This window comes from Kitasatospora sp. NPDC094019 (genome assembly GCF_044764505.1).
In the GTDB taxonomy this organism is placed as follows: domain Bacteria; phylum Actinomycetota; class Actinomycetes; order Streptomycetales; family Streptomycetaceae; genus Kitasatospora.
In genome coordinates this window covers 876,923-932,890 of sequence record NZ_JBIWIF010000001.1, presented here as the reverse complement: position 1 = coordinate 932,890, position 55,968 = coordinate 876,923, and the positions used below count along the sequence as shown (strand labels likewise).

General features: G+C 71.8%; 56 protein-coding genes and 3 tRNA genes (1 of these 59 running past the window's edge). 41 read left to right on the top strand and 18 right to left on the bottom strand.

The window, feature by feature from the left end; all coding sequences use genetic code 11:
• The 6 genes from ACIQ9P_RS04380 to ACIQ9P_RS04355 form a co-directional block, all read left to right on the top strand.
• Positions 1–758, top strand: the 3' portion of a protein-coding gene (locus tag ACIQ9P_RS04380; RefSeq protein ID WP_402349430.1) for a DUF4097 family beta strand repeat-containing protein. Its footprint begins 145 nt before the window's first position; 758 of the gene's 903 nt are visible here — the last part of the coding sequence; its start codon lies beyond the left edge, outside the window; it ends in the stop codon at positions 756–758.
• Between the two features lie 352 nt (positions 759–1,110).
• Positions 1,111–2,217: a tRNA dihydrouridine synthase DusB gene (gene dusB, locus ACIQ9P_RS04375; protein WP_402349861.1), complete on the top strand. Its 1,107-nt coding sequence runs from the start codon at positions 1,111–1,113 to the stop codon at positions 2,215–2,217.
• Positions 2,218–2,780: 563 nt separating this feature from the next.
• The gene (gene ppdK, locus ACIQ9P_RS04370; RefSeq protein ID WP_402349428.1) at positions 2,781–5,489 is read left to right on the top strand and encodes a pyruvate, phosphate dikinase; all 2,709 of its coding nucleotides are present in this window, start codon (positions 2,781–2,783) and stop codon (positions 5,487–5,489) included.
• Between the two features lie 393 nt (positions 5,490–5,882).
• Entirely contained in the window at positions 5,883–6,419 is a 537-nt protein-coding gene (locus ACIQ9P_RS04365; protein WP_402349425.1) for a ribonuclease domain-containing protein, read from the top strand.
• Positions 6,420–6,733: 314 nt separating this feature from the next.
• Positions 6,734–6,967, top strand: a complete 234-nt coding sequence (locus ACIQ9P_RS04360; protein WP_402349422.1) for a hypothetical protein — start codon at positions 6,734–6,736, stop codon at positions 6,965–6,967.
• Positions 6,967–7,290, top strand: coding sequence for a transcriptional regulator (locus ACIQ9P_RS04355; protein WP_402349419.1), 324 nt, complete (start codon positions 6,967–6,969; stop codon positions 7,288–7,290). Before ACIQ9P_RS04360 ends, ACIQ9P_RS04355 begins: the two co-directional genes overlap by 1 nt.
• A gap of 100 nt (positions 7,291–7,390) precedes the next feature.
• On the opposite strand, the gene ACIQ9P_RS04350 is transcribed toward ACIQ9P_RS04355, so the two are convergent.
• A complete protein-coding gene (locus ACIQ9P_RS04350) occupies positions 7,391–8,506 on the bottom strand; it encodes a hypothetical protein (protein WP_402349416.1) in 1,116 nt (371 codons plus the stop codon).
• A 114-nt stretch (positions 8,507–8,620) separates the two neighbouring features.
• Here ACIQ9P_RS04350 and ACIQ9P_RS04345 point away from each other — a divergent pair, with 114 nt between their 5' ends.
• A complete protein-coding gene (locus ACIQ9P_RS04345; protein ID WP_402349413.1) occupies positions 8,621–9,874 on the top strand; it encodes an ADP-ribosylglycohydrolase family protein in 1,254 nt (417 codons plus the stop codon).
• A gap of 196 nt (positions 9,875–10,070) precedes the next feature.
• Here ACIQ9P_RS04345 and ACIQ9P_RS04340 read toward each other — a convergent pair whose 3' ends face one another.
• Positions 10,071–10,799: a GNAT family N-acetyltransferase gene (locus tag ACIQ9P_RS04340; protein ID WP_402349410.1), complete on the bottom strand. Its 729-nt coding sequence runs from the start codon at positions 10,797–10,799 to the stop codon at positions 10,071–10,073.
• A 701-nt stretch (positions 10,800–11,500) separates the two neighbouring features.
• Here ACIQ9P_RS04340 and ACIQ9P_RS04335 point away from each other — a divergent pair.
• From ACIQ9P_RS04335 to ACIQ9P_RS04315, 5 genes are all read left to right on the top strand, one after another.
• Positions 11,501–12,445: a PAC2 family protein gene (locus tag ACIQ9P_RS04335; RefSeq protein ID WP_402349407.1), complete on the top strand. Its 945-nt coding sequence runs from the start codon at positions 11,501–11,503 to the stop codon at positions 12,443–12,445.
• Between the two features lie 280 nt (positions 12,446–12,725).
• Complete coding sequence (locus ACIQ9P_RS04330) at positions 12,726–13,748, top strand: SGNH/GDSL hydrolase family protein (protein WP_402349404.1); 1,023 nt, start codon at positions 12,726–12,728, stop codon at positions 13,746–13,748.
• A gap of 216 nt (positions 13,749–13,964) precedes the next feature.
• Positions 13,965–15,281 (top strand): deoxyguanosinetriphosphate triphosphohydrolase, encoded by a 1,317-nt coding sequence (locus tag ACIQ9P_RS04325; RefSeq protein ID WP_402349402.1) that lies wholly within the window; start codon positions 13,965–13,967, stop codon positions 15,279–15,281.
• Positions 15,282–15,388: 107 nt separating this feature from the next.
• Positions 15,389–17,293: a DNA primase gene (dnaG, locus tag ACIQ9P_RS04320; protein WP_402349399.1), complete on the top strand. Its 1,905-nt coding sequence runs from the start codon at positions 15,389–15,391 to the stop codon at positions 17,291–17,293.
• A 166-nt stretch (positions 17,294–17,459) separates the two neighbouring features.
• On the top strand, positions 17,460–18,686 hold the full coding sequence (locus tag ACIQ9P_RS04315; RefSeq protein WP_402349396.1) for an RNA polymerase sigma factor: 1,227 nt from the start codon (positions 17,460–17,462) through the stop codon (positions 18,684–18,686).
• A 73-nt stretch (positions 18,687–18,759) separates the two neighbouring features.
• Here ACIQ9P_RS04315 and ACIQ9P_RS04310 read toward each other — a convergent pair whose 3' ends face one another.
• The 4 genes from ACIQ9P_RS04310 to ACIQ9P_RS04295 form a co-directional block, all read right to left on the bottom strand.
• Complete coding sequence (locus tag ACIQ9P_RS04310; protein WP_402349393.1) at positions 18,760–20,016, bottom strand: DUF2690 domain-containing protein; 1,257 nt, start codon at positions 20,014–20,016, stop codon at positions 18,760–18,762.
• Between the two features lie 480 nt (positions 20,017–20,496).
• Complete coding sequence (locus tag ACIQ9P_RS04305; RefSeq protein ID WP_402349391.1) at positions 20,497–21,903, bottom strand: glutamate decarboxylase; 1,407 nt, start codon at positions 21,901–21,903, stop codon at positions 20,497–20,499.
• A gap of 218 nt (positions 21,904–22,121) precedes the next feature.
• Positions 22,122–23,555, bottom strand: coding sequence for an FGGY family carbohydrate kinase (locus ACIQ9P_RS04300; RefSeq protein WP_402349388.1), 1,434 nt, complete (start codon positions 23,553–23,555; stop codon positions 22,122–22,124).
• A gap of 158 nt (positions 23,556–23,713) precedes the next feature.
• Positions 23,714–24,007, bottom strand: coding sequence for a hypothetical protein (locus ACIQ9P_RS04295; RefSeq protein ID WP_402349385.1), 294 nt, complete (start codon positions 24,005–24,007; stop codon positions 23,714–23,716).
• Between the two features lie 246 nt (positions 24,008–24,253).
• Between ACIQ9P_RS04295 and ACIQ9P_RS04290 the strand changes: the two genes are divergently transcribed.
• Positions 24,254–24,326, top strand: a tRNA-Asn gene (locus ACIQ9P_RS04290).
• A gap of 59 nt (positions 24,327–24,385) precedes the next feature.
• Positions 24,386–24,458: transfer RNA gene (locus ACIQ9P_RS04285), tRNA-Asn, on the top strand.
• A gap of 162 nt (positions 24,459–24,620) precedes the next feature.
• Here the strand turns inward: ACIQ9P_RS04285 and ACIQ9P_RS04280 are convergent.
• Positions 24,621–25,364: a trypsin-like serine peptidase gene (locus ACIQ9P_RS04280; protein ID WP_402349382.1), complete on the bottom strand. Its 744-nt coding sequence runs from the start codon at positions 25,362–25,364 to the stop codon at positions 24,621–24,623.
• A gap of 350 nt (positions 25,365–25,714) precedes the next feature.
• On the opposite strand from ACIQ9P_RS04280, the gene ACIQ9P_RS04275 reads away from it, so the two are divergent.
• Positions 25,715–25,788: transfer RNA gene (locus ACIQ9P_RS04275), tRNA-Ile, on the top strand.
• A gap of 248 nt (positions 25,789–26,036) precedes the next feature.
• Here the strand turns inward: ACIQ9P_RS04275 and ACIQ9P_RS04270 are convergent.
• Entirely contained in the window at positions 26,037–27,653 is a 1,617-nt protein-coding gene (locus tag ACIQ9P_RS04270; protein WP_402349379.1) for a tyrosine-type recombinase/integrase, read from the bottom strand.
• A 767-nt stretch (positions 27,654–28,420) separates the two neighbouring features.
• On the opposite strand from ACIQ9P_RS04270, the gene ACIQ9P_RS04265 reads away from it, so the two are divergent.
• Both ACIQ9P_RS04265 and ACIQ9P_RS04260 read left to right on the top strand, forming a co-directional pair.
• Positions 28,421–28,678 carry a DNA-binding protein gene (locus ACIQ9P_RS04265; protein ID WP_402349377.1) on the top strand — a complete coding sequence of 86 codons (258 nt, stop codon included), beginning with the start codon at positions 28,421–28,423 and terminating at the stop codon, positions 28,676–28,678.
• Positions 28,679–28,753: 75 nt separating this feature from the next.
• Complete coding sequence (locus ACIQ9P_RS04260) at positions 28,754–29,752, top strand: recombinase family protein (RefSeq protein WP_402349374.1); 999 nt, start codon at positions 28,754–28,756, stop codon at positions 29,750–29,752.
• Here the strand turns inward: ACIQ9P_RS04260 and ACIQ9P_RS04255 are convergent.
• Together ACIQ9P_RS04255 and ACIQ9P_RS04250 are read right to left on the bottom strand one after the other, a co-directional pair.
• Positions 29,749–30,540 (bottom strand): hypothetical protein, encoded by a 792-nt coding sequence (locus tag ACIQ9P_RS04255; RefSeq protein WP_402349371.1) that lies wholly within the window; start codon positions 30,538–30,540, stop codon positions 29,749–29,751. The genes ACIQ9P_RS04260 and ACIQ9P_RS04255 overlap by 4 nt on opposite strands.
• Before the next feature lie 45 nt (positions 30,541–30,585).
• Complete coding sequence (locus ACIQ9P_RS04250) at positions 30,586–31,113, bottom strand: hypothetical protein (protein WP_402349369.1); 528 nt, start codon at positions 31,111–31,113, stop codon at positions 30,586–30,588.
• 292 nt (positions 31,114–31,405) lie between these two features.
• Here ACIQ9P_RS04250 and ACIQ9P_RS04245 point away from each other — a divergent pair, with 292 nt between their 5' ends.
• The 6 genes from ACIQ9P_RS04245 (at position 31,406) to ACIQ9P_RS04220 (ending at position 34,321) form a co-directional block, all read left to right on the top strand.
• Positions 31,406–31,612 (top strand): hypothetical protein, encoded by a 207-nt coding sequence (locus ACIQ9P_RS04245; protein ID WP_402349366.1) that lies wholly within the window; start codon positions 31,406–31,408, stop codon positions 31,610–31,612.
• A gap of 161 nt (positions 31,613–31,773) precedes the next feature.
• Entirely contained in the window at positions 31,774–32,880 is a 1,107-nt protein-coding gene (locus tag ACIQ9P_RS04240; RefSeq protein WP_402349363.1) for a ParB/RepB/Spo0J family partition protein, read from the top strand.
• A 57-nt stretch (positions 32,881–32,937) separates the two neighbouring features.
• Positions 32,938–33,117, top strand: coding sequence for a hypothetical protein (locus tag ACIQ9P_RS04235; RefSeq protein WP_402349360.1), 180 nt, complete (start codon positions 32,938–32,940; stop codon positions 33,115–33,117).
• A 268-nt stretch (positions 33,118–33,385) separates the two neighbouring features.
• The gene (locus ACIQ9P_RS04230) at positions 33,386–33,628 is read left to right on the top strand and encodes a hypothetical protein (protein WP_402349357.1); all 243 of its coding nucleotides are present in this window, start codon (positions 33,386–33,388) and stop codon (positions 33,626–33,628) included.
• A complete protein-coding gene (locus tag ACIQ9P_RS04225) occupies positions 33,625–33,747 on the top strand; it encodes a hypothetical protein (protein ID WP_402349354.1) in 123 nt (40 codons plus the stop codon). Before ACIQ9P_RS04230 ends, ACIQ9P_RS04225 begins: the two co-directional genes overlap by 4 nt.
• Before the next feature lie 235 nt (positions 33,748–33,982).
• On the top strand, positions 33,983–34,321 hold the full coding sequence (locus ACIQ9P_RS04220; protein WP_402349351.1) for a hypothetical protein: 339 nt from the start codon (positions 33,983–33,985) through the stop codon (positions 34,319–34,321).
• Between the two features lie 264 nt (positions 34,322–34,585).
• On the opposite strand, the gene ACIQ9P_RS04215 is transcribed toward ACIQ9P_RS04220, so the two are convergent.
• Entirely contained in the window at positions 34,586–34,780 is a 195-nt protein-coding gene (locus ACIQ9P_RS04215; protein ID WP_402349348.1) for a hypothetical protein, read from the bottom strand.
• A gap of 162 nt (positions 34,781–34,942) precedes the next feature.
• Here ACIQ9P_RS04215 and ACIQ9P_RS04210 point away from each other — a divergent pair, with 162 nt between their 5' ends.
• The 5 genes from ACIQ9P_RS04210 to ACIQ9P_RS04190 all read left to right on the top strand — a co-directional run bounded on the left by ACIQ9P_RS04210 (position 34,943) and on the right by ACIQ9P_RS04190 (position 39,615).
• Positions 34,943–35,911 (top strand): hypothetical protein, encoded by a 969-nt coding sequence (locus ACIQ9P_RS04210; RefSeq protein ID WP_402349345.1) that lies wholly within the window; start codon positions 34,943–34,945, stop codon positions 35,909–35,911.
• Between the two features lie 295 nt (positions 35,912–36,206).
• Complete coding sequence (locus ACIQ9P_RS04205) at positions 36,207–36,866, top strand: ParB N-terminal domain-containing protein (protein WP_402349343.1); 660 nt, start codon at positions 36,207–36,209, stop codon at positions 36,864–36,866.
• The gene (locus ACIQ9P_RS04200) at positions 36,859–38,271 is read left to right on the top strand and encodes a ParB N-terminal domain-containing protein (RefSeq protein WP_402349340.1); all 1,413 of its coding nucleotides are present in this window, start codon (positions 36,859–36,861) and stop codon (positions 38,269–38,271) included. Before ACIQ9P_RS04205 ends, ACIQ9P_RS04200 begins: the two co-directional genes overlap by 8 nt.
• 68 nt (positions 38,272–38,339) lie before the next feature.
• Positions 38,340–39,005 (top strand): hypothetical protein, encoded by a 666-nt coding sequence (locus ACIQ9P_RS04195; RefSeq protein ID WP_402349337.1) that lies wholly within the window; start codon positions 38,340–38,342, stop codon positions 39,003–39,005.
• Positions 39,006–39,141: 136 nt separating this feature from the next.
• Complete coding sequence (locus tag ACIQ9P_RS04190; RefSeq protein ID WP_402349334.1) at positions 39,142–39,615, top strand: hypothetical protein; 474 nt, start codon at positions 39,142–39,144, stop codon at positions 39,613–39,615.
• A gap of 95 nt (positions 39,616–39,710) precedes the next feature.
• Here ACIQ9P_RS04190 and ACIQ9P_RS04185 read toward each other — a convergent pair whose 3' ends face one another.
• Both ACIQ9P_RS04185 and ACIQ9P_RS04180 read right to left on the bottom strand, forming a co-directional pair.
• Positions 39,711–40,028, bottom strand: coding sequence for a hypothetical protein (locus ACIQ9P_RS04185; RefSeq protein WP_402349332.1), 318 nt, complete (start codon positions 40,026–40,028; stop codon positions 39,711–39,713).
• A gap of 43 nt (positions 40,029–40,071) precedes the next feature.
• Entirely contained in the window at positions 40,072–40,818 is a 747-nt protein-coding gene (locus tag ACIQ9P_RS04180) for a hypothetical protein (protein WP_402349330.1), read from the bottom strand.
• Positions 40,819–41,357: 539 nt separating this feature from the next.
• Here ACIQ9P_RS04180 and ACIQ9P_RS04175 point away from each other — a divergent pair.
• Positions 41,358–41,777 (top strand): DUF6221 family protein, encoded by a 420-nt coding sequence (locus tag ACIQ9P_RS04175; protein WP_402349328.1) that lies wholly within the window; start codon positions 41,358–41,360, stop codon positions 41,775–41,777.
• Positions 41,778–41,948: 171 nt separating this feature from the next.
• The gene (locus tag ACIQ9P_RS04170) at positions 41,949–42,215 is read left to right on the top strand and encodes a hypothetical protein (RefSeq protein WP_402349858.1); all 267 of its coding nucleotides are present in this window, start codon (positions 41,949–41,951) and stop codon (positions 42,213–42,215) included.
• Positions 42,216–42,621: 406 nt separating this feature from the next.
• Here the strand turns inward: ACIQ9P_RS04170 and ACIQ9P_RS04165 are convergent, their stop codons facing one another.
• The 3 genes from ACIQ9P_RS04165 to ACIQ9P_RS04155 form a co-directional block, all read right to left on the bottom strand.
• On the bottom strand, positions 42,622–42,924 hold the full coding sequence (locus tag ACIQ9P_RS04165; protein ID WP_402349325.1) for a hypothetical protein: 303 nt from the start codon (positions 42,922–42,924) through the stop codon (positions 42,622–42,624).
• Between the two features lie 69 nt (positions 42,925–42,993).
• Positions 42,994–43,710: a hypothetical protein gene (locus ACIQ9P_RS04160; RefSeq protein WP_402349322.1), complete on the bottom strand. Its 717-nt coding sequence runs from the start codon at positions 43,708–43,710 to the stop codon at positions 42,994–42,996.
• Between the two features lie 252 nt (positions 43,711–43,962).
• The gene (locus ACIQ9P_RS04155) at positions 43,963–44,643 is read right to left on the bottom strand and encodes a DUF4145 domain-containing protein (RefSeq protein ID WP_402349319.1); all 681 of its coding nucleotides are present in this window, start codon (positions 44,641–44,643) and stop codon (positions 43,963–43,965) included.
• Positions 44,644–44,755: 112 nt separating this feature from the next.
• Here ACIQ9P_RS04155 and ACIQ9P_RS04150 point away from each other — a divergent pair, with 112 nt between their 5' ends.
• From ACIQ9P_RS04150 to ACIQ9P_RS04100, 11 genes are all read left to right on the top strand, one after another.
• Positions 44,756–45,307 carry a hypothetical protein gene (locus ACIQ9P_RS04150; RefSeq protein WP_402349316.1) on the top strand — a complete coding sequence of 184 codons (552 nt, stop codon included), beginning with the start codon at positions 44,756–44,758 and terminating at the stop codon, positions 45,305–45,307.
• Positions 45,304–46,839 carry a terminase large subunit domain-containing protein gene (locus ACIQ9P_RS04145; RefSeq protein ID WP_402349313.1) on the top strand — a complete coding sequence of 512 codons (1,536 nt, stop codon included), beginning with the start codon at positions 45,304–45,306 and terminating at the stop codon, positions 46,837–46,839. Before ACIQ9P_RS04150 ends, ACIQ9P_RS04145 begins: the two co-directional genes overlap by 4 nt.
• A gap of 263 nt (positions 46,840–47,102) precedes the next feature.
• A complete protein-coding gene (locus ACIQ9P_RS04140) occupies positions 47,103–47,444 on the top strand; it encodes a hypothetical protein (RefSeq protein ID WP_402349310.1) in 342 nt (113 codons plus the stop codon).
• A gap of 144 nt (positions 47,445–47,588) precedes the next feature.
• Positions 47,589–49,379, top strand: a complete 1,791-nt coding sequence (locus ACIQ9P_RS04135; RefSeq protein WP_402349307.1) for a hypothetical protein — start codon at positions 47,589–47,591, stop codon at positions 49,377–49,379.
• A 604-nt stretch (positions 49,380–49,983) separates the two neighbouring features.
• Positions 49,984–50,832: a hypothetical protein gene (locus tag ACIQ9P_RS04130; protein WP_402349304.1), complete on the top strand. Its 849-nt coding sequence runs from the start codon at positions 49,984–49,986 to the stop codon at positions 50,830–50,832.
• Between the two features lie 50 nt (positions 50,833–50,882).
• Complete coding sequence (locus tag ACIQ9P_RS04125) at positions 50,883–51,509, top strand: hypothetical protein (protein WP_402349301.1); 627 nt, start codon at positions 50,883–50,885, stop codon at positions 51,507–51,509.
• A gap of 129 nt (positions 51,510–51,638) precedes the next feature.
• Positions 51,639–52,055, top strand: coding sequence for a head decoration protein (locus ACIQ9P_RS04120; protein ID WP_402349298.1), 417 nt, complete (start codon positions 51,639–51,641; stop codon positions 52,053–52,055).
• A gap of 14 nt (positions 52,056–52,069) precedes the next feature.
• Entirely contained in the window at positions 52,070–53,125 is a 1,056-nt protein-coding gene (locus ACIQ9P_RS04115; RefSeq protein WP_402349295.1) for a major capsid protein, read from the top strand.
• On the top strand, positions 53,125–53,352 hold the full coding sequence (locus tag ACIQ9P_RS04110) for a hypothetical protein (RefSeq protein WP_402349293.1): 228 nt from the start codon (positions 53,125–53,127) through the stop codon (positions 53,350–53,352). Before ACIQ9P_RS04115 ends, ACIQ9P_RS04110 begins: the two co-directional genes overlap by 1 nt.
• Before the next feature lie 91 nt (positions 53,353–53,443).
• On the top strand, positions 53,444–53,776 hold the full coding sequence (locus tag ACIQ9P_RS04105; protein ID WP_402349290.1) for a hypothetical protein: 333 nt from the start codon (positions 53,444–53,446) through the stop codon (positions 53,774–53,776).
• On the top strand, positions 53,773–54,579 hold the full coding sequence (locus ACIQ9P_RS04100) for a hypothetical protein (protein ID WP_402349287.1): 807 nt from the start codon (positions 53,773–53,775) through the stop codon (positions 54,577–54,579). The genes ACIQ9P_RS04105 and ACIQ9P_RS04100 overlap by 4 nt, the downstream gene beginning before the upstream one ends.
• A 33-nt stretch (positions 54,580–54,612) precedes the next feature.
• Here ACIQ9P_RS04100 and ACIQ9P_RS04095 read toward each other — a convergent pair whose 3' ends face one another.
• Both ACIQ9P_RS04095 and ACIQ9P_RS04090 read right to left on the bottom strand, forming a co-directional pair.
• On the bottom strand, positions 54,613–55,506 hold the full coding sequence (locus ACIQ9P_RS04095; protein WP_402349285.1) for a serine peptidase: 894 nt from the start codon (positions 55,504–55,506) through the stop codon (positions 54,613–54,615).
• The coding region (locus tag ACIQ9P_RS04090; protein ID WP_402349282.1) for a WD40 repeat domain-containing protein at positions 55,503–55,968 on the bottom strand (466 nt) is incomplete at its 5' end. The genes ACIQ9P_RS04090 and ACIQ9P_RS04095, both read right to left, overlap by 4 nt.

Below are 55,968 nucleotides of genomic sequence, written 5' to 3'. Positions count from 1 at the left end.
CCCTGGCGCTCGTCGTGGTGATGCTGACCGGTGCCGTGCAGACCTGGGCGATGGCGGTGCGGCAGCAGACCCGTTCCGAGCACACCTACGGGATCGCGGTGACCAAGGTGCGGTTGGACACCGGCCGGGCCACCGTCCGGATCAGACCCGGGCAGGAGGGCCGGGTGGTGGTCCGGCAGTTCCTGAACTGGATGGTGCGGAAGCCGGTGGTGTCGGCCATGTTCGACCAGGACGAGCTCGACGTCCGGATGTTCTGCAACCAGGTGTTCGCGGCCAGGGACATCGGGTGCGGAGCGGTGATCGAGCTGGAGCTCCCGCCCGCGGTCGCGGTGACCGGCCGGCAGTCCAGCGGCAGCATCGACATCGCCGGGGTGTCCGGTGGCATCGATCTGGTCTCCACCTCGGGGGAGGTCCGGCTGGCGGATGTGTCCGGTCCGCTGACCGTGCGCACCACCTCCGGCTCCGTGCACGGCCGGCGCCTCACCTCCCCGAGGGCCGACGCGGCCACGACCTCGGGCTCGGTGGAGCTGGGCTTCGTCACGGAGCCCTCGGCGGTGGACATCGGTGTCACCTCGGGATCGGTGAGCCTGGGGCTTCCACGCGGATCCCGCTACGACTTCGAGGGCGGTACGGCCCCCCGGGGAGGGATCGATCCCTCGCTGGCCGACAGCTCCAGCCCGCACAAGGTCAGGATCTCGGTCAGCTCCGGTTCGGTGGAGGTGTACTCAAGGGACGGTGACGCCGACGGCGGCACATGAGGACCGACCCGAGCGGTCGGGCGGGCCCCGGGCAGGGGCGGGGCGGGAGCCGTGGGGAGCTCGGTCCGGCAGCCCCCGGGGGTGGGCGCGGCGGGTGGGGGACAATGGAGAGTCCCCGAATCGCCGTCCCCGAGGTCAGCCGCGCATGACAGTCCCGCCCGCACCCACCGAGCCGAGCACCGCGACCGGCACGACCGGCGCCACCGGTACGACCGGCACCAGCACCGCGACCGGCACCACCAGCGTCGCGGCCACCACCGCAGTCACCACCGCAGTCACTGCCGACGCCACCGTGGCCGCCAGGGCCACCACCACGGCCACCGGCGAGTTCGCGCCGCTGACCGTCGGCCCGATGCGGGTCTGGCCGCCCGTGGTCCTGGCGCCGATGGCCGGCATCACCAACGCGCCGTTCCGCACCCTCTGCCGCGAGCAGAGCGGAGGCAAGGGCCTCTACGTGTCGGAGATGATCACCACCCGGGCCTTGGTCGAGCGCAACGCCAAGACCATGCAACTGATCAAGTTCGACCCGAGCGAGAAGCCGCGCTCGATCCAGCTGTACGGCGTGGACCCGGTGACCGTCGGCAAGGCGGCCCGGATGATCGCGGACGAGAACCTCGCCGACCACATCGACCTCAACTTCGGCTGCCCCGTCCCCAAGGTGACCCGTAAGGGCGGCGGCTCGGCGCTCCCGTACAAGCGCAACCTGCTGCGCGAGATCCTGCGCGAGGCCGTCTCCAACGCGGGCGACCTGCCGGTCACCATGAAGATGCGCAAGGGCATCGACGACGACCACCTCACCTATCTGGACGCCGGCCGGATCGGTGCCGAGGAGGGCGTCTCCGCGATCGCCCTGCACGGACGCACCGCCGCCCAGCACTACGGCGGCACCGCCGACTGGTCGGCGATCGCCCGGTTGCGCGAGGCCGTCCCGGCGGGGATCCCGGTGCTCGGCAACGGGGACATCTGGTCGGCGGACGACGCGGTGCGGATGATGCGCGAGACCGGCTGCGACGGTGTGGTGGTGGGCCGTGGCTGCCTGGGCCGGCCGTGGCTGTTCCGGGACCTGGTGGCGATCTTCGAGGGCGAGGTGGACTACGCCCGCCCGACCTTCGCCGATGTGGCGCGGGCGATGGTCCGCCACGCGCAGCTGCTCGGCGAGTGGCTGGGCGACGAGACCCGCGGCGTGATCGACTTCCGCAAGCACGTCGCCTGGTACACCAAGGGCTTCTCGGTGGGCTCGGAGCTGCGGGTGAAGCTGGCGAACTCGTCCTCGTTGGCCGAACTGGCCGAAACCCTGGCCCTGGTGGAGCAGTCGCAGAGCTGGCCGGCCGGTGCCGACGGCCCGCGGGGGCGGACCAGTGGCAACAACCGCGTGGTTCTGCCGGAAGGCTGGTTGGACGATCCGTACGACTGCGCCCGACCGGGCGAAGACGCCGAATCGGACACCTCTGGCGGATGATCTGTACGGGGTGGCGAAGACAGCCCTCTCGGGCCCCTGGCCACTCCGTACCAGCCCTCTTGGCCACTCTGGACAAGAGGGCTCCTTTTTGGCATTGAAATATCACGGAGCGAGCACGTTTCTGGACGCAGTGCGACGATGGGCGGAGTCGGGCTACGCCCGATCGGTGAGATGTGTCCGTGACGCTTGCCACATGCCCCGCATGACCGAGAGGTCCGACAGGACGAAATGAACAAGTCGGAGGCGGATCGCTTCCCGAAGGGGGGCGGCGACGGATCGACACTGAGGGTGCAGGAAATCAAGCCGGGCCGTCAGGTCGGGTGCCCGGTGGCTACCGTGTGTTCCGGATATGTGATCTTCCGGTTTCTCCGCCTTCAAGACTTGAACGCTTGCTAGCGTCATCCGGACGATTTCGCCTCCAGAGGTGAACACCATTCGATGCATTCGATCTAGCGGGTTAGCTGCTGCTCCTGGCCACGTACGGCCTATTGGCGGCGCAGAAGTGCCTTCGAAATGGGTATGTTCTCCGGCGTCAGGGCAACCGTGCGCGAGGAGACCGACCCGTGGCGTCCCAGCAGAAGTTTGTTTACTCCTTCACTGAAGGAAACAAGGACCTCAAGGATCTTCTTGGCGGCAAGGGCGCGAACCTGGCCGAGATGACGAACCTGGGCCTCCCCGTCCCTCCGGGGTTCACGATCACCACCGAGGCGTGCAAGGTCTTCCTGGAGACCGGTACCGAGCCCACCTCGCTGCACGAGGAGATCAGCGCCCATCTGGACGCGCTCGAGCAGACGATGGGCAAGCAGCTCGGCCAGCCCGACAACCCGCTGCTCGTCTCGGTGCGTTCGGGCGCCAAGTTCTCCATGCCCGGCATGATGGACACCGTCCTGAACATCGGCCTCTCGGACGCCTCGGTGGCCGGCCTGGTCGCGCAGTCCGGCAACGAGCGCTTCGCCTGGGACTCCTACCGCCGCCTGGTCCAGATGTTCGGCAAGACCGTGCTGGGCGTCGACGGCGAGCTGTTCGAGGAGGCCCTGGAGGAGGCCAAGCACGCCAAGGGCAGCACCAGCGACCTCGACCTCGACGCCGCCGACCTGAAGCAGCTGGTCGAGGTGTTCAAGGGCATCGTCGAGCGCGAGACCGGCCGGGCCTTCCCGCAGGACCCGCGCGAGCAGATGGACCTCGCCATCCACGCCGTCTTCCACTCCTGGAACGGCGACCGGGCCCGGCTCTACCGCCGCCAGGAGCGCATCCCGAACGACCTGGGCACCGCGGTCAACGTCTGCACCATGGTGTTCGGCAACCTCGGCGAGGACTCCGGCACCGGCGTCGCTTTCACCCGCGACCCCTCCACCGGCGCCCAGGGCGTCTACGGCGACTACCTGTCCAACGCCCAGGGCGAGGACGTCGTCGCGGGCATCCGCAACACCCTGCCGCTGTCCGAGCTCGAGAACCTCGACAAGAAGTCGTACGACGAGCTCATGACGATCATGCAGACGCTCGAGAACCACTACCTCGACCTCTGCGACATCGAGTTCACCATCGAGCGCGGCAAGCTCTGGATGCTGCAGACCCGGGTCGGCAAGCGCACCGCCGCGGCCGCCTTCCGCATCGCCGTCCAGCTGGTCGACCAGGGTCTGATCGACCTCGACGAGGCCCTGATGCGGGTCACCGGCGGCCAGCTCTCGCAGCTGATGTTCCCGCGGTTCGCCCCCAACTCCGAGTCCAAGCAGATCGCCAGGGGCCTCGCCGCCTCGCCCGGCGCCGCGATCGGCAAGATCGTCTTCGACTCCTACACCGCGGTGAAGTGGTCGCGCTCCGGCGAGAAGGTCATCCTGGTCCGCCGCGAGACCAACCCGGACGACCTGGACGGCATGATCGCCGCCGAGGGCATCCTCACCTCGCGCGGCGGCAAGACCTCGCACGCCGCCGTCGTCGCCCGCGGCATGGGCAAGACCTGTGTCTGCGGCGCCGAGGAGCTCGAGGTCGACACCAAGCGCCGCCGGATGACCACCGCCGACGGCCTGGTGCTGGAGGAGGGCGACGTCGTCTCGATCGACGGCGCGACCGGCCGGGTCTACCTCGGCGAGGTACCCGTGCTCCCCTCCGCGGTGGTGGAGTACTTCGAGGGCACCCTGCACGCCGGCGCCGACGTCCAGGGCGGTCTGGTCCAGGCCGTGCACCGGCTGATGTCCCACGCCGACGTCCGCCGCCGCCTCGCGGTGCGCGCCAACGCCGACAACTCCGAGGACGGCTCGCGCGCCCGCCGCTACGGGGCCCAGGGCATCGGCCTGTGCCGCACCGAGCACATGTTCCTCGGTGAGGAGCGCCGCAAGGAGGTCGAGCACCTGATCCTCGCGGACAACGACAAGGACCGCGAGGCCGCGCTCTCCACCCTGCTGCCGCTGCAGAAGGGCGACTTCCTGGAGCTGTTCCAGGCGATGGACGGACTGCCCGTCACCGTCCGCCTGCTCGACCCGCCGCTGCACGAGTTCCTGCCGGACATCACCGAGCTGTCGGTGCGCGTCGCCCTCGCCGAGGCCCGCAAGGACCCGAACGAGAACGACCTGCGCCTGCTCCAGGCGGTGCACAAGCTGCACGAGCAGAACCCGATGCTCGGCCTGCGCGGTGTCCGCCTCGGCCTGGTCATCCCCGGCCTGTTCGGCATGCAGGTCCGTGCCATCGCCGAGGCCGCCGCCGAGCGCAAGCTGGCCGGGGCGGACCCGCGTCCCGAGGTCATGATCCCGCTGGTCGGCACCGTCCAGGAGCTGGAGCTGGTCCGCGACGAGTGCGAGCGCGTGCTCGCCGAGGTCTCCCAGTCCACCGGCGTCCAGCTGGACATCAAGCTCGGCACCATGATCGAGCTGCCGCGCGCCGCCGTGACGGCCGGCCAGATCGCCGAGGCCGCCGAGTTCTTCTCCTTCGGCACCAACGACCTCACCCAGACGGTCTGGGGCTTCTCCCGCGACGACGTCGAGGCGTCCTTCTTCACCGCCTACCTGGAGAAGGGCATCTTCGGGGTCTCGCCGTTCGAGACCATCGACCGCGACGGTGTCGGCGCGCTCGTGAAGCACGCCGTCGAGGCCGGTCGGGCCACCCGCCCCGACCTCAAGCTCGGCGTCTGCGGCGAGCACGGCGGCGACCCGGAGTCGGTGCACTTCTTCCACGAGGTGGGGCTGGACTACGTCTCCTGCTCCCCCTTCCGGATCCCGGTGGCGCGGCTGGAGGCCGGCCGCGCCGCCATCGAGACTGCGGGCAGCGACTCGCGCTGAGTGCCGGGGGCTCGTCATGAGCCCCTCGGCACGGTCGAATCGCTGACCGTGTCCCCTCCATCGGGGAGGGGCGTACACCGGAGCTCGGCGCAGGAGAACCGGCGTACGTGAAGCGGCCGGGGCGGGAACGGACAATGGCGTCCGTACCCGCCCCGGCCGCATGCTTTTCCCTCCCGGCCCCGCCCCCGAGGACCCGACCCGCACCGAGGCCCCGCCCCGTCCGGCCGGACCCCGCCCCGGACCCCACCCCGGACCCCACCCCGGACCCCACCCCGGGCCCCACCCGGGCCCGCCGCCCTCACCGCCCACGGCCGGGCGACCGGGTGCCCGATGTGGTACCGACCACGCGTGTGGCTGGCCCGGCCCCGGCCCGCCGGCTGCCAAGCTGGGCCCATGACCAGCAGAAACCGCCTGTGGACCGCTCTCGCCGCGCTGATCTGCGTGCTCGCCGCCGCGGTCGGCTACCTGCTCTCGGACGGCACCGGCGACAGCGCGCCCAGGACCGCCGCGACCGCCGCCTCCACCCCCGGCCCGACCGCGGCCTCGACCGGCCCGGTGGCGCCGAAGCCCAGCGCGCCCCGGCCCTCGGCCCCCGCCACCCCGCCGGCGACGGCCGCCGGCACCGGCTGGGTGCCGACCGACCCGGCGTTGGCCGACGTCTGCCGCACCAGGCTCCCGGACCAGGCCCGCGACACCCTCGGCCTGATCGCCAAGGGTGGCCCCTACCCCTACCGCTCGGACGGCATCGTCTTCGAGAACCGGGAGAGCCGCCTCCCGCGCAGGACCTCGGGCTACTACCACGAGTTCACCGTCGTCACCCCCGGCTCCGGCGACCGGGGTGCCCGCCGGGTGGTCACCGGGGGCTCCGGCGAGCAGTACTGGACCGCGGACCACTACTCCACCTTCCAGGAGATCGACTCCCGCTGCTGAGGGGCGGGGGCCGGCCCGGGCTGAAAGTGCTTTCCGCCGGGGGCTTCATGCCGCGATTCCGTGCCCGTCGAACTGTCCGCGGCCGAGGCGCTGGGCCTCGCCGCCGGAGCGCGTGCCGCCGCCCGGGCACCGCAACTGGCACCGCGGCTGGTGCCCACCCGGTACGGCGCCACCTTCGCGGTGGGCTTCTCGCTCTACGGCTTCGGCCTCGGCTACGCCCGATGGGCAGACATGGGCCGACATGGGCCGGCTGTCCGGCTGTCCGGCTTGCCGGGTGTGGCCTCGCGGTGGTCGGCGGCGCCCTGGGGGCCGTTGTGGCCCGTCGCGGCGGCGTGGCGAGGAGCTGGACGTCCGGTCTCGGCGGGCCGATGACCCGCGGGGTGGTGCTGGACTTCGGCGGAGCCCTCGTGGTGGCCTCCGCCGTCCGCCTGCTGGGTGCCGATCCGCGGGGGACGTTCGGCAGCGCCGGCGTCACGGCCGGGGTGCTGTTCCGGCCGGCGGTGGCGCGCGTGAACGCCCGGATCCGCCGCGAGGCGGAGGGCGCCTGATGTCGGGGCCCGATCTGCTGCTCCAGCATCCCACCCGGCTCACGGTGGTGGCGTTCCTCGGCGGTCGCGTCGAGGCCGAGTCCTCCGCCGTCGAGGACTACTGCCAGGTCTCCGACCCGGTTCTCGGCAAGGCGGCGAGGGCGCTGGAGGAGGCCGGCCACCTGTCGGCGAAGAAGGGCTGCGTCGGCAAGCGTCCACGCACCTGGCCGGCCGCCGCCCGGGCTGGTCGCCGGGCGCCCGCCGACCATCCGGGCGTCGTCCTGCAGCAGTTGGCGGCGGCGGCCGAGGCGGCCGGACGGGGGACGGGCGAGCGGCGGCCATGACCCGCCGGGCCGCGAGACCCAACCGCGTGACCGGGCCGCGAGACCCAACCGCGTGACCGGACCGCGAGACCCAACCGCGTGACCGGATCGCTCCGGCACGTCACCGGGCCCGCCGCCAGGTGACGCGGCGATGGGGCCCGTGCGGACCGGCCGTGAGCAGCACGGCCAGCTCGTGCAGCACCGGCCCCGGGTCGCGGCGCAGTTGGACCGGGGTGGTGCGGACGACGGGGAGTCCGGCGGCGGTCAGCCGGTTGGCCCGGGCCAGGCTCCGCTCGTGGTCGGCCGGACGCAGGTGCCAGGCCCGGGAGTCGATCTCCAGGGCGACGCAGGACTGCGGCCAGTACGCGTCCGGAACGGCCAGGAACCGCCCGTCCAGGAAGAGCACCGGGTTCCAGAGCGGTTCGGGGAGTCCGGCGCGGCGCACCGCGTCCCGGGCCTCGCCCTCGACCACCGACCGCACTCCGGCCGACAACTCCTCCACCACCCCGGTCAGCCCGGTCAGTTCGCGGGCGTCCGGCCGGGCGAGCAACTGGTCCAGCAGCTCGCCGAGTTCGCAGTGCCGCCGCTGGACGGCCTCGGCGCAGAGCGCGCGGAACCGGCGCCGCCCGCTCTCCCGGGGCGCGAGGTCGGCCAGGGCCCGGGCGACCGAGGTGCTCCAGAGCCCGTCGTCGCGCTCGAAGCCGCCGGGCATCGCCCCGCCCGCGCGGTGGATGCGGACGAACTCCCGGTCGGCGACCCGTCGCCGACCGGGGATCAGGACGTCCACCTCGGCGAGGTCCGCCGGGTGCCCGGCGGAGGGGAGGCCGGCGTCGGCCAGTACCGCCGCCCCGGTGAGCAGCACCTCCCCGGCCTGCGGCGCGGGCCGCCCTTTGGGACCCGCGTAGGCGAGTGCGGCCCGCAGCCGCTGATGCGGGGTCAGCCGGCCGGTCTGCAGGCAGATCACCCGGGGCAGCACCCGCTGCCACGGTCCACCGGGCCGCAGCCGGTGCGCGATGGTCCCGGACGGCACTCCGAGTCCACGCAGTTGGGCATGGGTGACGATGTGCTGCTGGTCGGCGCCGACCAGCAGCAGCGGACCGACGGCCGGCCGGGTGACGGCCCGCGCGCGAGCGGCGACGGTCGGGCGCGGAACGGCGGCCCCGGCGACGATCGGAGTGGCGGGCGGAGCGACGGGGAGGGTGACGGGCGGAGCGGTGACCGGAGCGGCGAGGGTCATGGCGAGGTGTTTCCCGCCCGGTTCGGATGTATGCGAAATATCGCCCGCCCGGGGCATGACCGGTCAAACCGGGTTGACGTCGCGCCCGTGCGACCGGTGGGCTTGGTGCCCACGATGACGATTCCTCACCCCGGCCCCGCGCTCGACGCGCTCCAGGGCCTCTCCGTCGGCGACGCCCTCGGCGCGCAGTTCTTCGTTCCCGCCACCGCGCGGACCCACCCCGCCGCCCGTACCACCCCGCCCGGCCCGTGGCCGTGGACGGACGACACCGAGATGGCGTGCTCGGTGTACGCCGCGCACACCGAGCGCGGCGCGATCGACGTGTACGACCTCACCCACGCCTTCGCCCGCCGGCACGACTTCGACCGGGGCTACGGCCCGGCCGCCAACCGGCTGCTGCGGCTGGTCCGGGAGGGCGGCGACGCCCGGGAGCTGGCCTCGGCGCTCTTCGACGGCCAGGGGTCGTACGGCAACGGCGCCGCGATGCGGGTCGCCCCGCTCGGGGCGGCGTACGCGGCCGACCCGGCGGCGGCGGTGCGGCCCGCCGTCGAGACGGCGCTGATCACCCACACCCACCCGCAGGCGGTGGACGGCGCGGTCGCCGTCGCGGTGGCCGCGGCCTTCGCGGCCCGGGCCCGCGGTACCCGCCCCTCGCCGGAGGACTTCCTGGAGTCGGTCCTCGGGCTGACCCCGCGCGGCGCCGTCCACGACGGCCTGGCCGAGGCGGTCGCCCTGCTCGCCGAACCGGACCTCACGGTGGCGGCGCGGGTGCTCGGCAACGGCAGCCGGACCAGCGCCGCCGACACCGTCCCGTACGCGCTGTGGTGCGCGGCCCGACACCTCGCCGACTATCCGGCGGCGGTCCGGACGGCGGTGGCCGCCGGCGGGGACGCGGACACCGTCGCCGCGATCACCGGTGGCGTGGTCGCCGCGCACACCGGGACGGCCGGCATTCCCGCGGCCTGGCTGGCCGCCCGGGAGCCGCTGCCCGCCTGGGCCTTCACCGAGCCGGGCAGCGTGTCCGCGGGGCGGGGCCGCGCGGAGATGCTGGTGCCGCGCCCGTGCCCGGTGCCGGACGTGCTGTGGACGGAGGAGCAGTGGCAGCGGCTGCGCACCGGGCCCGGACCGCTGGTCGGGGACAGCCGCATGGCGGTGCGCACCCGGGAGGGCACGCTCCGGCTCTGCGGTCCGGACGGCCACCCGCGGTGGGAGCTGACGGTGGTGCCGGAGCGGGCCGGCCGGCGGCCGGTCTCCGCCGTGGTCGAGGTCTGCCCCGCCCGCGCGCCCGGACCGGACGAGGACCGGGGTACCGGTCTGCTGGCGCGGCTGCTGCGGGCCGCCGTCACCGGTGGGCCGGTCGAGGACTGACACCCGGCCGGATCCGTGCCGGACCCGGTGCGGGTCCGGCACGGTCGCCGAACCATCGGTCCGCGAACCACCGGCCCGAGAAACAGCCCCGGATCCGGAACCGGACCCGAAACCGGACCCGAGGAGCGGCCCCGAAAGCCGAGCCCGGAACCGGACCCGGCCGCGGCCTGCGGAACCGACCTTCCCGGAGGAGTCCTCAGGCCGTGATCAGATGCCCCGCACCGCCGCCGTGTCTAAGGCACTCCTGGTTGATCGCCGGATCCGGGGCGCTCGGCGAGGTCGCGGCGGCGATCCGCAGCTCGATGATGTCCCGCACGGCGGGCCACTCGCTGTCCAGGATCGAGTAGAACGCGGTGGACCGGACCACCCCGTCCAGCCCGCGCGAGTGCGCCCGGCGGACGCCCTCGGCGGTCGCGCCCAGCCGTTCGATGGCGGCCCGCGACCGCAGGTTGCGGGCGTCGGCCCGCAGCGAGATCCGCTGCACGCCCCACACCTCGAAGGCGTGCCGCAGCATCAGCAGCTTCGCCTCGGTGTTGATGCCGGTGCCCTGGGCGCGCGGCGACAGCCAGGTGTTGCCGATCTCGGCGGCGTCCGGGACGGCCGTGGCCGGGTCGCCGAACGGCACGCCGGGAACCGGCGGCCAGACGAGCGGCCCCTGCCAGTAGTCGAGTTCCAGGAACCGGGTGGAGCCCACCACGCGGCCGTCGGCCTGGTTCACCGTCGCGAACGGCAGCGACCGGCCGGAGGCTTGGTCCGCCAGGGCACGCGCGATGTACTCCCGGGCGGCTTCCAGCCCGTGCGGGACGGGAGTGAAGGCGTAGGTCGTACGGTCCTCGGCGCCGGCCTGGGCGAGGGCCTCGGCATGGTGTGCGGCGAGGGGCTCCAGCCGCACGGTGCGGCCGGTGAGGATGAGAGGTACGGGCACGGAACCTTCGGTCCTTCGGCGGTCGGAGGGTGCTGGCCCGTGCCGGGGTGCGGCGAGGGCCAGCGGAGGACGGTTCGCCCCGCTCCGGAGTGCGCCCACCGGTGCCCGCGCACGCCGGAGGCCGGTCGAGCGGGGCGGGGAGCGGCGGCCCGGAGTCGGGCAGCGCGGTGCCGGAACGGACACGGGTCGACGGACCGGTCCGGCGGGATGAGCGAGGGGACAGTGTGCGTCCGCGATATGGCCGAAGAGGAAACGAGAGCGCGAAGGGAAGCAGGCGGCCAGGTGAAGGCAAGATGCGTCGTGGGTGACTGGCCGAGCACCGGTCCGGGTCGTGATCGACGGCGTTACGGACGACGTGACGACGACGCGACGATGCGAGGCAGCGAGAGGACGATACCCGTCAGAAGGCAATGCGTCACTTCGCGGCACACGAATGGCCGTCGAGGCCGGTCCGGGGCTTGTGGCGGCGACCGTTCGCACCCCCCTGACCAGGGCGTTCCGGGTCGGGTGCGATCATGGTCCGGTCGCGCTCGCGGGGGCGCGCGAGGGCCGGGAACGGGAAACGGGCCCGCCGCGGCGGGAATTCCGGCGGCGTTCCGCACGCTGGACGAGGAGAGCCGGGCAGCAGTCCCAGCGCGGGCAGCCGCGCGGGGCGTGCGCGGCGAACCGCGACGAGGAAAGAAACGGGGTGTGGGTGAGCGGTGCGTGATCCCCAGGCGCTGTACGAGCTGGACCAGCAGGGTGTGGCCGCCGTGGCCGCGGCGAGGGCCGCGCTGGCGGACACCGGTGCCGGCCTGGTGCTGCTCCACCACTTCGAGGGCTTCATGGACGCCGGCGAGGCGGGCGCCCAGGTGGTCGACCACCTGCTGGAGACCGGCGGGCCGCAGGTCGTCGCCCGGTTCGACCACGACCGCCTGGTGGACTACCGGGCCCGGCGCCCCGCGATGCTCTTCGACCGTGAGCACTGGTCGTCCTACGAGCCGCCGGAGATCCTCCTCCAGCTGCTCCACGACGCGGCCGGCGCCCCGTTCCTGCTGCTCACCGGGCCGGAGCCGGACGTCGAGTGGGAGCGTTTCGCCGCCGCCGTCCGGGAGCTGGTCGAGCGCTTCGACGTCCGGCTGGCGCTCGACTTCCACGGCATCCCGATGGGCGTGCCGCACACCCGCCCGGTCGGCCTGACCCCGCACGGCAACCGGCTGGACCTCGCGGCCGGTTACCCGCAGTGGTTCGAGCAGGCGCAGGTTCCGGGCAGTGCCCAGGCGCTGCTGGAGTACCGGCTGGCCGAGGCCGGGCACGACGTGCTGGGCTTCGCCGCGCACGTGCCGCACTACGTGGCGCGCTCGGCGTACCCGGCGGCCGCGGTGCTGATCCTGGAGGCCGTCCAGTCGGCCACCGGCCTGGTGCTGCCCGGCACGCTGCTGCGCGAGCGGGTGGACGAGGTGTACGCCGACATCGAGGAGCAGTTGGCGCAGGGCGACGGCGACCTCCGCTCGGCGATCCGCGGCATGGAGGGCCAGTACGACGCGGTGGCCGGTTCGCAGAGCCGGGAGAGCCTGTTGGCCGAGCCGGTGGACCTGCCGTCCGCGGACGAGCTGGGCCGCCGCTTCGAGCAGTTCCTGGCCGAGCACGAGCGCGGGCCGGAGTAGGCCCCGGAGCAGGGCCGAGCAAGGTTCAGGCCGAGCAAGGAGCAGGCCGGAGCGACCGGCGGGGCGACCCCGGGCGGCCCCGGGCGACGGACAGCGTCGCCCGGGGCCGCCCGCTGTGTCCGGGCGTGCCGCACGCCCGCTGCCGCGGTCTGCCGCGCCGCCGCCGAAATTCCCGGCTCCGGGCGGGAGCGATCGGCACCGCCCGTCCGTTGGGGTCTGCGGTGCCCGGGGGACGGGCCGTCGTAGGGAGATTGCCAGCTGCTCCTACCGGGGGGTTCCCGTGTCACTGTCCGTACGCCCGATCGGCACGCTCGGCGGCGTGTTGAGCGCGGGCCTCGCCGCCGTCCTGGTCGCCGGGTGCTCCGGTTCGTCCGGTTCGGAGACCGTCGCCGCGGCCGCCGCGGGCGGCTCGGCACCGCCGCGCGCCACCGCCACCGGGCCCGCACCGACGCCCACGCCCACGCCCACCCCGACGCCGACCGGGCCGTACGTGGCGCTGGGCGACTCCTACACGGCGGGCCTGAAGATCAGCCCTCAGGTGGGCGAGCCGAAGGGCTGCTCCCGCTCGGCGGTCAACTACCCCTCGTTGGTGGCCCAGGCACTCGGCCTGGCGGGCGAGCGGTTCCGCGACGTCAGTTGCAGCGGCGCCCGGACCGGCGACCTCACCGGCGCCCAGAGCACCGACGGCGGTGTCAATCCGCCGCAGCTGGACGCGCTCACCCCGGCCACCCGGCTGGTGACCGTCGGGATCGGCGGCAACGACGCCGGGTTCATGGAGGTCGTCGGCCAGTGCGCCAAGGAGAACCTGGTGGACGCGATCAAGGGACTGGTCGGTTCGGACCGCGCGTCGGCGCCCTGCCGGGACTCCTACGCGGCCGCCGACGGCGGGGACCAGGTGCAGCGCAAGGTGGACACCGCCGGCGAGCGGCTCGGCGACACCCTCAAGGAGGTCAAGCGGCGGTCCCCGCAGGCCAGGGTCTACGTGGTCGGCTACCCGGCGCTGCTGCCCGCCGACCCGGCGAGCTGCGTGCCGGTGCTGGGATCGACCGTCGCGGGCGGGGACCTCGGCTTCCTGGTGGAGAAGGAACAGCAGCTCAACGCCATGCTCAAGCGCCGGGCGGAGGCTGCCGGAGCGGTGTTCGTGGACCTCACCGGGCCCTCGGCCGGCCACGACATGTGCGCGGGCGAGGCCAGTCGCTGGGTGGAGCCGCCGTTCCCCGCGCACGGCCTGGCGGCGATCCACCCCAACGCCAAGGGGCAGGAGGGCGCCGCCGCGGCCGTCCTCAAGGCGCTGCGGGGCTGACCGGGGCCCGGGCACCCGCTCCGGCGCACCCACCCGCCTGGCCCGCGCACCCGCTCCGGCCCGCCCGCCCGCCCGCCGGGCCCCGGCCCCTCCCGTCCCGCCCCGGCCGCCTCCACGGGCCCGTCGGCGGGCGCCCCAGGGTTCACGCCCCGGCCCGCGCGCGGTCGCGCGCGGCACACTTCGCGTGTCACAGCCGCGGCGTACCGTGAGGGGCATATGGACGACACCGCGCACCGCCTCCCCGCCGCCCCGACCCCGACCCCGTTCGACCGCGCCGCCGAGGCCCGCTGGGTGCCCGAACCGGACAAACGCCCCGGCCGGACGGCGTTCCAGCGCGACCGTGCCCGGGTGCTCCACTCCGCCGCCCTGCGCCGGCTGGCCGGCACCACCCAGGTGGTCGCCCCGATGCGCAGCGACTTCCCCCGTACCCGGCTGACCCACTCGCTGGAATGCGCCCAGGTCGGACGGGAGTTGGGCGCGGCGCTCGGCTGCGACCCGGACCTCGTCGAGACGGCGTGCCTGGCCCACGACATCGGCCACCCGCCGTTCGGCCACACCGGCGAGGAGGCGCTCGACCAGGCCGCCGAAGCCTGCGGCGGCTTCGAGGGCAACGCCCAGTCGCTGCGGATCCTGACCCGTCTTGAGCCCAAGCGCTTCGCCCCGCAGGACGGGACGCCGGCCCGGCTGGCCCCCTGGCCCGGCCGCAGCGTCGGCCTCAACCTGAGCCGCGCCGCCCTGGACGCCGCCACCAAGTACCCGTGGCCGCACGGCGCCCACCCCACCGACCCGGCCTCGCCCAAGTACGGCGTCTACGCCGACGACCTGCCGGTCTTCCGCTGGCTGCGGGCCGGCTCGCCCGAGGGGCGCAAGTGCTTCGAGGCCACCGTGATGGACTGGTCCGACGACGTCGCCTACTCGACCCACGACGTCGAGGACGGCCTCCAGGCCGGCCACATCGACCCGCTCGCGCTGCGCGCCCCGAGCGAGCGGTCCGAGCTGTTCAAGGTCGCCGAGCGCTACGCCCGGGACGCCGAGCCCGAGGAGCTGGCGGACGCCCTGGACCGGCTGCTCGACAAGGACTGGTGGCCCGAGTCGTACGACGGCACCGCCCGCGCCCGGGCCGGGCTCAAGGACCTCACCAGCCAGCTCATCGGCCGGTTCTGCCTGGCCGCCGAACAGGCCACCCGGGCCCGCTACGGCCCCGGCCCGCTGACCCGGTACGAGGCCGAGCTGGTGGTGCCGCGCGAGGTCCGGCTGGAGTGCGCGGTGCTCAAGGCGGTCGCCGTCCGGTACGTGATGCAGCGCGACGAGCAGGCCCAGCTGCGGGCCAGGCAGCGGATCGTCATCGCCGAACTGGCCGAGGTCCTCACCCGGCGCGCCCCCGAGGTGCTGGACCCGGTGTTCGCCGCGATGTACGAGGAGGCGGAGGACGACCGCGCGGCGCTGCGCACGGTGGTCGACCAGATCGCGACCCTCACCGACGCCTCCGCGCTGGCCCTGCACGCCCGGCTGACCGGCCCGGCCCGGTCCTGAGCGGATCCGGGCCCGTGCCGACCGGCCCGGGCCCGCCCCAACCGGCCCTGAGTGACGGTGCCGGTCGGCCAGGTCGGAAGACCCGGCCGCCCCAGTAGACTTCCGGGGTGGCCGGGCGGATCAGGGACGAAGACGTACAGGCGGTGCGGAGCGCGCTGCCGATCGACGCGGTGGTCGGCGACTACGTACAGCTGACCAACGGTGGCGGCGGCGAGTACAAGGGCGTCTGCCCCTTCCACGACGAGAAGTCCGCCTCCTTCTACGTCAATCCGGCCAAGGGCGTCTTCCACTGCTTCGGCTGCCAGGAGAACGGCGACACCATCGCCTTCCTGATGAAGATCGAGCACTTCACCTTCGCCGAGGCCGTCGAGCGGATGGCGACCCAGGCCGGCATCACCCTGCGTTACGAGGAGGGTGGATACAGCCCCCGGCACCAGCAGGGCGAGCGGACCCGGCTGGTCGAGGCGCACAAGGTGGCCTCCGCCTGGTACCAGGAGCAGCTCGCCTCGCCCGAGGCCGAGATCGGCCGCCGCTTCCTGGCCGAGCGCGGCTTCGACGAGGAGTCCGCGCGGACCTTCGGTGTCGGCTACGCCCCGGTCGGCTGGGAGCACCTGGTGCGCTACCTGCGCGGCAAGGGCTTCACGGACAAGGAGATCCTCCTCGGCGGCCTGGCCTCGCAGGGCCAGCGCGGCGGTCTGATCGACCGGTTCCGGGGGCGGCTGGTCTGGCCGATCCGGGACATCGCGGGCGAGGTGATCGGCTTCGGCGCCCGGCGGCTGCGCGAGGACGACAACGGTCCGAAGTACCTCAACACCCCCGAGACGCCGATCTACAAGAAGTCGAACGTGCTCTACGGCATCGACCTGGCGAAGAAGGAGATCGCCAAGTCCGGCCGCGCGGTGGTGGTCGAGGGCTACACCGATGTGATGGCCTGCCACCTGGCCGGGGTCACCTCCGCCGTGGCGACCTGCGGCACCGCCTTCGCCGAGGACCACATCAAGATCATCCGCCGGCTGCTGATGGACACCTCGCAGTACCGGGGCGAGACCGTCTTCACCTTCGACGGCGACGCGGCCGGCCAGAAGGCCGCGCTGCGGGCCTTCGAGGACGACCAGAAGTTCGCCGCCAAGACCTCGATCGCGGTCAGCCCCGGCGGCATGGACCCGTGCGAGCTGCGGCTGGCCAAGGGCGACGACGCGGTTCGCGAACTGATCGACAACCCCGTCCCGCTCTTCGAGTTCGCCCTCAACTCGGCCGTCGCCAAGCACCGGGTGGACACGCCCGAGGGCCGGTCGGCGGCGCTGGAGGAGGCGGCGCCGATCGTCGCCAGGATCAAGGACCGCTCGATCCAGCACGAGTACGCCGTCCGGCTGGCCGGCATGCTCGGCATCCTGGACGAGCCGTTCGTGGTCCGCCGGGTGGCCCAGCTGGCCCGCTGGGACCGCGAGCGCCAGCAGAACCCCCGGGCCCACGGCCAGCGCCGCCCCGAACCGGCGCAGCCGGTCGGCCCGGCCCGGCCCGTCTTCGCCCTCAACCCGCGCGACCCGGCCCAGTTCGTCGAGCGCGAGCTGCTCAAACTCGCCCTCCAGCATCCGGACCTGGTCTCGCCGGCCTTCGACAACTACGCCGAGGACGAGTTCCCCACCCCGCCCTACACCGCCGTCCGGCGGGCCGTCGGCCAGGCCGGCGGCGCCGCGTACGGGGCCACCCTGGCCGACTTCACCAGCGTGGTGCGCGAGGTCTGCCCGGACGACCGGGTGCGTTCGCTGGTCACCGAGCTGACCGTGGAGCCGGTGCGCTCGCGCCGCAAGGTGGACGCCGTCTACGCGGGGGAGTTCCTGGTCAAGCTGCGGCTGCTGGCCGTGGACCGGCGGGTCGACGAGGTCCGCGCCCACCTCCAGCGCCTCGGCAACCGCGCCGCCCCGGAGGACCTGCACGCCGTGCAGACCGAGCTGTGGCAGCTCCAGCAGTACGGGCAGTCCCTGCGCAGCGGCGGCTCCGCCGCGCTCTAGGTGTATTGACCCGGTGCCTGTGCCGGCGCCCGCCCGGTGCCCGCTCGCGGCCCGTTCAGAAAGTCCTCGCACGAGTCTCGGCCACGGAGTGTGGCGTGCCGCACACTGGAGGGCGTCCTGCCTCCGTACAGCGCGGGTCCGCCAGAGTCGCGCCCGCCCAGAGGGGATGCCCGTGGACCGAGGCCCCGCCGCGACCGCCCAGCCGACCACCGATCCGCTCGTCCCGCCCGTCCCGACTCCGCCGTACGACGGCACCGCCGCCCCGCCGGAGGACCACGGCCGGGCCGGGGCGCCGCCCGCGGACGGCGCGCGCGTGCCCGCCCGGGGCCGCCCGTCGGGGCACCCCGAGGCCGAGGGGAGGGGCGGCCCCGAGGAGACCGAGGACGGCGCCGCCGAGGACGCCGCCGGTGCCGGCCGGGAGGAGCCGGAGGAGGACCGGGAGGACCCGGCCGGTCCGCGGCGCCCGCCGGCCGACCCGAGCGGGCCCGCCGCCGACCTGCTCCGCCAGTACCTCCGCGAGATCGGCCGGATCCGGCTGCTCACCGCCGCGGAGGAGGTCGAACTCGCCCGCCGGATCGAGGCCGGCCTCTTCGCCGAGGAACGGCTGCACCGCGCACCCCCGCCCGCCGACCGGCTGGCCGCCGAACTCGGCACCCTGGTCCTGATCGGCCGCCTCGCCAAGCGTCGGCTGATCGAGGCCAATCTGCGGCTGGTGGTCTCCGTCGCCAAGCGCTACATCGGCCGCGGCCTCACCCTGCTGGACCTGGTCCAGGAGGGGAACCTCGGCCTGATCCGGGCGGTGGAGAAGTTCGACTACGCCCGGGGCTACAAGTTCTCCACCTACGCGACCTGGTGGATCCGCCAGGCGATGAGCCGCGCCCTGGCCGACCAGGCCCGGACGATCCGGGTGCCGGTGCACGTCGTCGAACTGATCAACCGGGTGGTGCGGGTGCAGCGTTCGCTGCTCCAGGAGCGCGGGACCGAGCCCGGTCCGGCCGACATCGCGGCCGCCCTGGAGCTCACCGAGGAACGGGTGCGCGAACTGCTCCGCCTCGCCCAGGAGCCCATCTCCCTGCACACCCCGGTCGGCGAGGAGGACGACGTCGCGCTCGGTGACCTGATCGAGGACGCCGACGCGGCCTCACCCGCCGAATCGGCCGCCTTCCTGCTGCTGCGTCAGCACTTGGAGGCGGTGCTGGCCACCCTCGGCGAGCGCGAGCGCCAGGTGGTCCAGCTCCGGTACGGCCTGGACGACGGGCGGGCCCGCACGCTGGAGGAGATCGGCGTGCTGTTCGGGGTGACCCGGGAGCGGATCCGCCAGATCGAGTCGAAGACCCTGGTCAAGCTCCGCGACCACGCCTTCGCCGCCCAGCTCCGGGGCTACCTCGACTAGGGACGGCCTGCCGTGACCGGGTGACCGCGGAGCACGCCCCGCGGTCACCCGGTCACCCGGTCACCCGGTCACGTCAGCCGGCCGGGGTCGGCGACGGGGCCGCGTCGGTGGCGGCGGCCGGCGGCGAGGCCGGGCCGACGGGGATCGGGGTGTTGGCGACCACCCGGGCCAGGTCGGAGACGCTGGCGGTGCAGGCGGCGCCCTCCGGCTGCGCCCGCGTGCCGCAGACCTGGAGGGTGGCGGCCGGGTCTCCGGCGTTCACCATCTGCGAGTAGTTGTCGTACCCCCAGTGGATCAGCGCGGTCTCGGACTCGCCGCCAGTGGTGGTGATGGTCGCCTGGTCGCCGGGCTGGCCCTCGGTGATCGCGGCCCAGGCGGCCTGGCACTTCTGGCTGTACCGGAGGTAGATGACGACCTTGCCGATGTTGGTGGTCAGCAGGGTGCGGGCGTCGCCGCCGCAGCCGGCCGCCTTGGGGTCCTTGTGGGCGCAGCCGAGGGCCTGGCAGGCCGGGACCGCCGGGGCGGGGTTGGCCGGTACGGCGGGCGCCGTGGTGCTCGGCGAGGCGGAGTCGACGGGCGTCGCCGGGGTGGAGGTCAGCACGGTGGCGGCGGTCGGTCCGACGTTGTCCCCGTCGGTGTCCGAGAAGTAGCGCACCCCGGCGAGGGCCAGCAGCAGCACCACGACCACCGAGGCGGCGATCAGGGCCACGGGCCGCCCCAGCACCGGACCGCTCGGCCGGCCGGTGGTCCTGACGGCGCGGTCGGTCCCGGGGACGGTGGCGAGGGCCCCGGGGCCGTCGACGGCCGGGGCGTCCGCGCCGGTGCCGTCGTCGAGCGTGCCCTCGGCCGACGAGCCGTCGGTCGCGGCGGCGCCAGTGGCGTCAGCGGTTTCAGTGGTGGCAGTGGTGGCAGCGGCGTCAGGGCCATCGGCGGTGCCGGCCGGGCCGGCCTCCCCGGCGGCGGTGGCCTCCGCGCCGGTGGCGGGGCCCCCGTCGGTGCCGGGCGCCCGGTCGGACCCCTCCGGCTCCGCCGCGGCCTCGGAGCCCGCGGCGGCGTCGACCGCCGCCGCTTCGGCGGCGGTCAGCTCCCACAGCGCCCGCAGCTTCGGCCCGTCGCAGTCGACGGCCCCGACCAGCGCGTCGAGCGCCTGTTCGGTGATGACCCGCTTGCCGTTCAGCCAGCGCTCCCAGGACGCCCGGCTGTAGTGCGTCAGGGCGGCCAGCTCGGAGAGCGAGAGTCCGGTCGCGTCCTTGACGGCTCGCAGTTCCTCCGTGAGGCGCCTGGCAGGGTCGGACAGGTCGTCGGGCAGCTGCTTCCAGGCGGAACCCATGCGGTCTCTTCCAAACGTGCGAGGCGGGCGGGCGGGCGGTGCTGGAACCGGTCCGGGCCCCGGTGACGTGTCCGCGTCTCAAACCTCGACAGCCCGGTGTCCCAATACCCAGGTCCTGGCTCTGAGACGGACGGAAGTGTCTCACAACACCGGGAGACGCTCGAACATTCATATGACGGTCGGGCATTGTTCTTTCGGACGGGGAGCTCGGCTTCCCCGGTTCCACCGCCCGGGTGCCCGTTCCCCACGGTCCCCGGTGCCTTCGGTCCCTGGCCCCCACCGGTCCGCGACAGTCTCACGGGGGGATACTGCCCCGGACCGCAGGGACGCGCGGTGGGAAGGGCGTCTCAAGCCGCCCTTCCCACCGCGATCACGGCGCCGCGCGCCCGGTGGCGCGGGTGCCCACCCGTTCCCGGCGGTGTCCGCCCGCTCGTGGCGCCGTCCACCCGCCCGCCCCGCCGGGCACTCGCGCGCGGGAACTCAGTGGTGGAAGGCCGTCCGGACCGGCACGCCGAGCTCCTTGAGCGGGACCGGCTGGCTGCGCAGTTCCGGCAGCAGCCGTTCCAGGTCCGTGAGCAGCAGGTCGGCGAGGTCGCGGGAGAAGCCGTTGCGGCAGACCACCCGCAGGACCGCCAGGTCCTCCCGGTTCGCCGGGAAGGTGTACGCGGGCACCTGCCAGCCCCGCTCCCGCAGCCGTCGCGACACGTCGAACACGTCGAACGGCACCTCGTCCGTGGTGGTGAACGCGAACACCGGCAGTTCGTCGCCCCGGGTGATCAGCCGGAAGCCGCCGAGGCCCTCGATCCCGCCGGCCAGATAGCCGGCCACCTCCCGGCAGACGCCCTGCACGGCCCGGAACCCGGCCCGGCCCAGCCGCAGGAAGGTGTAGTACTGCGCGACCACCTCGGCGCCGGGCCGGGAGAAGTTCAGCGCGAAGGTCGGCATCTCGCCGCCCAGGTAGTTGACCCTGAACACCAGTTCCTCCGGCAGCGCCTCGTGGTCCCGCCAGAGCGCCCAGCCGACGCCCGGGTAGACCAGCCCGTACTTGTGGCCGGAGGTGTTGATGGAGGCGACCCGGGGGAGCCGGAAGTCCCAGGCGAGGTCCTCGTCCAGGAACGGCGCGACCATGCCGCCGGAGGCGCCGTCCACGTGCACGGGCACGTCCAGGCCGGTACGTCGCTGGAGGTCGTCGAGCGCGGCGCAGATCGCTGCCACCGGCTCGTAGGAGCCGTCGAAGGTCGAGCCGAGCACGGCGACCACGCCGATGGTGTTCTCGTCGCAGAGTTCGACCGCCTGCTCGGGGCCGAGGTGGAAGCGCTCGCCGTCCATCGGCGCGGTGCGGGCCTCGACCTCCCAGAAGGTGCAGAACTTCTCCCAGCAGACCTGCACGTTGACGCCCATCACCAGGTTGGGCCGGGCGCCGGCGGCGTAGCGATCGGCGTTGCGGGTCATCCAGCGGCGTTTGAGCGCGAGTCCGGCCAGCATGCATGCCTCGCTGGAGCCGGTGGTCGAGCAGCCGACGGCGGCGTCCGGGTCCGGTGCGTGCCACAGGTGGGCGAGGATCGACACACAGCGCCGTTCCAGTTCGGCGGTCTGCGGGTACTCGTCCTTGTCGATCATGTTCTTGTCGAGGCACTCGGTCATCAGCCGGGTGGCCTGGATGTCCATCGAGGTGGTGACGAAGGTCGCCAGGTTGAGCCGCGCGTTGCCGTCCAGCAGCAGCTCGTCGTGGATCAGCTGGTACGCCGTGTCGGCCGGGACGGGGCCGTCGGAGAGCCGGTGCAGCGGGGGCGACAGCGCCATCCCGCCGAGCGGGTCGGCGGCGGTGCCGACGAACGGGCCGACGGTCAGCCGGCGGTCGTCACCGGCGCCCTTGTGCAGTGCCATGGCGAATCCGCCGCCCTTCCGTCGGTGGCCGGGGTCGTCTTCCACGCTGCCACCGGTCACCGGGGGACGCATCCGCTGCGGCGCGGCGCCCGCCAGGACCGCTCACGCCCCCACCGGACGTCCCGCGCCGCCCGGGGCGCTCACGCGCCGTCCAGCGCCGTCCCACGCCCGCTGTCGGGCCCGCCGCGGGGCGGCCGGGGGCACCCGCCCCGGCGGGCTCAGTCGGCCGTCTCCGGGTGGATCTGCTCGCGGGCGGCCCGGTACTGCTGACGGACCGCCGAGCCGACCGCCGGGTCGTGCTCGGCGTCCGGGGCGACGGTGACGGCGCCCGGCAGCTCCCAGCGCGGCGGCTCGGGCGTCCCGGCCAGCGCCCAGGCCGCCTGCCGGGCCGCGCCCCGTGCCGCGTGCGCGCCCGGGGGCGGGACGACCACCGGGACGCCGAACAGCTGCGGCGCGATGTGCCGCACCGCCGCCAGCCGGCCGGCGGCGCCGAGCAGGAAGACCCGCTTCACCTCGACGCCGCGGGCGCGCAGCACGTCCAGGGCGTCCGCGCTGTTGCAGAGCATGCCCTCGACGGCGGCCCGGGCCAGGTGCTGAGGGGTCATCGACTCGGCCCGCAGGCCGGTCAGGGTGCCGGCCGCGTGCGGCAGCGCGGGCGTCCGCTCGCCGTCCAGGTAGGGCAGCAGCACCACCCCGTAGGCGCCGGGGGAGGACTGCATCGCGAGGTCGCTGAGGCCCTCCAGGTCGCGGCCGAGCAGGGTGGCGGTGGAGCGCAGCACCTGGGCGGCGTTGAGGGTGGCGACCATCGGCAGATGGCGGCCGGTGGCGTCGGCGAAGGAGGAGACCAGCCCGGTGGCGTCCACCACGGCCCGCTCGTGCACCGCGAAGATCGTCCCGGAGCTGCCGAGCGAGACCACCGCGTCCCCGGGGCCGAGGCCGAGGCCGAGCGCGGCGGCCATGTTGTCCCCGGTGCCGGCCGAGATCAGCAGGCCCTCGGGGGTGTGGCCGGCGGGTTCGGCTGGGTCGAGCACGTCGGGCAGCCTCAACTGGTGCCCCAGGGCCAGTTCGACCAGGTCCTGGCGGTACTCGGCGGTGATCGGGGACCAGTAGCCGGTGCCGGAGGCGTCGCCCCGGTCGGTGGTGCGGCGCCTGGGGTGGCCGAGCAGCTGCCACACCAGCCAGTCGTGCGGGAGCAGCACCTCGGCGACCCGCCGGGCGTTGGCCGGTTCGAACTCGGCGAGCCAGCGGAGCTTGGCGACGGTGTAGGTGGGGCCGGGGACGGCGCCGATCGCCGCCGTCCAGGCGGCGGGGCCGCCCAGCTCGTCCACCAGGGCCGCGGCGGCGCCGCCGGCGCGCGGGTCGTGCCACAGGATCGCCGGCCGGACCAGGACGCCGCCGGCGTCCAGGCCGATCATGCCGTGCTGCTGGGCGCTGACGCCGATCGCCCGGACGCCCTCCAGCAGGCCGCCGGCCGCGGCGTCGCCGAGGGAGTGCAGCCAGAGCTGCGGATCGGTCTCGCCGGTCCGGGTGTCCTGGTCCTCCGGCGCGGGGTGCTCGGCCTTGCCGGAACGCAGGACGGCGCCGGTTGCGGAGTCGCACGCGACGATCCTGGTGCGACCGGTGGAGCTGTCTATCCCCGCGACGATGGCCATAGTCGAGATCATGCCTCAGCGGACGCCCGGACGCGGCCCGGCCGGGCAAGTTCTGCCCGTCCGGCACCGCGTCCGTCCGGCGCCGCGCGCGGGCGCCCTCGTCCGGCCGGGCGCCACCGGGGTGCCGCCCGGCCGCCGGACCCGCCGGGGTACGACGGTCAGGGGCGGAAGGTGCCCCAGGCGTCGTCCTCGGGCTTCGGCCGGTTGAAGTACGGCACCCGGTCGGTGACGGCGTTGGGCAGCCGGTCGCCGACCTTGTCGGCCACGGCCCCGGCGGCCTTCCCGGCGACCGCGCCGGCCTGCTGGCGGGCCTTGTCCGTCGCGCCCTGGACCTTGGGGTTCTGGGCGACCTGCCGGGTGACCCTGGCGATCTGCTCGTACCGCTGGCGCCCCGCCCGCGTGCCCAGCACGTAGCCCGCTGCGAGTCCGACGCCGAACGACAGCTTCCACATGGTCGGATTCCACCCTCTCCTGGCGGCCATTGCCGCGTTGCCCTACCCGTCTGTCGGGACGGTGAACCGTCGGTGACCCCAGCATCCACGGACGGGGCCCCGTGCGCGCGGGGAGCGCGCCCGGCGGGGCCGCCCGGTGACGGCCGGGGAAAGCGATTGGCGGACCACCCCCCCGAGTGCGCTAATGTATGTCCCGCAGCGAGCGCCGAGGAGCCCGGGAGACCGGGGGCCGGAGCGGAAGCTCGATCCCCCATAGCTCAATTGGCAGAGCAGCCGACTGTTAATCGGCAGGTTATTGGTTCGAGTCCAATTGGGGGAGCCGAGGTGGTGGCCTCCGGGCCCATCACCCGTACGTGGTACGCCTGTGGTGTACCGCGATCCCGCATAGCTCAATTGGCAGAGCAGCCGACTGTTAATCGGCAGGTTATTGGTTCGAGTCCAATTGCGGGAGCTGCGCCGGGTCCGCCCGGTGACTGCTCAGAGCGAAGGCCCCTCGGTAGACCGGGGGGCCTTCGTGTTGTCCGGGTTCGTCCGGATCCTTCGGGGCCGAGGCGGGCCGTCCGGGTCGTCCGCCGGGTCCGGGTCCGCCCGGTCGGTGGGTCGGCGCCCGGGCTCAGGCGAGGGCCTGCTGGTACAGCTCGGCGACCCGCTCGTCGAAGGTGACGCTGTACGAGGTCCCCGGCGTCGAGCCGCCCTCCTGGTAGCCGCCGATCACCCCGATCACCCGGCCGTTGGTGGTCAGCCACGGGCTGCCGCTGGTGCCGTCGGTGTAGCCGCCGCAGTCGAACCGCTCCTGGGTCGGGCTCTGCGAGGAGGTCAGGCCCGAGCAGGTGATCGGCTCGTCCCGCTCGTTCGGGTAGCCGGTGACCGAGACCGCCAGTCCGAAGCCCTGCTCGGTGCCGAGCGGGTTGCCGCCGACGGCGTCCTCGACCTGCCGGCCGTCCACCGGGCGCACGGTGACGAACGCCACGTCGTACTCGGGATCGTCGTCGGTCTCCCAGTGCGGATCGACGGTGACCGACTCCACCGGCCAACTTCCGTAGGGCGAGTACCCGTTGCGGTAGCCGGGGGTGAACACCAGGCCGTCCAGCAGGCCGATCCGGCGGCTCTGCACACAGTGCGCGGCGGTGACCAGCAGATTGCGCCCCGGGCTCCTCACCACGCTCGCCGTGCACGCCCTGGGGCCTTCCGGGGTGTGCACGGACAGGGTGCCGATCCGGTCCCAGGCGGGGTTCTGCGGCGCGACCGAGGCCGTCCGGCCGTCCTCGCCGCCGCAGGCGATCGCGGCGGCCAGCAGCACGGCCGCCACGGCGAGCGTCCGGGCCGCGCGCGCGGGCCGGACCGGGCGGGAGGGCATCGGTGCTCCGTCTGGTCCTCGGGGCGGTCGCCGCCGGTCACGCGTCCGCCGTTCGAGAGCAAGATCTATCAGGCCGGGCCCGGCCGCGCCACTGCCGTCGTCCGACTCCCGGTCCCCGGCGTCCGACTTCCGACCCCCCGTCACCCGGCCCCGCCGGAGCGCCCGCCGCGGACCGGGCACCGGCCCGCCGACGGTCCGTCGGCGGCCCGCCGGGGCCGTCCGCTCCCGGTGCGCACCCGTGTGCGCCCCCGGCGCGCACCACGGGTGATCGACCGGCTATGCTGCCCGGGACGGCCTTTCGGGGCCGTCTGCTGCTGCCGCGACCGGCCTGCCGTCGCGCGCTGCGAACCGGGGCGGTAGCTCAGCCGGTTAGAGCAGGGGACTCATAATCCCTTGGTCGTGGGTTCGAGTCCCACCCGCCCCACACTCGGCCGACGTGACTGCTCTTCACACACGTCCCCTGTGACCTGCGCAAACGTCCTCAGGTTCCGTTCGGAACTCTAGGGCACCGGGCGTGCCAGGATCGCGCTGCCACGCCAAAATTCACCCGGATGGGAACGCCATGGGAACGGCGCGGGTTTTGGGCCTCCCATGGGAACCGCTTGAGCCGATCGGCTCCATCTCCGTGCAGTGACGTGCGGGCCCCACGCCCACACGTCGTCGACCGGGTCCCTACGCGGGTACGACGACCCGAACCCGCTTCCGCTTCGCGGCCCGCTCCCGGCGCGTCGTGTCCGGTGCCGGTGCCTTGACGGGGCTGGCGACCTGACCGGGATCCGGTGCCGGCGACGGCTCGGTGATCCGGCTGGCCCGGGGCACCACGGAGAGAGTCGCCTCGGCGTGGACGTGCTGGAACTCCTCGAACGTGCTCGTGTACGTGTCGGCCGTGATCTGGATGCCGGAGTGGCCCAGCAGCGCGGAGATGTCTTTCATCGACAGCCCGGCGGCGTTGGCGAGGCCCGCCGTCCCGTGCCGCAGGTCGTGCAGACGGATCGGCAGCAGACCGTACTTCTCGATCAGCTTCTCGAACCGGTAGGTGAAGTGGTCGGGGTGGTACTGCTCCCCGTTCTCCTGCGTGAAGACCGCGTTGGTGTCCTTCCACACCTTCTCCTTGTGGGCGCTGTTCCACGCCTCCTTCTCCGCGTCCTGGCGGTCCTTCAGGGCCAGGACGAGGGCGATCGTCTCGCGGTCGATGGTGATCGTCCGCTCGCTGTCGGCCTTAGGGGGTTCCTCGAAGGTCTGGCTCGCGATGGCGACGAGCTGCTTGCTGATCTCGATCGTGCGGGCCTCGAAGTCGATGTCCGACCACCGCAGGGCGCACGCCTCACCGCGGCGAAGGCCGCGCAGAGCGAGGAGGTGCCACAGGGCGTAGAGACGATCCTCGACCACTGCGTCGAGGAACTCCCCGGTCTGGCGGGGCGTCCACACCATGACCGGGGACGGCTTCTTCCCGGTGCGCCGGTACTCGGCGATCCGGACCGCAGTCCACACCAGGGCCTTGGGGCGCTTGTACGGGGCGAGCCGGACCAGGTCGGTCCAGTTCCGGACGATCTTCTGGGCCATGACGGCGTCCGCCAGGGCGGAGGACAGCGTGGCCTTGATCCGGTGCTGGGTCGGCGTGTCGGTGGGCCGCTTCAGCTGCTTGCTGGCCGCCTTGTGTGCGGCCCGTGCCTCGGTCCACGCCGCGCGGGCCTTCGCCCGATCGGGTCCGGGCTTCTCCTCCTTCCACACCTGGCCCCAGAACGCCGCTTGCTCCCCCAGGGCGTCGACCTGGGCCCGGTGGGCGTCCCGGGTCTCGTTCTCGGCGTCGATGGCCGCGAACATCGCCCGGATGTGGTCGGCGTCCACCTCGACTAGCGGGACGTGCCCGATGTACCGGCCGATGTAGAGGCGGATGTGCCGCTCGTAGCCCGGGATGGTGGTGGTGGCGAGTTCCTTCTTGGTCTCCAGCCACTCGGTCATGTAGTGCCCGAGGGTCTCCTTGGAGAGGACCCTGATGCCGGCGCGGGACAGCTCGTACTTCTCGCGGGCCTTCTTCGCGGCAGCCTTCTGGGTCTTGAAGCCTCCCTTGACGGCGGTCTGCCGCTTGCCCTCGACCTTGGTGTCCAGCTCGATGCTGTAGTACCAGGAGCCGTGGTCCCTCTTGCTGAGCTGCGGGCAGGACTTGTCGAGCGGGCCGATGAGCTGAACACCGTCGGCGCCCAGCTTCGGCTGCCCCTTCAGAGGGCCTCGCTTGTGTACGAGCGGGCCCTTGCACCCGCACCGCTTGTAGGTCTTGTTTTCGAACATTCGCCCTCCTCGTGGCGATTGCTGTGCACTGGTGTGCACTGTGTGGCACCGGCGGCGCTTCGCCCGCACTGGTCCGTTGGTATGCTCCCTACCGTTGTGCGCGGGGGAGAACGCGGGCGACTGTGACGAATGCAACAAAGAACGCCGGCGGGCCCCGGGGTCGTGGGATGACCCTGGATGAGCTGCTGGCCCTGCCGGTGACCGTCAACGTGGAGACGGCCGCCCGAGCCCTGGGCATCAGCCGGAACACCGCTCACGACTTGATCCGCGAAGACTCCTTTCCCGTGAGGACCCTCAGGCTCGGGTCGGCGACGCGGGTGCCAACCCTTGCCCTTCATGAAGTCCTCGGGGTCCCTGCACTCAGGGCCGAGGAGTAGAGCGGCTGCGTCGCGAGGGCCGCCAGGGCGGATGCTCCGGCTGGAGCTGCCGCCGGCGGCCCTTTTCGCCACCTGTGCGGCGCGAGTGGAGTCCGCACCTCTTCTCGCACGCATCAGCGCCTCCCCTTTTGCCCGCTTGCTGTCTCTGTTCGGGTTCAATTGGCACTCATCTTACCCGAATATGTGTTCGATTCCCCCGTGTTTCTGCACGTGAACGGCTTGCGGGGCAAGGGAGTTGCTGCCGTGGGCTGTCGGCAGATCTCCTGTCGAAAGCTGTCGGACGTCCACGAAATGTCGCCGTTCTTAACTGTCTGTCGTCGCCTTTCTCTCGTGTTACGGAACGGGGTAGGCTGACCCGAGTTGGCGCGGGGGAGAAACGCGACGACACACATGAAGATCGACAAGGCCGAAGAGGCCGCGGCGAAGACCGAGCGCGGCATGACGCTGCAGGAGGTCCGGAGTCTGCCGGTCACCATCAACGTGGTGACCGCGGCCCGCGCGCTCGGGTTGGGCCAGAACAAGGCGTATGAGGCGATCCGGGACGGCGTGTTCCCCCTGGACACCATCGTGGTGGGGGGCTCGCGCCGCGTGCTCACCGCCTCCTTGTGGCGGCTCCTCCAGATCGACGGCCTCGTCATGGAACCGTGAGCCGCGCCACGTGATGGAGACTCTTCGAAGTATCTCCACCCACGTGGCCCACGGCGGCACGATAGGTAGGTAGACGTGGCACCGAGAGTCTTCGGCTTCGCGGACGCTTCCAAGCAGACCCTGCTTGAGAGCGAGGCGCAGGCCGTGCGAGAGATCGTGGACCAGCGCATCGGGGGTGCCCCCCGTGCGCTCTGTGCTGCCTACCTGCGTGAACACGGCTTCGTCGGGACACTCGGGGGACAGTTCACCAGCAGCATCGTCGCCCGCCTGCTGCGCAACCCGGCGATCGCCGGGCTCAGGACCGACCCCTCCGGCGGGCTGGTCGACGCGGGCCACCCCGGCATGATCACCCCTGTCCAGTTCGCCCAGCTTCAAGCCCAGGACGAAGCCGAGGCGAAGAGGAATGACGACGGCACGCCTGCCGAGCCGGTGCCCGACTACGACTACCTCTTCGGGTCCACGGACCTGGTCGTTTGCGGCCTGTGCGGCGCCAGCCTCCAGGGCCTGCGGACGAATGCCGGATACCCCGGCTACACCTGCCCGGACGGGCCGCGTGTCGACCGGCCCGGCACCTGCGGGCGGGTGCGTATCTCCGCGCCGCTCCTCGAAGACTTCATGGGAACGCACATCGTGGCCCGGCTTCTGCTGCCCGGCAGCATGAAGGCGCTCGAAGAGGCCCGTGACGAAGCCGGGCGGCTGCTCGCCGAGTACGAGGAGAAGCTGAAGACGCGGCGCGAAGGCGTCGACGAACTCGCCGGGATGGTCCTTCGGCGGGAGGTCACTGCCAAGAGCGCCGCGCTGGCGAAGACCGAAGCCCAACGGGAGATCAAGCTGCTGAAGAAGGCTGTCCGCAGGCTCCAGAAGGCTGCGGACACCCCGGTCCTTGGCACCGTCGAAGAACTGGTCGACTGGTGGAACATCGCGCCGACCGAGTCGAAGGCCGGGCTGGCGCTGCTCATGCTCCACCGTGTCGACATTCATCCGGCTGGCCGCGGCACACGCTCGATCAAGCCGGGCCGGGTGACGCTGTGGTGGCGCAACCAGCCGCCGCCGCCCCCGCTGCGCGCTGCCTAACCCGACACCTTCTCCCGGTTCCGGCGGCGCGACGAACCGGCGAGCTTCGAGCTGATCGCCGTGCCGCCGAACAGGCCGATCGAGAACAGACCCGCGCAGGCGCTGCTCGCCGTGTCCTGCAAGGCGAGGTCCCATGCCTCGCCCGTGATCTGGGTGACGGCCACGAACAGGCCCTCGGTGCCGCCCCACAGCATGGAGGCGATACCGCCGAGGGCCATGAAGCTCTGGCCGGCGGCGATCGCCCGGTGCCCGGCCCGGAAGTTCTCGACGGCCAGCGGCACACAGTCCCGGGCGATGCGCGCACCGACCACCGCCCAGTAGGCGTCGACGATCAGCAGGTAGGCGGCCACCCCGGGGTCGCCGGCGTTCGCGTTGACGAACTCCACGCCGGACTGGTTGGCGGCGAAGAAGACCGCGCTCGCCGCAACGGCCACGGCCGCGCCGGCGGCGAAGCGCAGCCGCAGCGCCGCCGCCCACCCGGCGCGCGGGTAGGTCCAGGCGACCAGGGGGACGCGGAGGCTGACGCAGCAGCCGATCCCGCAGAGGTGGGACAGCAGCATGGCCAGGCCGCCGACGCCGGTCGTGGTCTCGACCCACGGGCCGAGGGAGGTGATCGACAGGGCGATCGCGATCGCGCTCAGCGAGGCCGCCGCGGTGCGCGCCCAGCGGTTCAAGGTGTGGATGTTGTCGTCGGAACGCATGCTCCGCCATGCCGCGGGGGTCACCACGACGGCGGTGGTGAAAGCCACCCCCAGGGCGGTGATCAGCAGCACTACGTCAATGTCCACGGTTGTACTCATTTCGGTTCATGACGCCACAGGCTGCGGCGACACCTAGCTGAAGAGCCCGTGGATCTCCTGGCGGCTGGCCTTGGCGGCTTCGGAGCGCGACAGGCGTCGACGCCGCGGCGTTGCGGTGTCACGAGCTGGTGTGAGAGAGCCCTCAGTGGGGTCGAGTCCCCGTGCCGCGCGCATGCCCTGCGCGGCTTGAAGGAGCCCTTCGGCTCCGGCCTCGCCGAGTTCGGCGACCAGGCGCAGCGCCTCGCGGGCCTGCTCGTACTGGTCGTAGACCTCCAGCGAGGCCAGGTCATCGTACCCGGGGAGCAGGAATGCCGGCGGGCATCCGAAGGAAGCAGACAGCCCCAGAACGGTAGTTAAGGGCGGATTGGTCTTTGCTCCGGTGAGCGTGGCGTGAATCACCGTGTGGGCGATCAGCGGCTTGCCGTCTTCACCCGAGGACCGGTCGGCAAGATCACGCGTACTGAGGGGGGGATCCTCTTTGCCCGTGAGGCGGGCTTGAAGGAACCTGAGCTTGTAGGAGAGGCTCCATGGCGGGTCGGACGTCGAGCTGGGCAAGGCCATGGAACCCCCCATAGATTAAGGATCAAGGTCATTTTTGTTCGCGATCAAGAAAGCCGCCGGGACATGGAAGTCCGGGAGCTGTTCTCGATCGGCAACAGGCATCGTAGTCGAACGATGAGCCGGTGAATTGCCACTCGGCTTTTTGACAGCCTGTTGATCGGCATGCAAGCTATGCCAAGCCGCCAGCCATCCAACAGGCTCGGCGGCGTTGTGGCCTGCGGTGGACCTTGCCGGAGGCGAGTTCGCGTGGGCTGGATGCCAGCCGCCTGCGCTCGCACAGGGGGTTCTTCCGGTGATCGACAGCGCAGGGGTGCGGCGCGTGCTCGCGGAGCTCCATCGCGCCGGGGTGGAATCCGAGCCGAATGGCGGCAATCCCCTGTCCGGTCGCAGCGCCCTCGACGTGATCATGATTCTCGGTGCAGGTGAATCCGGCGGGGTGGCGGAAAGTTCCTCGGTCGGGCGCGGCGGGGATGCCCCGGGTTCGACCGCGCTTTCGTGATCAAGGCTCTGCTCCTCAAGGGCCCTTTCTGGATCGGCAGATGACTGCCGGTATTTCTCGATCTTGATTCGTGGAACTGTTGCACCCATGGGCTGAGTGAGTATAAGATACAACTACGAGGAAGGGGGAGACGCCCCCATCGACCGATAGGAGTTCACGTCATGGCCAAGGCACTCAAGATGATCAACATTCACCCCAACCCGCAGCAGCCCCGCGAATACTTCGACGCCGAGAAGATGGCCGAGCTCACCGCCTCCGTCAAGGAGTTCGGAGTTATGACCCCGATCGAGGTCCGCCGACGCCCGGAGGGCGGCTACGAGATCGTCATGGGAGAGCGCCGCTACCGTGCCAACAAGGAAGCCGGCAACACCACCATCAAGGCCGAGATCGTCGACGTCCCCTCCGACATCAAGGCGTTCCGCCGAGCCATGGGTGAGAACCTCGGCAGGTGCGACATGACCCCACTGGAGGAGGGGCGCGGCTACCGGCGAATCCTCGAAGAGGACACGGCCGAGGACGGAAGTCCGCTCACCGAGGCGGATGTCGCGAACGCCTACGGCAAGACGGTCCGCCACGTCAAGATCCGCATCCAGCTGCTCGACCTGGTCCCCGAAGCCCAGCACCACCTCACGCACGGTCACATCGGCCTCGCCGCAGCGCACCGGATCTCCGAACTCAAGCCCGAGAACCAGCAGGCCGTCATCAAGAAGTGGGCCAAGGGCGGCGACGACGGCAAGGCGATGGACGAGAACTCCCTGCTGCACTTCGCCCACCAGGTGCGCGAGCAGGAGCGTCAGCCCGGATTCTTCGACGTCGAGGAGCTGACCGAGGACGAGAAGACCGAGCGCAGGGCGGCGCAGATCCGCACCCGCAACAAGCTGGACCAGATCGAGAGGGTCCGCAGCCTGCTGGAGGAGCTGGCCAAGACCCCCCTGGAGGACCTGGCCTCTGCTCTCGAAGGCCAGATCGGCGCCCGTCTGGAGCAGTTGGAGCGCACCGCCAAGAGCCTCCAGGATGCCAAGTTCGCCATCAGGCAGGCCAAGGCGTGTGCCGACGCCCGCCGGATCGTCGCCTCCAGCGCGGCCGAGGCCCCCAAGCAGGTTGAGTCCGGCACCGAGGACGCCGAGGTGCAGACCGTCGACCTCGACGCCGAGTTCGCCACGCTGCTCGCCGAGGTCATCACCGAGAACGCCCCGGGCGACGGCGGCGAGGAGCGGCACAATGAGGACGCCGCCGCAGACGAGACCTCGGTGCCCGTCGCGGCCTGACCTGGACGACCCGCCGCGGCCCCGGAAGGGGCTGCGGGCCACCCTCCAAGGAGACCCATGCCCCGGCCCGACTGGCTCCAGATGTCCTCCGCCTGCTGGTACGACCAAGACGAGCAGGATGCGCTGTTCGACCTGGTGAGCAGTGGCTCCGATGTCGACGACTTCGGGACCGTGCCGTTCGATGGCTGCACTGCCGAGGAGCTGAACCCCTCCGGTTGGCCCATCCCAAGCCCATGACTTGCATGGGCGCACATTGATGATACGGTCGCCATGTTGTTGAGGGGGGAACCAGCCCCCACCCGGAACCACCCCCGACAACATGCGCCGTGACACACCTCCGACGGCCCTGGCAGGCGGCTCCTCCCCCCGCGCCCCACCTGCCAGGACCGGGCCCGCTCCCAATGAGCAGGCCACGAGAGGCGCCAGCCAGCACGTCACGACCAAGGCCCGCCCTCCCCTCCGTTCCGTGTCGGGAAGGCGGGCCTGCGCACACCCAAGGAACCCCGTGCACCACACCTACACCACCCACGACGCGGCCGACCCCGAGGCGTATGCCCGGCTCATGCAGGAGAGATACGGCCCCCTGTCCGCACTCCAAGCGGAACAGAACCAGCCCGGACCTGCCGCCCCGGCCAAGCCCCGCGCTCGCCGGCACAGCATCCGCTGGCCCGACCCGGCCGCCGCCCACCACCGCGCCCAGCTCATCCTGGCCCTCGACTCGCACCGGCGAAGGACGACACAGCAGTGACCACCACCAACACCGCAGAGCCCGGACGCACACCGCCCAAGCCGGGCGCCATCTGGTGCAAGTCCTGCGACTCCTGGTGCGACCCGGTCTCCAGCCTCTGCCGGTGCAACAACCGGTGAGCACCCACGTGAGCCGAGACCAGGAGTACGAGGCATGCAACCCGCGCGACGAACAGCGACGGATCCGCATCGTGTCCGTCACCGGCAACCGGGCCGACGTCGAAACCCTCGGCCCGGGCCCGACCCGCCCCCGCAGCGTCCTCCTGAACTCCCTCCACCCGACCGCCACCACGGCCGACGGACGTCCACGCAGGACCGGATACCGTCTACTCGACCCTGCGGAACGGAGCCCGAAATGACCCACAACCGGCCGGAGAACCCCAACCCCCCGGACCACGTCGGCCTGGCCGAGAACCACCGGGCGAGTACGGACCGCGCCCCGCACGAGCCGGGCCAACTCCTCCGCCACGGTGGCATCGTCGGTGTGCACAGGGTTACCGCCAGCACCATCACCGACCCCGACCTCGACCAGCTCTGGGAGCGAACCGAGGACGCGGAAGCCCGACTCAAGACTGCGGCTGATCTCCTGCAGGCCGGGCACAGCCCCCTGCTCGACCGTGCCGGGATCGTCCGCCGCCTCTGCCTCGGCGAAATCACCCCCGAGCAGGCCCGCGCCGACGACCGCGGCGAGTAAGTGGCGCTCCGACCGGACGAGTTCAGTGGTGCCCGGCGCCTCATCCAGGCCGGGCACCACGGTGCAGTGCGCCACAGCCTTCTCCTGGCGGCGGCCGAGGGTGCCGCAGCGTTGGAGCTGTACTGCGGCGATGCCACCCTCGATCTCCCTCAATGGGCTGATGCCTTGGTCGATCAGGGGGCGGGCCTGGTCGGTCGCGACCGTCGCAGCACCTGATGGGTCGGCTGGCGCCGTGACCTATCTGACCGGCCGAACTCTGCGGCCTCAGCGCCGCCCTTGCCAGGCAACGAAGAAGCCTCCCCCTGCGCTTGCTACAGCCGAAAATCCCGCAGGGCCGGCCACGATGTAGATGACAGCCGCGACCACGAGCAGGGCCAGCATCGCAACCAGATCCACCACGCGATCGCCCCGCCTCCCTTTGTGTTCCGACTGCTGTTCAACGACAGTGCGCTCGCTCACGCGACCTCCAGGGCTCCTAAGTGCTTCGGTTCCAAGCGTCCATCGAGCCCGGGAGGGGGTGTTCGCTAGCTGATCCAACTTGCTGAAATAGTCGCACCCGTGCCTGTAGCTTGACGGAACCAGACGAAACCTGACGGGCGAGGTGGCATGGCAGGTATACGGATGCCGGACGACGAGCAGGTGCCGCCAGGGCCACGCCGGAACTTACTCCTGGCACTCCACGCGCTCTACGAAGAGGCTGGCAAGCCATCGCTCACGAAGCTCAGTGCAGCCATCCGTGCGGACAACTCCCTGGACAGCACCCTCAGCAGGGAGGGTGTCAGTGACCTCCTGAACGGGACGCACCAGCAGCCGCGTTGGCGAAACCTGGTGGCACTCGTGTCGGTGCTGGCAGCGTTCTCGCAGACCAGGCTGGTCAGTGCGGAGTCCAAAGCGGAGGTCGTCAGCCAATTCAACGGCCTTTGGCGTGCGACCCAGGAAGAGCCCAAGGTGCTGCCATCGGGCCCGCGCGACCCCTTCGCGGGCTTCCCGGACGGGGTCGTGGCCCTATACCAATCGTCGACCTGGGGTGTCGGTAGCGATCTCCTCGGTAGCGGGGTGCTGATCCGGCCTGACACCGTGCTGACGTCAATCGAAGCCGTGAGCAACCTTGATGACGTTCGAGTGATCGATCACGGCGTGGAGCTGGGTGTCCGGGGAAGCGTGTGTGTCCCGCCGGGCATCGATGAGGGGCTCACAGTGCGATTTGGCTTCCCTGGCATCCGGCTCTTTCGCCTGTACGCAGCTGCCCGCTCCGCTCCGATGTCATGCCAACGGAGCGATGGCGGCCAGGTGAAGATCGTTGGGTACGTTGAACTCGAATCCGCTTCGAAGGCGGCTCTACGCGTCTATGAAGGTGTTCTCTCGATCGCAACGGGTCCGTGGCATTCGATCTTCCTAGAAGACCCGCCCGGTGGTCGCTCTGAGCTTGCGTCGTTGTCCGGCGCAGCGGTCGTCCATCCACAGACTGGGGCGCTCCATGGGATCTTGCACGGTCCGCAGAGAGGGACTGGTCCGTTCAACGTCGTACCCCTGAGCGCCATGGAGAGCGTCCTTTCGCTCCAGGACGAGCGGGACCGCCACAGAGAGTAGGGGAACTCCTCCTGGGCCATGCCGATGCTCGCGTCATCACGGCCGAGCACATCACTCCGTTCACCGCTACCAGAACCGGACGCAGCTGAGCGAGCCTGCATCGCGGGCCGCCCTGCCGCAGTGGCGTCCCCCTGAGGCCGACCCAGCGGCTGACGCCTCCACCAGCTCCACCATGGACCAGGACCTTCGCGTGGAGGTGCTGCGGGCGCCCAGCGTCACACGACTCGGCAGTCCTGAGATCGTCTAGGCTGTTGCCGCGTAGGGCGCGGGGAATCGGCCTACGAAGGACCGCTCCGTGCCTCAGCGTGAACCGATCGATCGGATCGTCGACGACCTCTTGCCCTCCGCGCACCCGATTGGCGACCTGAGCCGCTACCACCGCAACCCGCGGCGCGGCGACGTCAACGCCGTCGCCGAGTCCCTGAAGGTCAACGGCCAGTTCAAGCCGATCGTCGTCAACCGGGGCACGTATACGGGCCGCCCGAACGAGATCCTGGCCGGCAACCACACCTGGGACGCCGCCCAGCAGCGAGGCTGGCAGCAGATTGCCGTCACCTGGGTCGACGTGGACGACGACGCCGCCACCCGGATCGTTGTCGTCGACAACCGCACCTCGGACCTGGCCGGGTACGACACCGAGCTCCTCGCCGACGTGCTGTCCACGCTGCCGGACCTCGACGGTACGGGCTTCACCCAAGAAGCCCTGGACGACCTCCTCGACTCCGTCGAGCTGCCGTCCCAGCTCGCCGCCGAGACCGCGCAGGCCGAGGGTGAGAAGCTCGCCGACGAGCACCTCGAATGGGGGTTCGTGCAGTGGGGCACCACCCGCGTGCAGATCACGAAGGACGAGATCGAGCGGCTCGACAACGTTCACTCCGCGTTCTACGACACCCGCGGCACCGACACCGGCTTCGTCCACTACCTCCTCGACCAGCGGGAGGCCGTCGGTGCCTGAGTTCGTCGAGGCGTACCCGATCGCCACGCTGAAGCCCGCCCCATATAACCCCCGCCGACTGAGCGAGGAGGCGTTCGAGCGCCTTCAGCAGTCCTTGAAGCTGTTCGGGTGCGTGAAGCCCGTGATCGTCAACGGCAACGGCATCCTCGTCGCCGGCCACCAGAGAACCAAGTCGATGAAGGCCATCGGGCAGGACCACGCGCCGGCGATCCTCCTCAGCGGCCACGTCAGCACCCGCGACGAGATCCAGTTCAACTTGCTCCACAACTCGATCGAGACGGACGGCTCGAAGGTGCGCGTCCCGGCCGCCGGAGAGGAAGTGCACGGCTGGGAGTGGATCCAGCCCGACCAGATCACGGCCGTGTCCCGCTCGAACGCGGCAGTGCAGGCCGAGATCCGCCGCCTGGTCACCCGCTACGGCACGTGGGGCTCGATCGTCGCCGACCACGAGGGCCGCGTCCTGCTCAACCAGGACTACGCGGTGGTCGTCGCCGATCTGAAGCTTCCGCTGCTGTGCTACCGGCTGTCCGTCCAGGAAGCGGACGAACTGATGGTGTGGCTCGACGGCGACTACGGCGTCTACGACTACAGCCAGCTCGGTATCAAGGCGTACAACCAGCACTGGTGCCAGATGCACCGGCTGGGCGGAGACGAGGGCACCTCCAACAAGTCGACGACCTACGAGCAGCACGTTCTGCCCGCGCTGCGCCCCGGCCAGCGCGTCATGGACTTCGGAGCCGGCGAACTCGCCTACATCCAGCGCATCAGGGCGCAGGGGTTCGACGCGCACTGGTACGAGCCGCACGTCAAGGCAGCCGGGAAGCAGAACGCCCTCGACATCGCGGCGACCGTCAGCCACATTCGCGACCTCCAGCGGGACGTCCCGGCGAACGGCCTGTTCGACGTCGTCGTGCTGGACTCGGTGCTGAACTCGGTGACGTCGCTGGAGTTCGAGCAGTTCGTCGTCACCGCCTGCAACAGCCTCCTCGCCGCGGACGGCACCTTCTACGCCGGCACCCGCTCGCTCGGCTCGGCGACGCGGCGCGCCAGCGGCCGCAAGGCCCGCAACAACGGCCGCTACCGGCGCGCCCTGGAGTTCCTGGACGAGGACGGGTTCTCGGCGACCTTCCGCGCGGGGGTCTGGACCATGCAGAGGTTCCATGACCTGGACACGCTGCGCGAGCTGATGGAGCGGTACTTCGGCGAGGTCGAGATCCGGGGCCGGGCGGACGGCAGCAACATCTACGCGGTGTGCCGCAAGCCGCTGGCGCTGCCGGAGGCGCAGCGGCGGGCCGCACTGGAGGCGGAGTTCAACATGGAGTACCCCGGCGGGTACAGGCACGGCAGGCACCGACCGCTTGTGGAGGCGCTGATGCGGGCGTGCGGAGAGCGGGACGGCGGTTAGGCAACAATCCAATGTGAGTATAAAATAGAACCTAGAGGTGTTCTCAACTCACATGAAAGGAAGCCAAGTTGCCAACACTCACTGTTGCGCTGGGCAGTCGGGCTTACCGCCACCTGTGGCTGAAGTACGTCACCGGCATCGACCTGGGTAGGCACTGCGCGGTCGCCCTCCACGGCCGCTACAGCCGCCTGATCAACGAAGAGATCAAGCAGCCCACCACCGTCGAACTTAACGAGTTCCCCCACGCCATCGCCTGGTACCTCTGCGGCGTCACCGTCAGCCCCTACCGATGGGAGGACAATCCCCACCTCGCCGTGGAATCAGCCCCCGGCCACACCCAGGACCTCCAGGTCCAGGACCTCACCGTCCACCTCGACGGCGTCCGGCCGATCCCCTTCACCGACGCCGACATCCCGAGCGACGACCCGAACTCCGGCGACCCGGACTTCGCCACCTGCCGCAACTGGCAGTTCGCCCACCACCTCCGCGCCCGCGGTGTCCCCCACGTGCACGGCGACCGCCCGCGCATCACCACGGTCCGCCCGGGCGCCGGCCAGGTTGAACTTCTCCCGAAGCCGGAACGGAAGAAGGCTGCAGGCGGGGACGGCCCCGGCTTCAAGTGGTCCCGGCCGACCGCCGACACCCAGCAGCCCGACGCCGCCGTGCATCAACTGGCGCTCGGCGGCGAAGTCGAGCCGCCCGTGACGGAGGCCCCCGACCGGCGACCCCGGTAGCGGCGCACCGGCCGCCGCCACCGGCACGGTTGACGATCACACCCCGTTGAAGGGGGCCAGCACCCATGGGTGCTGGCCCCCTTCACGCATTTCTGGGGCCAGGCACCGCGCCCGGCACTTCAGAAAGGATCTTCCCGTGGAGAACAATCAGATGCTCCAACTGGCCGCGTTCGGCTCGGTCTGGGCGGTGCTGAGCGTCGGCCACACCCTGGCCGATCATGTACTCGGCCAGACCGACCACCAGGCGGCCAACAAGGCGGCTCCGACGCCCGAGCAGGTCGCGGCCGGTGCGAGCCCGCGGCTCGGCTGGTCGGCCTGCCTGGCACACGTGGCCCAGTACCACGCCGTGGTCGCCGGGCTCTACCTGCTGGTCCGGCTGGCCGTGCCTCTGCCCGCGACCGTGCTCGGCGCCACCACCGCCCTCCTGTGGTCCGCCGGCACACACGCGATCTTGGACCGCCGATGGCCGGTCCGCCTTCTCCTGGAGCGCACCGGCTCGCCGGACTTCGCCACGCTCCAGTCCGGAGGCATCAGCGGACCGTACCTTGCAGATCAGGCACTCCACGCGACGGCGCTCCTCGGGTCGGCACTGCTGCTCACCCGCCTGTGAGAACTCCGCCCGCCAAACGGGGGCGAGATGCCCCCGGTTGACGGGCAGCGGGGGCGGACGCCGCACAGCGCCCGCCCCGCCCCTCAATTGGTAGGCTACGAAGCCCGGTTGCCGGGCCTGCGCCCGGCCCGACGGCGGCGCCGCTCCGCAGCCCGACGGCCGTCGACCGGGCGAGGCGCCGGGCCCCGGCGCGCCAGCATCCGCTTCAGCTCGGACGCCCGGTGAGGCGACCGCCGGGACCGGCGCACAGGGCGCACGGACGTCCGCGCCGGATTCCCGGGCGGCAGCTCCGCCACCCGCCGCCCGGCCCGGCCCTTGATGAACTGCAGCAGCATCTCCAGCGCCGTGAACCCGAGGACCCCGACCACCTTGATGGCGGTCTCCTCCGACCACAGCGACTCCACGAACTGCACCTTTTCCTCCGAGAACTTCGACTGGAGGGGTGACGGACTACCGTCATGCAGCCAGGCTGGAATCCAGCCCGCAGGCGCCCACCCCGAAGCGGCCGGCTGCGCCGACGCGCCCGGGGGCCCGGGGGATCAAGGGTGCTCGGAGTCGAGTGATGCCGCACGCGATGGCCAGTGGTTGCGGCAGGCCATCGGTCCCCGTTGATGGGGCGGGAGCGGTATTCGGGCGCCAAGTGCTTCGGGAGGCGGCCAGCTCCGCGGCGAGTTCGAAGCCGGAGTGGAGTCTCGCCAGGCGGCTGGAATATTCCGCAGCAGCCAGGTCCCACGGTCCCAAGACGCCCGAGCCAGCTGCGGCCGGCGTGCTGTTGTCGACGACGGCACCTTGGAGACCGTGCCCCAGACTTGCCCAACCGTCGCCGCGCTGGCTGAAGGCACCGCCCAGCACCGTGGAAAGGTGGGAAATTCGGTGCTCCCCATCGACCACGACGAGGTCGTAGATGAGGCGTGCCGCTGTGGCAAGCGAAGCGAGGGTCTTTCCCCCGCCGGTGCCTTGGGTGTGCCAGACGATGCCGGGCGGCGCTTTCCGTGGCGGCGGGTTGGGCCGCATGGTCGCCCACATGTACCGGGACGTCACTGCCCTGTACGTATCCGGCGCTGCGGCAATCAGGTTCAACTCCGCAACCTTGCGGAGTTCAAGGGCGCTCAACGCCGACTGGAAGACGGGCTGCACGTCTGGCCCGATCGGCGCGACGGCGTACGAGCGGGCGGTGATGCGCTCCAGCTCGATCGGCGTCATGGCGGACAGGATAGTCGAAGCCAGGACGGTTCGTGCCAGGTCAACGATCCGCTGCCAGCTTGCGCTTCGTCGGCGGCCTCTGGAAGTTGAGAACGGCCGCGAGGGGCATCGGTCTGCCCGTCCGTTCGGCGTGTCCTCGCGGGCGGGGCTTCGTTGAGCACGGCGAGCGCCTACCCCCCCGGGGCGCTGAACGGCCTGCTCCACAATGTTCGGCACGCTGTGCCCCACGTCCGAGCAGCAGGCAAGCACGGCGTGGGCGGACCCGGGCTTTCCCTGGATCCGCCCACGCGGGCCGGTCGGGCTACGTTGTGGTGTTACTGGCGGATGTGGCAGCACCGAGCTGGCCCTCCCAGCCCCGGTACAGCGTGTGGGGCACGCCAAGGGCGTCCAAGCCCGGCCGGCGGCGACATCGACCAGCTCGCGGACTGTGGGGCCGTCGGCGTAGAGGCGCGGCGACGCTGGCAGGAAGTCTCCGGAAGGCTCCTCCCGGCCGTGGTGGATGATGGCTCTCCAGCGCCACTCGACAAGGGGTAACAGCGATGAGGCAAGAGAACTTTGCGGTCATGATGGAGTTCCTTCGGGCGCGTCTTCATGAGGACAAGACTGTGGCTCAGGCACTGAAGCCCGGCAAGAACCAGGACGTGGAACGCCTGCGGGACCGGGTCCTCGCCGACATCGAGGCGAAGCGAAGGCTCATGGATTGGGTGGAGGAGTACCCGCAGGCGCTGAAGGACACCGAAAGGCGCGTCTCCTTGCATGGGCTGACCCGCCAAGTTATTGCCGGAGTCTCACAAGACCTCCGTACCCCCGTGATCTACGAACTGGTTGTGGCATACGCCGATCACCCCGACTTCCACCCCGAGTGGAAGCCGATCGAGGTCGGGGATCAAGACGAGCCCGGCGCGGATGAGCCCAGCGCCCGTTCTCGGGCAGGGAACAGAGTCCACCAGAACAGGTAGTACGCACGTTGCCCGGGGCCAGCTACCGGCCCGACCGGCTCCGCAAGATGAGCAGCAGCGATACAGGGGGCATCGCATCGCACTGCCCATCGCTCGACCGGTCGGCGGGGCCGCGCCACGGAAGGCGCACCCGAGGTGTGGGCGATCCGAAGATCCTCGAACGTGGAGTTCATGGGATCGATCGTTGTCCTCTACGAGGTGGAAGCCCGCCAGGCCCTCGACCTGGGCGACGTCGAGCCCTCTGCGCTCGCGGTGCACGCAGCGGGCGCGGATCCCGATGTGCCGGAGGATCCGCAGCCGCGCACGCTGTGTGGGCTGGACACCAGCCCGATGGAACACGCGCACTACAGGCCGTCCCGGCCGGGCGAGCCCTGGTACCCGCCGGCGCTGGCCGGGCGGCGATGCCACGAGTGCGAGCGGGCGCTGCGCACGCAGTGACGGAGAACGTGGGGGCGCCGGGGGCGGAGACCGGCGGGTGGGCGTAGCAGTGCCCGCCGATGGTTGGCCCTCAAGGTGTGCGTCTCTCGGCACCGGCGGGCGCCGTGCGTAGGCTACCGGGGGTACTCGGTCGAGGTGCCATCGAGGTGGTGCGGCGGGTGGCCTGCCCGCGCGGCGTCGGCGCCTTCCCGGGGTCTCTCAAGTCAGGACCGTGGTCCGCTCGTCCTCTGGGCTAGGAGCCGAGCGTATCGTGTGCCTGCTTCTCATCCAGGCGCCCACTGCAGGTTTCGCACATCTGATTCTCGGCTCGGCCAGGCGGAGGCGGTTCGTTGGGCCGCCTCCGTTCGGGGTGGGCTTGTGGATGGCCCGGCCCGCTCCGAGGCGAGCCGGGCCATCGCGTCAGCAGTTACGGCCGACGTGCACCCGGGCGTCGCCGGCTCACCCGCCGCGGCAGTGGCCGCCGGGACTGCGCGACCACGCGTACCTCCGGCCTCACCGGCGTCGGCACGCGGCCACTGGTGGAGCGACGGCGCTCGGCCGCCCGGTGCAGCTCGCCGAGCCGTCGGGTCCGGGACGGGAGCACGACGGCCTTCTTCTCCTTCTTGCGGAGGTGGTGGTGGGTCACGAACTGGAGGGCGATCTCCAGGCCCCCCACGACCGCGAGAACGATCAACTTGACGGCGAACTCCTCGCCGAGGGCGTGCATCATGATGTGGATCTCCAGACTGGCAGGAACGGGGATCAGCCACCCGCTCTCCCCGGCCCAGACCTGATCCGGTTAGGCGACCAGCATCAGGGGTGAAGGGCCGGCGGGGCGGGGAGTGGTTCCCGCCGGCGGAGCTCCCGGAACGATCGGCTTCGCCAGTCGTGTGATCCCGCAGGCCACGGCAAGCGGGTCGACCTCGGGGCCGAAGCTCGGTGGCGGAGCTGGAGCTTCCTGCTGCCAGTCCTTGGCGAGCTGCTGTCGCAGAAGGACGACGGACTCCAGGCGCGCCAGCCGCTGGATGAAGCGACTGGCCGAGTACTGGCGGACCCGCTCGGCCCGTTGCTGAAGAACACCGGCATCGGCGCTCGACAGGGGAGTGGTTGTTGCCGTGCGGGCACTGACGGCGGCCTCGACCAGAGTCTCCAGGAAGGTGCCTGGGTGGCTGCTCTCCCTGCGCTCCCAATGCCGAGACTTCATCTCGATGAGAACGAGCCTGCTGGGCGACGACTGCTCTGACCCTGCCAGCGGCGGCGCCCCGTAGTAGACGACGTCGGTTGTGTCGTCGAAGTCGGACGACATCGCGAAGTCGTACGTCGCGTCGAGGTGCTCGATGACCTGCGTCTGGTAGCGGATCTCGACGTCGGGGACGATGAGGGATCCATGGACGGGGAAGTCGATGCCGAAGGTCGCCCGATCAGGAACTTCGAGCGGGGGAGGCTGGAGGCGGCCGTGCAGGCGGAAGGACTCGGCGGTGATGCCGGGTAGCTCCTTCAATGGCCTGGTGTCCACGGGCGGAATGCTAGCGGCGGTCTGCCCGAGTCATCGAATCCGCTGATCAGCGGCCGGTGTTGTCGTCGTCTTTCGGTCGGGGGTCGACGGCCCGACCCCGCCGTCTCGCTGGACGGGGCACGGTGTATCCACGGTGGTCCTCGCGGGCAAGGGCTGAGCCCGCGCCACCACGACGAAGGCCGAACGTGCCCGACCGCCTCGCCACCTCACGCGGCGGAGCCGTTGGGGGGGGCGAGCCGGGCGCTGGCAGGGTCAGCTCGGGGTGCTCGCCGCGGAAGCACTGCCTGCTCCTTGGGCGGGCATGGGGGCGGGCTTGGCCTTCGCAGCTGCCCGGCGCTGCTGAAACTCGTTGTGCTTGACTGCCAGGACGTACACGTACTCCACTAGGGCTTCCGCGAGGGCGAGTCCGTCCTCGGCGTCCTGGCGGGTTACCTTGTCGCCGTGGGCACCGTCGTTACCCAGGAACCGCAGGGAGTGCGCCCATTCGAGCAGGCGTCCGTCGATTGTGCCTGCCTGCTCCAGAGCGGTCAGGTTCGCGGCCAGGTTGCCCTTGTCAATGCCGTGGTCCTTGCAGACCAGCTCGACCGCGCGACGGACCATTGTGGCCGCTGCGGCGTAGGCATGGGCCAACTCGAAGCACCGCCGGGCTTCCAGGAGAGCCATAGCCACCTTGTGGGGCACTGCAGCCGGGATCGCTTGGTAGGCGGTCGGCCAGACGGGCTCCAGCTCGGTCTCGTGGCCAGCGAAGAGGTACTGGATCAGCACAGTGGCGCTGCCACAGCCGTCGCACGTCGCCAGAATGACGCGGGCAGGGTCTTCACGGCCTATGTCGTCGTTGGGCTGCTCGGTGACCTCGCCGTGGGCGGTCATCGAACGATGCACCCGGCACGTTGAGCAGTAGGCGATCGCGGTCTTTCCGCTTGAGGCACTCACGTGCGCAAGCTACTCGGCGGCGGCTGGCACTGTCGAGGTGCGGATCCTGACCTGCGGGGCATGGGAGATTATGGGTGGTGGCGCGGGGGCGTGCCACGAAGGGCTTCCGCTCATGTCCCGCCCCACCCGGGCGCAGCGTGCCGCCGCCATCGCCGCTCGGCGTGCCGACGCTGTTGAACTGCGCCTTGCCGGAGCTGACCCGCTGACCGTCGGCCGGAAGCTCGCCGCCGACCCCATCATCAACACGGACCGGATCGCCTACCCGTTCGGGTACGGGCACGAGCTGTTCGCCAAGGGGCGGCCCGCGCCGCCCGACGACACCCTCGCCCGGTCGGTGCTGCGCGACACCGCGCACGCTCTGGAGCACCGGATCGCGGCGGCGCGGGAGTCGATCGAGGAGCTGCGGGCGCTCGAAGACGCCCGGCTGGACCGCATGTTCCTGGTCGCCTACCGGAAGGCGGTCCGCGACGGGGATCTGCCGGCGATCGACCGGGCGCTGCGGATCATGGAGCGGCGGGCTCGCCTGCTGGGCCTGGACCGGCCGATCCGGGCGGAGATCACCGGCGGCGACGGCGGGCCGATCGAGGTCGCGGACGCCACCGCCGATGAGCTGGCTGCGCTGATCGCCCTCACCGATCCGGCCGCCGAGCGGGGCCGGGGGTGACGCGGCCGGATGGCCTGGTCGAGCAGTACCGGCTGCTCCCGGCCGGGCGGCGCCGTGCGATCGCCGAACAGGCGTCGCCGGCGCTTCGGGTGCGGCTTGCTGAGGTCGAACGTGACCTTGCGCTGCGGCACTCGCCGGGTTCGCTCGCTGCGGTGCTCACGGACGGCCGGGAGATGCAGGCCGCGCACTTGGACTTGATCGACAATGCCTTCCGTCGGATCGCGGCAGGAGAAACGGTTCGCCTGTTGCTGACGATGCCACCGCGGCACGGGAAGAGCCGGCGGGCCGCGCGGTGGGCGCCGCTGTGGTACCTCCTTCAGCGGCCCGATCACCGGGTCATGATCGCGTCGTACTCGGCCGACCTGGCGGACGATCACGGCCGCTGGATCAGGGATGCGATCACGACGTGGGGCGAGCAGCTCGGCATCGCGCTGCACCCCGGGTCGAAGGCGGCGAACAGGTTCGACATCCTCGGCCGGGAAGGTGGGCTGATCGCGGCCGGTGTCGGTGGTGGCCTCACCGGCAAGGGGGCGCATCTGGCGATCGTGGACGACCCGATCAAGGATGATGCCGATGCCCAATCGCCCACGATGAGAAGGCGGTTGTGGGAGTGGTGGCAGGCCGTCTTGCTGACCCGCGTCGAGCCGGGTGGCAGCGTGATAGTCATCCAAACACGCTGGCATGAAGATGATCTTGCGGGTCGGATCCTGGCGGGGGAGACCGCGGCCGACTGGACGATCATCGACCTGCCCGCCATCGCGGACAGCGACGACGACGCGCTCGGCCGCAAGATCGGCCAGCCGCTGTGGCCCGCCCGCTACGGCCGGAAGGCGCTGGCCGGTATCCGGCGGGCCGTTGGCGAGCGGGTGTGGGGGTCGCTGTTCATGCAGAAGCCCCGCCCGGTCGAGGGTGGGGTGTGGCGGCGGGCGTGGATCGACCGGGCCAGGGTCACCCCGGTCGAGTTCTCGGGTGTCGAACTGGCCCGGGTCGTTGTCGCGGTCGACCCGTCCGGTGGCGACTCCACCGTCAACGACGAGACCGGCATCATCGGGTTGGCGGCCGACTACCACGACCACCTGTACGTCGTCGCTGACGAGTCCGGCACGCTCGGGGCGAACGACTGGGGTCTCACGGCGTGCCGGCTGGCGCTGAGCCTGCGGGCGGACGCGATCGTCGTGGAGGCCAACTACGGCGGGAACATGGCCAAGTCGGTCATCTCGCAGGCGTGGGACCAGCTCGCCCGCGAAGGCGAGACCCGAGGGCAGCTGATGCCGTTGATCGTCGAGGTCAACGCGAAGGTCGGCAAGCGGCTCCGGGCCGAGCCGGTGGCGCAGCTGTACGAGCAGCTGCGCGTTCACCACGTCGGCCACTACCCGGAGCTGGAGGGGCAGATGGCGACCTGGGTCCCCGGCATGGACTCGCCGGACAGGATGGACGCCGCGGTGCACGGCCTGACGGAGCTGGCCGGCGCCGGGCAGCTCGACGCTCTGTCGCAGGGCATGGAAGACGGTCGCCTTCACGGCCGCCGGTGAGCGCCGGTGTGCTGAACCCCGTGCGTCGGTGAGTACCGGCGCACGGGGTTCGGCCCCAACGAGCTCCAGGGCTCCATCAGGGCCCACCCCGAGGCGGACCTATCCGGTCGCGGTGACGGTGGCAGGTCCCTGAGTGCGTCGGCGGCCGGACCCGGAGTCGGACAGCGCGGTTGGGGCGGCTGGGTGGTGGCCGGGCCTGCGGCGGGAGCCGTTCGTGGGCCCTGCTACTTTCTTCGATCATGAACGTGGGAGGGGTGCGGCGGATGGCCGCCGCAGTGACGATCGTGGTCCTCGCATGCCTTTCGGCGTGCTCGTCGAACGGCGGAGCGCAGACGGCGGCCACAGCTGCCCCGGCGCTGCCGGTATCGGCTTCGCCGACCGAGGGCACCCCGGAGTGGGCGGCGAAGTGGCTCGGCGACCGCGAGGGAAACCGGAACGCCTCCCGGGTGGTCGGCCGGTACGCCCAGCTCGCCATCGTGCAACACGGTGGCCGGCAGGGTTCGGCGGAGCTCTGCGACGCCGAGTGGGCGAAGTTCACGGCCGCTCAGCGGGTGATGGTTGACCGGGAGGGCTTCGACGACGGCTGCCGCGTCCCGCCTGCGTAGGGCGTCGGGCGCCGCGGCCGGGCGGCCGGGGGCGGCGACTAGGCTGGTGGGCGGCGTGGGGCTCGGGTTGCCTGGGAGGGCAGCACTGTGGGCCTGCGCGAGTTGATCATCGACGGATGGTCTTGGCTGAACTACAAGCCGGTCATGTCCCAGTCGCCACGGCGGGGTGTCGGCCCGTTCGGTGACCTCGCCGCCGGATGGGTGCCGGCGGAGGACCTGCGGCGACTTCGCGCGTACAAGGTCCTCGCCGCCTACGACCAGAACCAGGCCGGGCAGCTCGCGGCGGCCGGCGGCGACGAGAGCGGCCTCGACCGACGGGAACTCGGGGACCCGGCGAAGCTGAACGCGGCCGCCCTCGGCTACGTCCTCGGCCCGTCGCAGAGCATCGTGGTGCCCGGCGCGGAGGCGGACGGCGAACAGCCGACCCCGGAAGCCGCTCTGGCCCGGGAGGTGCAGGACCGGCTTCGGGGCTGGGCCCGCCGGGAGCTGCTGCCCATGCGGATGCAGCAGTGCGAGCGGTCCGCGGTGCGCTACGGCGACGGCGTCTACACCCTCGCGTGGAGCGCGGAGGCCGGCAGGCCGTTGCTGCGCACCATGGACCCCGGCTTCTACTTCCCCGAGTGGTCCGAGGACGAGATCGACGCCGCCGACTTCCCGTCACGGCTGCACTTCGCCTGGGAGCTTCCGGAGGACCCGGTGACCGGGCAGAAGGCGCGGCTGAGGCGGATCACATACGAACTGGGGCCGATCGGCGCTGCGACGAGGTCGGTGCGCCCCGTCAAGGGCGGACCGTACCGGCAGTGGCTGGCCGGCGAAGGCGGGGAAGCGGTCCTCCTGCCGGGGGACCGGGTGGACGCCGGCAGCGGCGCGGTCTCCCGCACCTACCCGTGGGCGCCCGGCAAGGCGTCGGCCGTCACCTGCTACCTGACGGACGCCGAATGGCTGCTCGAAGACCTGAAGGCCGCCCACACCGTGTACAACCTCCCGGCCGACAAGGCCCGCTACCGGGTGCGGCGCGACGGCGAGGTCCTCCAGGGGCTCGACCTGCAGATCGACTTCATCCCCGTCGTGCACGTGACGAGCAGCATCCCGGAAGTCGGGGAGCACTGGGGGCAGCCGGTGACCTCCCGCGTTATGCAGATCCTCGACGAGCTGGCCGCGACCGACACGGACGGGTCGGCGGCCTCCGGGACCACGGGCACGCCGATCGTCGCCCTGTCCGGGGTCCGGCTGCCGAAGGACCGCGCGACCGGCCAGGCGGCGCCGCTGAAGGTGGAGGCGGGCACGGTGTGGTCGCTGAACGAAGGCGGGTCGATGTCCACGCTCGACACGTCCCCGCAGCTGCGGGAGCTGCGCGAGCGCACCGACCACCTCCTCGACCGGCTCGCCGGGAACTCCCGGCTGACCGCGTCCGGGCTCGGCACGGTCCAGCCGTCCGAGGTGCCGTCCGGGTACGCGCTGGCGCTGGCCCTCGGCCCGCTCGGCTCCCTCGTGGGGGAGATGCGCCTTGCCCGCGCCCACAAGTACGAGTTGTTGTTCAAGCTCGCCGGGCGCCTGTTCCAGGCCGGTCAGGTCGGCTGGCCGGCGGGCGAGCTGCCCGCCGCCCAGATCGTGTGGGGTCCGCATCTGCCGACCGACAAGGCGGAGGCCCTGGACCTGGCGGTGAAGGGCCACGGTGCGGGGCTGATCAGCCTGGAGACGTGTGTGCGGATGCTCACGGACGCCGGTTTCCCGATCACCGACATCACGGACGAGATCCGCCGCATCCAGGCCCGCGCCTTCGACGCCGCCGCCCGCCTCGCCGATGCGACCGGCGACACCGGGGTGGTCCGGAACTTCCTCGGCCTGCCTGCGGCGGGCCCTGAGATCCCCGCTGTGACGCTTCCGGAGGGCGGGGCGAAGAAGATCACCCGGGGGCAGCCGGAAGGCTCGTAGCAGCCGATCCTGGTCCCCCTGCGGCGTCAGCCGTGGGGGGGAAGGGGGGATAGGTAGGAAGGAGGTAGGACAAAGGAAAGAAAGGGGTTCCCCTGGGGGAACCTCTGGGTTCCCGGAACGAAACCCATAGGTTCCCCCGGTGGAACCCAGATCTCGCGGGGGAGTGGGTTCCCTTGGGGGAACCCTGGCGCAGCGGTGGCTGCGCTGTGAGTGGAGCCCGATCCTGCGTACCGTGGCCGCCGAGCCCTCGCGACCCGCAACGGCCCCACGGCGGGGAAGCCGTGACCCGTGCGCGCCCCGCCGTACTCACACTCCGCCTGCTTGATGGGGAGAGGGCGGGGCAGGGCAATCCGGGAGTGCTACGCCGAGGGCAAGGGCGGCCGGCGACGCCGCCGAGATCGTCAACGAACCCGCCGCCTACGGCGCCGAGCCGGACATCGACCCGCGAACTCCCAGGAACGGGACTTGATCACCGCAGACGGGAGCCGAAGGTCGACCAGGCTCCGGCGGCCCGCCCCACCGCTTTGGCGGCCGACCCTGCACCGGCCTGCCCGGCGCGGAAAACCGTTCGAGCGGCGCGAAGCCGCGCCAGTACCGTGACGGCATGCCGAAGAAGCCGAAGCCGCCCCGCCACGAGGAACTGGTCGCCGAAACCCTCGTCAACCACGTCCTCGGCACCCGCACCCTCTCGCGGGACGACAACTCGCAGGACGGCATGATCGACGCCCTGCTCGCCCCGCCCGGAGCCGAGCAGCCGTCGACCGCGTTGGAGATCACCTCCACCGTGGACCAGGGGCAGGCTCGCCTCTGGGGGTTCGTCGGCATGATGCTCGTCGACGAGGTCCACCCGGAGCTGGCGGTCGGCTGGTTCGTCGAGTTCGCGCCGGACGCCCCGGTTGGCAGGCGCCCGAAGAAGCAGCTCATCCAGCTTCTCGCCGACCTTGAAGCACGCGAGGTTCCGCGGGTGAGCGTCCGGGACTGGGAGGCCGTGACGCCCACGGACAGTCCCGTCCCCGAGGACATCGCCCGGCTCCGGGCGCTCGGGGTCCGTGCGGCCGCTCAGGTCGGCGACGGGCCCGAGGTGAGGGGGCGGATCATCCCGTCGACGATTACCACGGGAACGGCACCCGCCACCGCCGAGGCCGTGACCCCCTACCTCGACGCCTTCCTCGCCACCGGAACGGCCGCGAACAAGCTCCGCAAGCTCCAGCGCGCCAAGGACGACGGCCTGCGCACCCTGCTGTTCATCTGGGCGGACTCCTCGCACATGACCATCGGGATGGCGCTCCGCAACGGGTTCGAGCCCGGCGGCGAGCCGAACGTCCCCCAGCAGGCCGACGAAGTGTGGCTGGCCAGCTACTTCACCCCGGACACCCTCTTCCGGTGGACCAGGGAGGCAGGGTGGGAGGTCGTCCGGACCCCCGGGGTGTTCGCCTCCGTTGCCCCGTTCTAGGAGTAGCTACACTGATCACTGGCGCGGGGGCGCTGTTGCGGAGGAATCCGATGACTGCCCCCCTGCCCCAGGCGACCCCGCCCGCCGGAGACCCGGCCGCCGTGCAGCCCCCGGCCGCCACCGACCCCGGCAGCTCCCTGATCACCCAGGACACCCTGTCCCGCCTCCTCGCCCGCGAGAAGTCCCAGGGTGAACGCGCCGCCGTGAAGAAGCTCGTCGGCGACCTCGGCTTCGCCGACTCCGCGGCCCTCGCCGCCTGGGTCGAGGCGCAGCGCACCGCCGAGCAGGCCACCCTCTCCGAGGTCGAGCGCCGGGAGAAGGCCGCCGCGCAGCGGGAACAGGCAGCGGCGCAGCGCGAGCAGGCCGCCATCGAGCGTCTTCACGCCGCCGTCCGGCACGCCGCCCTCACCCGGCTCGGCGCCGCCGACGACAACCTCCGCGACGCGGACCGCCTCCTCGACCTCCCGGCCGACGCCGACGACCAGGCCGTGGCCGACGCCGCCGCCGCGCTGCGGGAGCGGCGCCCCGAACTGTTCGCCACCACGACCGCCCCGGCCACCGCGCCGCCCGCGCCGAGCGGATCCCCCGCCGGCGGGCCGCCGCCGCGCGGCCAGGCCCCCGCCACCAGCTCCGTCGGCCTGGACATGGCGAAGCGGCGCGGCTACCTGACGGCCTGACCGGACGTCCCAGATCGTCTGACCCGGCAGTGAACCGGGACCAGGGGACCACGCCCCGCACCACCGACGTGGACGGCACCACCAGCAGGTGAGTGCGTGACCGCCAGCTCCAGAAGGCGATCACACCCCTTGACCACCCCGATCACCACCTCGGCGACGTACAACGCGGGCCGCCCCTGGCTCGCGTCCCGCCACGGCACCGACCAGACCGAGACCGTCACCATCGACGCGTCGAAGCTCGTCGCGAACACCCACTACGTCGCGTCCACGGACTCCACCCAGCCCTACAGCCGCCTGCTGTCCGGCATCCCGCTCGGCAAGATCAGCGCGTCCGGCCTGTACGGGCCGTACGACCCGGCCGCCGCAGACGGCCGCCAGATCCTCGCGGGCCTGGTCTTCGACGAGGCACTGTTCGCGCCCGGCCAGCCACGCATCCCGTGCGCGCTGCTGTGGCACGGCGTCGCCCGCACCTCCAAGGTGCCCGGCGGTATTGACACCACCAAGATCACGCCGTCCGCCGTCGGCGCTCAGCTCCGGTTCGTGTGACGGGGGCCTGAGCGATGACGATCCAGGACCTCATCAAGGGCGTCACGGCCAGCGACCTCACCACGTTCGCCCGCGCCATCCCCACCCCCGCCGACTACCTGCTGACCAGCACTGTGTTCCCGACCCTCGTCACCAACGAGGTGAAGTGGCGGATCAAGCAGTCCGGCCGGCGCGTCAACACCGCCAAGTACCGTGCCTACGACGCGTCGGTGGCGTTCGCCGACCGCACCGCCTGGGAGACCACGAAGGAAGGACTCCTGCCCGCCCTGGGCCAGAAGCTGATCGTCGGCGAGCAGCAGCAGATCCTGCTGGAGCAGTCCCACGGCGCTGACCAGGACCGGCTGATCGAGCTGCTCTTCGACGACGCCGAGCGGCACATCGAAGCGATCCGCTCCCGCCTCGAACTCGCAGCCGGTGACGTGTTGCTGGACGGCAAGTTCACCCTCGACGCGGCCACCGAGAGCGGCCTCACGATCGAGATCGACTTCAACGTGCCCGCCGGCAACATGCCCGTCGCCCCCAAGGTGTGGTCCGATCCCACCTCGGACCCGCTCGCCGACGAGCTCGGCTGGATGCAGTACCTCGACGACCTCGGCGCGCCCGAGCCGGAGATGGTCCTCACCTCCAAGAAGGCGTTCGGCTTCCTGGCCCGTAACAACGCCTACCGGGCCGCCTACTACCGGTCCGTCAACCCGTCGAACACGCCGACCCGCACCCTGACCGTCTCCGAGGTCAACGCGGTCCGCAACGACTACGGCCTGCCGCCGGTCACCTTCTACAAGGCCCAGGTCAACGTCGACGGCGTCGCCACCAAGGTCCTGCCCGACGACCGGTGGATCATGCTGCCGCCCGACCGCGCGAAGTTCGGCCAGACCCAGTACGGGATCACCGCCGAGGCCCTGGTCCTGTCCCGCGGCACCAACCCGGAGATCGTGAAGGAAGACGCCCCCGGCATCGTCCTCACCCGCGGCGCGCAGGACGACCCGGTCCAGATCTGGACCAAGGGCAGCGCGGTGGCGATGCCCGTCCTCCACACCCCGGACTGCCACGTCGTCGCGAAGGTCCTGTGATGGCCGGTAAGCGGCTCGCCCACGCCGTCCACGTCGAGCACCCCGTCACCGGCGAGCGAACCCTGCTCCTCCCCGGCGCCGAGGTGCCGGCCGGCCTCGCGGCACAGATCACCAACCCCGACGCCTGGGAGCCCGACCCGGACGGCGGCACCGAGCCGGAACCTGCGCCGGACGACGCTGGCCCGGCGAAGCCAGCACGGGCCCGCAAGGCCCCACCGGCCGAGTAGCCCGATCCGCCTGCCGGACCGGCACCCCAACCGGGGTGCCGGTCCGGCACCGCTCGCTACCGGACCACGCCTCACCCCCGCAGGAGAAGCCATGGACCCCGCCACCCTCGCCTGGCTCCAAGCCCAGCTCGGCACCACCACCCCCGTCGACGACCTCACCGCCCGACACACCCGCCTCGGCACCGCCCGCGCCGTCGCCCAAGAAGTCCTCGCCGAGCGCCGCGCCGCGCTCCTCGCAGATCCGCTGCGCCTCGTCGTAGACGGAGTCGTCACCATGGACCGCACCGCGAACCTCACCGGCCTGGAGCGGCAGATCGCGCTCCTTCGGGACCAGATGGGCCCCGACGAAACCCCGACCACCGGCGGCGACGGCGACCGGCTCGTGGAGACGACCACACTGCGGCCCGCCCGCCGCACCCGATGAGCCCCCACGCCAGCACGCGCGACGAGGCCGCCACCGCCGCCGACGCCCTCACCAACGCCTGGCAGCAGCTCGCCGCCGCGCAAACGGTCGTCCTCGCCGCTGTCGCCGCCAACCGGCGACCGCAACTAGCCGCAGCCATCGCCGCCTTCAGCACCGCCACCCGAGACTTCCACCGGGCCGCCGAAACAGCTGTCCGGGACCTCGCGGGCCGCCAACTCCCCGTGCTGTACGAGCAAGGCGCCACTGCCGCCGCCACCACCCTCGGCCGCCGCTTCACCTGGACCTCCAGCCACCAGCGCGCCCTACGCCAACTCACCACCGACACCTACACCGACCTGCTCCGCAACGCCCAGGAGACCGTCCGCCAAGCCGGCCAGTTCTACCGGGCCGCCCGCGCCGCGGCGCGCCAGCAGATCCCCACCGCCCTCACCGGCCGCACCGCCCTCCAAGCCGCCAAGGCGCTCGCCGACGAACTCGCCGCCACCCACCCCCTCGACCGGGTCGTGTACCGCGGCGGCGCCCGCATGCCCGTCCGGGCCTGGGCCGAAGCCGCGACCCTCGCCCGGACCGCCGTCGCCTACAACGCGGGCACCCTCACCGTCGCCCGCGAACACGGCGTCGAGTTCGTGGAGGTCTTCGACGGCTTCGACTGCGGCTGGACCAGCCACCCCGACCCGGACAAGGCGGTCCGGACGCTGCGCACCGTCGAGGAGGCAGCCGAGCGGCCGATTGCTCACCCCCGCTGCACCCGCGCGTTCGGCCTGCGCCCCGACGCGACGTATCCCGACGGAGAGGGCCGCTGACTACTGAGGGCAACGCAGTGGTCAGGCCCAGTGTCAGATGCCGAGGTAGGGGGCGAGGGTGGCTGCTGTGGTCGCGCACCGCAGGTAGTTGTCGGCGTGGTGGAAGCGGTAGTGGGCGCTGATGCTGCTGGTGTGGTCCAGGGTGATCCCGTCGAAGAACCTGGCCAGTCCGGGTGGGACGGCGACGGGGTCGCCGGGATCGGCGATGTTCACCCAGCGCGTCCCGCCAGGCAGGCCAGCGCCTCGCGGCTGCGTGTCGTCGGCGGACCGGGGGGCGGGGACGAGGCGGTCGAAGACCACCCGGGGCAGGGCGAGCGGCGAGCCCAGGGTGAGGAACAGCTCGGGTCGCAGTTCCGGATGGGCGTGCAGGGCCTCGTAGGCGACGACCGAGCCCAGCGAGTGTGCGACGACGACGCGCGGCCGGTGCCGGGCTATGCGTGCTGCCACCTCCTCGCGTGCGGCGATGCGCTCAGGGGCGTCCGGGGCGCGCAGGTAGGCGGCTACCTCGGCGCACAGCAGCCGGACGAAGACCCCGAGCGGTCCCTCGGCCAGGTCGAACCTGCGTGCCAGCCAGGAGGCGAACCCGCGCAGCGGTACCGTGGCATGTCCCTGGGCGACTTCGTCCGGCAGCCCCAGTTCCCGTGCCCAGGCGTCGAGGATCTCTTGCGCCAGCGGGTCGTCGAGGAGGTCGCCGCCGTGCTCGCCTTGGGCGGCTGGCCCCGGCCGGAGCTTGTCCGCGTAGTAGGCGAAGTCGGCGTCGATCCGTTCGCTCGGGACACCGAGGCCGGCGGCCAGGTCCCGTGCCCAGGCGGCAGCCTTGAGCGCGCGGAGCTGCTCCTTGCGCGCGTCGGAGATCCCGGTACCGAAGCTGTTGTAGATGCCGTGCACGGCGACGACACGGAGTGGTGAAGCGGTCTCACTGGTCAAAGGAGCCTCCTGATGAGGGGGTCAAGGCAGAGAACGGCTACTTCGTGGCCGAATCCGACCACCACCGTGCCGTCCCCCGTGAAACCCAGGGCCCACACGGCGTCGGAAAGATGAAACGAAGTGAGGCAGGTCCCGGTGGTCAGGTCCCACACCTGGACTGAGTGGTCGTTGCTGCCGGTGACGGCGTGCGGGCGGCCCTTGATGTGTGTCACCGCGACCGCGTTCACCCAGCTGGTGTGGCCGGTGAGGTGGTGGGTCTGGGTGCCGGTGGTGAGGTCCCACACCCGCACGGACCTGTCGTCGCTGCCGGTGACGGCGTGCGGGCGGCCCTTGATGCGTGTCACTGCCACTGACTTGACCCAGTCGGTGTGGCCGGTGAGGTGGTGGGTCTGGGTGCCGGTGGTGAGGTCCCACACCCGCACGGACCTGTCGTCGCTGCCGGTGACGGCGTGCGGGCGGCCC

Bases quoted from the DNA above. Each gene is read 5' to 3' on its own strand.
- dusB (WP_402349861.1), top strand. From the start codon at position 1,111: ATGCGGGTCTGGCCGCCCGTGGTCCTGGCGCCGATGGCCGGCATCACC.
- ACIQ9P_RS04365 (WP_402349425.1), top strand. From the start codon at position 5,883: ATGACCAGCAGAAACCGCCTGTGGACCGCTCTCGCCGCGCTGATCTGC.
- ACIQ9P_RS04355 (WP_402349419.1), top strand. From the start codon at position 6,967: ATGTCGGGGCCCGATCTGCTGCTCCAGCATCCCACCCGGCTCACGGTG.
- ACIQ9P_RS04350 (WP_402349416.1), bottom strand. From the start codon at position 8,506: ATGACCCTCGCCGCTCCGGTCACCGCTCCGCCCGTCACCCTCCCCGTC.
- ACIQ9P_RS04345 (WP_402349413.1), top strand. From the start codon at position 8,621: ATGACGATTCCTCACCCCGGCCCCGCGCTCGACGCGCTCCAGGGCCTC.
- ACIQ9P_RS04325 (WP_402349402.1), top strand. From the start codon at position 13,965: ATGGACGACACCGCGCACCGCCTCCCCGCCGCCCCGACCCCGACCCCG.
- ACIQ9P_RS04315 (WP_402349396.1), top strand. From the start codon at position 17,460: ATGCCCGTGGACCGAGGCCCCGCCGCGACCGCCCAGCCGACCACCGAT.
- ACIQ9P_RS04310 (WP_402349393.1), bottom strand. From the start codon at position 20,016: ATGGGTTCCGCCTGGAAGCAGCTGCCCGACGACCTGTCCGACCCTGCC.
- ACIQ9P_RS04305 (WP_402349391.1), bottom strand. From the start codon at position 21,903: ATGGCACTGCACAAGGGCGCCGGTGACGACCGCCGGCTGACCGTCGGC.
- ACIQ9P_RS04300 (WP_402349388.1), bottom strand. From the start codon at position 23,555: ATGGCCATCGTCGCGGGGATAGACAGCTCCACCGGTCGCACCAGGATC.
- ACIQ9P_RS04295 (WP_402349385.1), bottom strand. From the start codon at position 24,007: ATGTGGAAGCTGTCGTTCGGCGTCGGACTCGCAGCGGGCTACGTGCTG.
- ACIQ9P_RS04280 (WP_402349382.1), bottom strand. From the start codon at position 25,364: ATGCCCTCCCGCCCGGTCCGGCCCGCGCGCGCGGCCCGGACGCTCGCC.
- ACIQ9P_RS04270 (WP_402349379.1), bottom strand. From the start codon at position 27,653: ATGTTCGAAAACAAGACCTACAAGCGGTGCGGGTGCAAGGGCCCGCTC.
- ACIQ9P_RS04265 (WP_402349377.1), top strand. From the start codon at position 28,421: ATGAAGATCGACAAGGCCGAAGAGGCCGCGGCGAAGACCGAGCGCGGC.
- ACIQ9P_RS04250 (WP_402349369.1), bottom strand. From the start codon at position 31,113: ATGGCCTTGCCCAGCTCGACGTCCGACCCGCCATGGAGCCTCTCCTAC.
- ACIQ9P_RS04240 (WP_402349363.1), top strand. From the start codon at position 31,774: ATGGCCAAGGCACTCAAGATGATCAACATTCACCCCAACCCGCAGCAG.
- ACIQ9P_RS04235 (WP_402349360.1), top strand. From the start codon at position 32,938: ATGCCCCGGCCCGACTGGCTCCAGATGTCCTCCGCCTGCTGGTACGAC.
- ACIQ9P_RS04220 (WP_402349351.1), top strand. From the start codon at position 33,983: ATGACCCACAACCGGCCGGAGAACCCCAACCCCCCGGACCACGTCGGC.
- ACIQ9P_RS04210 (WP_402349345.1), top strand. From the start codon at position 34,943: ATGCCGGACGACGAGCAGGTGCCGCCAGGGCCACGCCGGAACTTACTC.
- ACIQ9P_RS04180 (WP_402349330.1), bottom strand. From the start codon at position 40,818: ATGACGCCGATCGAGCTGGAGCGCATCACCGCCCGCTCGTACGCCGTC.
- ACIQ9P_RS04175 (WP_402349328.1), top strand. From the start codon at position 41,358: ATGAGGCAAGAGAACTTTGCGGTCATGATGGAGTTCCTTCGGGCGCGT.
- ACIQ9P_RS04170 (WP_402349858.1), top strand. From the start codon at position 41,949: ATGGGATCGATCGTTGTCCTCTACGAGGTGGAAGCCCGCCAGGCCCTC.
- ACIQ9P_RS04165 (WP_402349325.1), bottom strand. From the start codon at position 42,924: ATGATGCACGCCCTCGGCGAGGAGTTCGCCGTCAAGTTGATCGTTCTC.
- ACIQ9P_RS04150 (WP_402349316.1), top strand. From the start codon at position 44,756: ATGTCCCGCCCCACCCGGGCGCAGCGTGCCGCCGCCATCGCCGCTCGG.
- ACIQ9P_RS04140 (WP_402349310.1), top strand. From the start codon at position 47,103: ATGGCCGCCGCAGTGACGATCGTGGTCCTCGCATGCCTTTCGGCGTGC.
- ACIQ9P_RS04135 (WP_402349307.1), top strand. From the start codon at position 47,589: ATGTCCCAGTCGCCACGGCGGGGTGTCGGCCCGTTCGGTGACCTCGCC.
- ACIQ9P_RS04130 (WP_402349304.1), top strand. From the start codon at position 49,984: ATGCCGAAGAAGCCGAAGCCGCCCCGCCACGAGGAACTGGTCGCCGAA.
- ACIQ9P_RS04125 (WP_402349301.1), top strand. From the start codon at position 50,883: ATGACTGCCCCCCTGCCCCAGGCGACCCCGCCCGCCGGAGACCCGGCC.
- ACIQ9P_RS04115 (WP_402349295.1), top strand. From the start codon at position 52,070: ATGACGATCCAGGACCTCATCAAGGGCGTCACGGCCAGCGACCTCACC.
- ACIQ9P_RS04110 (WP_402349293.1), top strand. From the start codon at position 53,125: ATGGCCGGTAAGCGGCTCGCCCACGCCGTCCACGTCGAGCACCCCGTC.
- ACIQ9P_RS04105 (WP_402349290.1), top strand. From the start codon at position 53,444: ATGGACCCCGCCACCCTCGCCTGGCTCCAAGCCCAGCTCGGCACCACC.
- ACIQ9P_RS04100 (WP_402349287.1), top strand. From the start codon at position 53,773: ATGAGCCCCCACGCCAGCACGCGCGACGAGGCCGCCACCGCCGCCGAC.